The 56,579-nt window shown below is 67.9% G+C and carries 54 protein-coding genes, 4 tRNA genes and 3 pseudogenes (1 of these 61 running past the window's edge); 32 read left to right on the top strand and 29 right to left on the bottom strand.

Annotated features, from left to right (window positions below; all coding sequences use genetic code 11):
- The first annotated feature begins 27 nt into the window (after positions 1-27).
- The 4 genes from A5702_RS04200 to A5702_RS04215 all read left to right on the top strand — a co-directional run bounded on the left by A5702_RS04200 (position 28) and on the right by A5702_RS04215 (position 4,976).
- The gene (locus A5702_RS04200; protein WP_068218506.1) at positions 28-1,557 is read left to right on the top strand and encodes a multicopper oxidase family protein; all 1,530 of its coding nucleotides are present in this window, start codon (positions 28-30) and stop codon (positions 1,555-1,557) included.
- Positions 1,558-1,625: 68 nt separating this feature from the next.
- Positions 1,626-1,973, top strand: coding sequence for a VOC family protein (locus A5702_RS04205; RefSeq protein WP_055401811.1), 348 nt, complete (start codon positions 1,626-1,628; stop codon positions 1,971-1,973).
- Between the two features lie 50 nt (positions 1,974-2,023).
- Positions 2,024-4,321 (top strand): phosphoribosylformylglycinamidine synthase subunit PurL, encoded by a 2,298-nt coding sequence (gene purL / locus A5702_RS04210; RefSeq protein WP_068218509.1) that lies wholly within the window; start codon positions 2,024-2,026, stop codon positions 4,319-4,321.
- A gap of 19 nt (positions 4,322-4,340) precedes the next feature.
- Positions 4,341-4,976, top strand: coding sequence for a CPBP family intramembrane glutamic endopeptidase (locus tag A5702_RS04215; RefSeq protein WP_055401798.1), 636 nt, complete (start codon positions 4,341-4,343; stop codon positions 4,974-4,976).
- On the opposite strand, the gene A5702_RS04220 is transcribed toward A5702_RS04215, so the two are convergent.
- Complete coding sequence (locus tag A5702_RS04220; protein WP_068218512.1) at positions 4,958-6,172, bottom strand: MCE family protein; 1,215 nt, start codon at positions 6,170-6,172, stop codon at positions 4,958-4,960. The genes A5702_RS04215 and A5702_RS04220 overlap by 19 nt on opposite strands.
- Before the next feature lie 19 nt (positions 6,173-6,191).
- Here A5702_RS04220 and A5702_RS04225 point away from each other — a divergent pair, with 19 nt between their 5' ends.
- The 3 genes from A5702_RS04225 (at position 6,192) to purM (ending at position 9,421) form a co-directional block, all read left to right on the top strand.
- On the top strand, positions 6,192-6,587 hold the full coding sequence (locus A5702_RS04225) for a sterol carrier family protein (protein ID WP_067818777.1): 396 nt from the start codon (positions 6,192-6,194) through the stop codon (positions 6,585-6,587).
- Positions 6,588-6,719: 132 nt separating this feature from the next.
- Positions 6,720-8,255, top strand: coding sequence for an amidophosphoribosyltransferase (gene purF / locus A5702_RS04230; protein WP_068218515.1), 1,536 nt, complete (start codon positions 6,720-6,722; stop codon positions 8,253-8,255).
- A gap of 71 nt (positions 8,256-8,326) precedes the next feature.
- On the top strand, positions 8,327-9,421 hold the full coding sequence (purM, locus tag A5702_RS04235) for a phosphoribosylformylglycinamidine cyclo-ligase (protein ID WP_067818774.1): 1,095 nt from the start codon (positions 8,327-8,329) through the stop codon (positions 9,419-9,421).
- A 28-nt stretch (positions 9,422-9,449) separates the two neighbouring features.
- Here purM and A5702_RS04240 read toward each other — a convergent pair whose 3' ends face one another.
- Both A5702_RS04240 and A5702_RS04245 read right to left on the bottom strand, forming a co-directional pair.
- Positions 9,450-9,632: a DUF3073 domain-containing protein gene (locus A5702_RS04240; RefSeq protein ID WP_068218518.1), complete on the bottom strand. Its 183-nt coding sequence runs from the start codon at positions 9,630-9,632 to the stop codon at positions 9,450-9,452.
- Positions 9,633-9,776: 144 nt separating this feature from the next.
- Entirely contained in the window at positions 9,777-10,862 is a 1,086-nt protein-coding gene (locus tag A5702_RS04245; RefSeq protein WP_068218521.1) for a folate-binding protein YgfZ, read from the bottom strand.
- A 117-nt stretch (positions 10,863-10,979) separates the two neighbouring features.
- Here A5702_RS04245 and A5702_RS04250 point away from each other — a divergent pair, with 117 nt between their 5' ends.
- Entirely contained in the window at positions 10,980-11,843 is an 864-nt protein-coding gene (locus A5702_RS04250; RefSeq protein WP_156349569.1) for an aminodeoxychorismate lyase, read from the top strand.
- Positions 11,844-12,085: 242 nt separating this feature from the next.
- On the opposite strand, the gene A5702_RS04255 is transcribed toward A5702_RS04250, so the two are convergent.
- From A5702_RS04255 to lmeA, 8 genes are all read right to left on the bottom strand, one after another.
- A complete protein-coding gene (locus A5702_RS04255; protein WP_055403509.1) occupies positions 12,086-13,642 on the bottom strand; it encodes a sensor domain-containing protein in 1,557 nt (518 codons plus the stop codon).
- Between the two features lie 143 nt (positions 13,643-13,785).
- A complete protein-coding gene (locus A5702_RS04260; protein ID WP_068218523.1) occupies positions 13,786-16,161 on the bottom strand; it encodes a hypothetical protein in 2,376 nt (791 codons plus the stop codon).
- 123 nt (positions 16,162-16,284) lie between these two features.
- Positions 16,285-16,947 carry an FABP family protein gene (locus A5702_RS04265; protein WP_055403507.1) on the bottom strand — a complete coding sequence of 221 codons (663 nt, stop codon included), beginning with the start codon at positions 16,945-16,947 and terminating at the stop codon, positions 16,285-16,287.
- A 145-nt stretch (positions 16,948-17,092) separates the two neighbouring features.
- On the bottom strand, positions 17,093-17,395 hold the full coding sequence (locus A5702_RS04270; RefSeq protein ID WP_055403506.1) for a DUF1416 domain-containing protein: 303 nt from the start codon (positions 17,393-17,395) through the stop codon (positions 17,093-17,095).
- 1 nt (position 17,396) lies between these two features.
- A complete protein-coding gene (locus tag A5702_RS04275) occupies positions 17,397-18,230 on the bottom strand; it encodes a sulfurtransferase (protein ID WP_055403505.1) in 834 nt (277 codons plus the stop codon).
- A 36-nt stretch (positions 18,231-18,266) separates the two neighbouring features.
- Positions 18,267-18,734 (bottom strand): DUF4395 domain-containing protein, encoded by a 468-nt coding sequence (locus A5702_RS04280; RefSeq protein ID WP_055403504.1) that lies wholly within the window; start codon positions 18,732-18,734, stop codon positions 18,267-18,269.
- Between the two features lie 108 nt (positions 18,735-18,842).
- Entirely contained in the window at positions 18,843-18,932 is a 90-nt protein-coding gene (locus tag A5702_RS27225; RefSeq protein WP_369808509.1) for an Ms5788A family Cys-rich leader peptide, read from the bottom strand.
- A gap of 70 nt (positions 18,933-19,002) precedes the next feature.
- Positions 19,003-19,815: a mannan chain length control protein LmeA gene (gene lmeA, locus A5702_RS04285; protein ID WP_055403503.1), complete on the bottom strand. Its 813-nt coding sequence runs from the start codon at positions 19,813-19,815 to the stop codon at positions 19,003-19,005.
- A 177-nt stretch (positions 19,816-19,992) separates the two neighbouring features.
- Between lmeA and A5702_RS04290 the strand changes: the two genes are divergently transcribed.
- From A5702_RS04290 to pstB, 5 genes and pseudogenes are all read left to right on the top strand, one after another.
- On the top strand, positions 19,993-20,769 hold the full coding sequence (locus A5702_RS04290; protein WP_055403502.1) for a response regulator transcription factor: 777 nt from the start codon (positions 19,993-19,995) through the stop codon (positions 20,767-20,769).
- A complete protein-coding gene (gene mshD / locus A5702_RS04295) occupies positions 20,766-21,671 on the top strand; it encodes a mycothiol synthase (protein WP_055403501.1) in 906 nt (301 codons plus the stop codon). Before A5702_RS04290 ends, mshD begins: the two co-directional genes overlap by 4 nt.
- A 128-nt stretch (positions 21,672-21,799) precedes the next feature.
- A complete protein-coding gene (gene pstS / locus A5702_RS04300) occupies positions 21,800-22,927 on the top strand; it encodes a phosphate ABC transporter substrate-binding protein PstS (RefSeq protein ID WP_055403500.1) in 1,128 nt (375 codons plus the stop codon).
- Positions 22,928-22,955: 28 nt separating this feature from the next.
- Positions 22,956-23,073: pseudogene (locus A5702_RS26860) on the top strand (phosphate ABC transporter, permease protein PstA); the annotation flags it as partial.
- A 67-nt stretch (positions 23,074-23,140) separates the two neighbouring features.
- The gene (pstB, locus tag A5702_RS04305) at positions 23,141-23,917 is read left to right on the top strand and encodes a phosphate ABC transporter ATP-binding protein PstB (protein WP_055403499.1); all 777 of its coding nucleotides are present in this window, start codon (positions 23,141-23,143) and stop codon (positions 23,915-23,917) included.
- Between the two features lie 17 nt (positions 23,918-23,934).
- Here the strand turns inward: pstB and phoU are convergent, their stop codons facing one another.
- The 5 genes from phoU to A5702_RS04330 form a co-directional block, all read right to left on the bottom strand.
- Complete coding sequence (gene phoU / locus A5702_RS04310; RefSeq protein WP_055403498.1) at positions 23,935-24,603, bottom strand: phosphate signaling complex protein PhoU; 669 nt, start codon at positions 24,601-24,603, stop codon at positions 23,935-23,937.
- Positions 24,604-24,661: 58 nt separating this feature from the next.
- Entirely contained in the window at positions 24,662-26,683 is a 2,022-nt protein-coding gene (locus tag A5702_RS04315; RefSeq protein ID WP_068218525.1) for an LCP family protein, read from the bottom strand.
- Between the two features lie 216 nt (positions 26,684-26,899).
- The gene (gene dusB / locus A5702_RS04320; RefSeq protein WP_068218529.1) at positions 26,900-28,033 is read right to left on the bottom strand and encodes a tRNA dihydrouridine synthase DusB; all 1,134 of its coding nucleotides are present in this window, start codon (positions 28,031-28,033) and stop codon (positions 26,900-26,902) included.
- Between the two features lie 7 nt (positions 28,034-28,040).
- Complete coding sequence (locus A5702_RS04325) at positions 28,041-29,063, bottom strand: acyl-ACP desaturase (protein WP_055403495.1); 1,023 nt, start codon at positions 29,061-29,063, stop codon at positions 28,041-28,043.
- Between the two features lie 180 nt (positions 29,064-29,243).
- A complete protein-coding gene (locus A5702_RS04330; RefSeq protein WP_068218531.1) occupies positions 29,244-29,849 on the bottom strand; it encodes a TetR/AcrR family transcriptional regulator in 606 nt (201 codons plus the stop codon).
- Positions 29,850-29,915: 66 nt separating this feature from the next.
- Between A5702_RS04330 and A5702_RS04335 the strand changes: the two genes are divergently transcribed.
- A complete protein-coding gene (locus A5702_RS04335) occupies positions 29,916-30,944 on the top strand; it encodes an oxygenase MpaB family protein (RefSeq protein WP_068218533.1) in 1,029 nt (342 codons plus the stop codon).
- Between the two features lie 15 nt (positions 30,945-30,959).
- Here A5702_RS04335 and A5702_RS25445 read toward each other — a convergent pair whose 3' ends face one another.
- From A5702_RS25445 to A5702_RS04345, 3 genes are read right to left on the bottom strand one after another with little or no spacing between them, the layout of a single operon-like run.
- The gene (locus A5702_RS25445; protein WP_082459866.1) at positions 30,960-31,163 is read right to left on the bottom strand and encodes a zinc transporter Slc39a7; all 204 of its coding nucleotides are present in this window, start codon (positions 31,161-31,163) and stop codon (positions 30,960-30,962) included.
- 43 nt (positions 31,164-31,206) lie between these two features.
- Complete coding sequence (locus A5702_RS04340; RefSeq protein WP_068218536.1) at positions 31,207-31,614, bottom strand: metalloregulator ArsR/SmtB family transcription factor; 408 nt, start codon at positions 31,612-31,614, stop codon at positions 31,207-31,209.
- A 48-nt stretch (positions 31,615-31,662) separates the two neighbouring features.
- Complete coding sequence (locus A5702_RS04345; protein ID WP_068218540.1) at positions 31,663-32,160, bottom strand: nucleoside deaminase; 498 nt, start codon at positions 32,158-32,160, stop codon at positions 31,663-31,665.
- An 89-nt stretch (positions 32,161-32,249) separates the two neighbouring features.
- Between A5702_RS04345 and A5702_RS04350 the strand changes: the two genes are divergently transcribed.
- Complete coding sequence (locus A5702_RS04350; RefSeq protein ID WP_068218543.1) at positions 32,250-33,149, top strand: class I SAM-dependent methyltransferase; 900 nt, start codon at positions 32,250-32,252, stop codon at positions 33,147-33,149.
- A 27-nt stretch (positions 33,150-33,176) separates the two neighbouring features.
- Here the strand turns inward: A5702_RS04350 and A5702_RS04355 are convergent.
- Positions 33,177-33,252, bottom strand: a tRNA-Lys gene (locus A5702_RS04355).
- 124 nt (positions 33,253-33,376) lie between these two features.
- Between A5702_RS04355 and A5702_RS04360 the strand changes: the two genes are divergently transcribed.
- The 8 genes and pseudogenes from A5702_RS04360 to A5702_RS04395 all read left to right on the top strand — a co-directional run bounded on the left by A5702_RS04360 (position 33,377) and on the right by A5702_RS04395 (position 40,863).
- Positions 33,377-33,449: transfer RNA gene (locus A5702_RS04360), tRNA-Glu, on the top strand.
- A 29-nt stretch (positions 33,450-33,478) separates the two neighbouring features.
- Positions 33,479-33,555 (top strand) — tRNA-Asp (locus A5702_RS04365).
- A gap of 26 nt (positions 33,556-33,581) precedes the next feature.
- A tRNA-Phe gene (locus A5702_RS04370) sits at positions 33,582-33,658 on the top strand.
- A 661-nt stretch (positions 33,659-34,319) separates the two neighbouring features.
- Positions 34,320-35,468 carry a zinc-dependent alcohol dehydrogenase gene (locus A5702_RS04375; RefSeq protein ID WP_068218546.1) on the top strand — a complete coding sequence of 383 codons (1,149 nt, stop codon included), beginning with the start codon at positions 34,320-34,322 and terminating at the stop codon, positions 35,466-35,468.
- 18 nt (positions 35,469-35,486) lie between these two features.
- Complete coding sequence (locus A5702_RS04380) at positions 35,487-36,101, top strand: hypothetical protein (RefSeq protein WP_068218550.1); 615 nt, start codon at positions 35,487-35,489, stop codon at positions 36,099-36,101.
- A gap of 160 nt (positions 36,102-36,261) precedes the next feature.
- A complete protein-coding gene (locus tag A5702_RS04385; protein WP_068218611.1) occupies positions 36,262-37,419 on the top strand; it encodes a low temperature requirement protein A in 1,158 nt (385 codons plus the stop codon).
- A 92-nt stretch (positions 37,420-37,511) separates the two neighbouring features.
- Positions 37,512-38,060, top strand: a pseudogene (locus A5702_RS04390) (type 1 glutamine amidotransferase domain-containing protein); the annotation flags it as partial.
- Positions 38,061-38,316: 256 nt separating this feature from the next.
- Entirely contained in the window at positions 38,317-40,863 is a 2,547-nt protein-coding gene (locus A5702_RS04395) for an excinuclease ABC subunit UvrA (RefSeq protein ID WP_068218556.1), read from the top strand.
- Between the two features lie 25 nt (positions 40,864-40,888).
- Here A5702_RS04395 and A5702_RS04400 read toward each other — a convergent pair whose 3' ends face one another.
- A complete protein-coding gene (locus tag A5702_RS04400) occupies positions 40,889-41,500 on the bottom strand; it encodes a TetR family transcriptional regulator (RefSeq protein WP_082955941.1) in 612 nt (203 codons plus the stop codon).
- Between the two features lie 78 nt (positions 41,501-41,578).
- On the opposite strand from A5702_RS04400, the gene A5702_RS04405 reads away from it, so the two are divergent.
- From A5702_RS04405 to A5702_RS04420, 4 genes are read left to right on the top strand one after another with little or no spacing between them, the layout of a single operon-like run.
- Positions 41,579-42,409 carry a mycofactocin-coupled SDR family oxidoreductase gene (locus A5702_RS04405; protein ID WP_055405044.1) on the top strand — a complete coding sequence of 277 codons (831 nt, stop codon included), beginning with the start codon at positions 41,579-41,581 and terminating at the stop codon, positions 42,407-42,409.
- 8 nt (positions 42,410-42,417) lie between these two features.
- On the top strand, positions 42,418-43,236 hold the full coding sequence (locus tag A5702_RS04410) for a mycofactocin-coupled SDR family oxidoreductase (protein ID WP_068218562.1): 819 nt from the start codon (positions 42,418-42,420) through the stop codon (positions 43,234-43,236).
- A complete protein-coding gene (locus A5702_RS04415; protein WP_156669483.1) occupies positions 43,233-44,051 on the top strand; it encodes a carboxymuconolactone decarboxylase family protein in 819 nt (272 codons plus the stop codon). Before A5702_RS04410 ends, A5702_RS04415 begins: the two co-directional genes overlap by 4 nt.
- An 8-nt stretch (positions 44,052-44,059) precedes the next feature.
- Entirely contained in the window at positions 44,060-45,508 is a 1,449-nt protein-coding gene (locus A5702_RS04420; RefSeq protein ID WP_068218612.1) for an aldehyde dehydrogenase, read from the top strand.
- Between the two features lie 4 nt (positions 45,509-45,512).
- On the opposite strand, the gene A5702_RS04425 is transcribed toward A5702_RS04420, so the two are convergent.
- On the bottom strand, positions 45,513-46,352 hold the full coding sequence (locus A5702_RS04425; protein ID WP_068218567.1) for a mycofactocin-coupled SDR family oxidoreductase: 840 nt from the start codon (positions 46,350-46,352) through the stop codon (positions 45,513-45,515).
- 163 nt (positions 46,353-46,515) lie between these two features.
- Complete coding sequence (locus A5702_RS04430; protein WP_231964992.1) at positions 46,516-47,070, bottom strand: TetR/AcrR family transcriptional regulator; 555 nt, start codon at positions 47,068-47,070, stop codon at positions 46,516-46,518.
- 167 nt (positions 47,071-47,237) lie between these two features.
- Here A5702_RS04430 and A5702_RS04435 point away from each other — a divergent pair, with 167 nt between their 5' ends.
- Entirely contained in the window at positions 47,238-48,518 is a 1,281-nt protein-coding gene (locus tag A5702_RS04435) for a cytochrome P450 (protein ID WP_068218573.1), read from the top strand.
- 6 nt (positions 48,519-48,524) lie between these two features.
- Here the strand turns inward: A5702_RS04435 and A5702_RS04440 are convergent, their stop codons facing one another.
- The 6 genes and pseudogenes from A5702_RS04440 to A5702_RS04460 form a co-directional block, all read right to left on the bottom strand.
- Positions 48,525-48,956 (bottom strand): tautomerase family protein, encoded by a 432-nt coding sequence (locus A5702_RS04440; protein WP_068218576.1) that lies wholly within the window; start codon positions 48,954-48,956, stop codon positions 48,525-48,527.
- Positions 48,957-48,969: 13 nt separating this feature from the next.
- Positions 48,970-50,112: an LLM class flavin-dependent oxidoreductase gene (locus A5702_RS04445; RefSeq protein ID WP_068218579.1), complete on the bottom strand. Its 1,143-nt coding sequence runs from the start codon at positions 50,110-50,112 to the stop codon at positions 48,970-48,972.
- Positions 50,113-50,189: 77 nt separating this feature from the next.
- Positions 50,190-50,403, bottom strand: a pseudogene (locus A5702_RS26155) (peptidase S15); the annotation flags it as partial.
- Positions 50,404-50,436: 33 nt separating this feature from the next.
- Positions 50,437-50,736: a hypothetical protein gene (locus A5702_RS04450; RefSeq protein ID WP_055405693.1), complete on the bottom strand. Its 300-nt coding sequence runs from the start codon at positions 50,734-50,736 to the stop codon at positions 50,437-50,439.
- Positions 50,733-51,125, bottom strand: a complete 393-nt coding sequence (locus tag A5702_RS04455) for a heme-binding protein (protein WP_067817099.1) — start codon at positions 51,123-51,125, stop codon at positions 50,733-50,735. Before A5702_RS04455 ends, A5702_RS04450 begins: the two co-directional genes overlap by 4 nt.
- Before the next feature lie 293 nt (positions 51,126-51,418).
- Complete coding sequence (locus A5702_RS04460) at positions 51,419-53,128, bottom strand: CocE/NonD family hydrolase (protein WP_068218582.1); 1,710 nt, start codon at positions 53,126-53,128, stop codon at positions 51,419-51,421.
- 61 nt (positions 53,129-53,189) lie between these two features.
- On the opposite strand from A5702_RS04460, the gene A5702_RS04465 reads away from it, so the two are divergent.
- From A5702_RS04465 to A5702_RS04480, 4 genes are all read left to right on the top strand, one after another.
- A complete protein-coding gene (locus A5702_RS04465) occupies positions 53,190-53,789 on the top strand; it encodes a TetR family transcriptional regulator (protein ID WP_055405211.1) in 600 nt (199 codons plus the stop codon).
- Positions 53,790-53,831: 42 nt separating this feature from the next.
- Positions 53,832-54,524, top strand: coding sequence for a M15 family metallopeptidase (locus A5702_RS04470; protein WP_068218586.1), 693 nt, complete (start codon positions 53,832-53,834; stop codon positions 54,522-54,524).
- A 55-nt stretch (positions 54,525-54,579) separates the two neighbouring features.
- A complete protein-coding gene (locus A5702_RS04475) occupies positions 54,580-55,392 on the top strand; it encodes a class I SAM-dependent methyltransferase (protein WP_068218589.1) in 813 nt (270 codons plus the stop codon).
- A 74-nt stretch (positions 55,393-55,466) separates the two neighbouring features.
- Positions 55,467-56,579 carry the 5' portion of a methylmalonyl-CoA mutase family protein gene (locus tag A5702_RS04480; RefSeq protein ID WP_068218592.1) on the top strand. 465 nt of this gene lie beyond the right edge of the window, so the window shows 1,113 of its 1,578 coding nt (coding positions 1-1,113); it begins with the start codon at positions 55,467-55,469; its stop codon lies beyond the right edge, outside the window.

Raw genomic sequence — 56,579 nt, forward strand, 5'->3', positions numbered from 1 at the left:
CGCCGTCACCACGCCCGGATGTGATTCGTGAATCGGCGTAGCGCGTTGCGGCTGGGCGCCGCCGCGACGGGGATCGGATTCGTCGCGACCAGTTGGCCGTTGGCCGGCGCGCTGTTGGGCTCCGCGGAGCCGGGGCGGCTCCTGCGCAGTCAGACCAGAGTGCCCGACCGCTATCAAGTCCCTTTGCCGATCCCGGAGGAGTTGGCGCCGGCGAGCACCGATGCCCTCACCGACTACTACGAGATCACCCAGCAGGTCACGCAATTGCGCATCCTGCCCGGGTTGACCACTGCCGCATGGACTTACAACACGAGCTTTCCCGGCCCCACCATCACTTCACGATCCGGGAGGCGCACCGTCGTGCGGCACCGCAACGCCCTGCCGACACCGGTTGTGGTGCACCTGCACGGCGGGCACACCCCGGAAGACCACGACGGGTACCCGACCGACTTCATCCTTCCGCAGTCCGGTCAAACGGCCGCCGAGGACATGGCCCGCAATAGCGTCGTCGGACAGCGCGAATACGTCTATCCGATGAACCAGCGCGCCGCGACGTTGTGGTACCACGACCACCGCATGGGCTATACCGGTGCCGCTGTGTGGCGCGGCCTGGCCGGATTCCACCTGGTCCGTGACGACGAGGAAGACGCGTTGCCGTTGCCCCGCGGCGGGCGGGATATCCCGCTGATGATCACCGATCGTGCCTTCGCCGCCGACGGCTCCTTCCGATACCCGGCCGTCGGTGGCGGCGGGGTCACCGCCGACTACATGAACGGCGTCCTCGGCGACGTCATCCTGGTCAACGGTGCGCCGTGGCCGGTGCTGCAGACCGATCCCGCCCGTTACCGCCTGCGGCTACTGAACGCATCCAACGCCCGCCGCTACCGGCTGCAGCTGGACCCGCAGCCCCCCGGCGGTTCGGGGCTGGTGCAGATCGGCAGTGACGGTGGGCTGCTGGCGCGGCCCGTAGGCCACGACTACATCGACATCGCTCCGGCCGAACGCTTTGATGTTGTGGTTGATTTCAGCCGCTACCGGCGCGGAACCCGGGTGCGGCTGCTCAATCGGTTGGGTGCCGAAAGCACAAGTGAGGTCATGCGATTCGACGTCGTCGGCGCCGACCTTTCCGACGACGCCACCATCCCCGACCGGCTCAGCAGCGGGCTTCCGGGTCTCGACCGACACGGCGCCGTCGCCACCCGGACGTTCCTCTTCCGCCCGAACAGAGGCGGCGTGTGGACCATCAACGACCTGTCGTATCAGCCGGGCCGGCCCCTGGCTCGCCCCAAGCTCGGCACATGCGAAGTCTGGCGGTTCATCACCGAGTTCCACCACCCCGTCCACGTGCACCTGAACCCGTTCCGGGTAATCTCCCGCAACGACCGCGCGCCCGGTCGGTTCGACGCGGGCTGGAAGGACACCGTCGATGTCCGGCCGGCCGAAGCGGTCGAAGTCCTCACCCGGTTCACCGACTACACCGGCTCATACCTGCTGCACTGCCACAACCTCGAGCACGAGGACATGGCCATGATGGCCGACTTCCGCACCGTCGATTGACCCACCGGGTGCCGCTGGCCGGCACCGATCCCTTCAACTGCGCCGTCGCGAGGCCTAGGGTCGGCGGTATGGCGCTCAGCGTGGAGATGATCACCTTCGACTGCAGCAATCCCGCGCAACTGGCCGGCTGGTGGGCCGAGCAGTTCGGCGGGACGACGCAGGAACTGCTCGCCGACGAGTTCACCGTGGTGAGTCTGGCCGACGGTCCCCGGCTCGGATTCCAGAAGGTGCCCGACCCCACGCCGGGGAAGAACCGGCTGCACCTCGACTTCAGCGCCGCCGACGTCGACGGCGAGGCGTCGCGGCTGACGGCCGCCGGGGCCACCGAGGTAGGCCGGCACTCGTTCGGCGCCAATTTCCGCTGGGTGGTGCTGGCCGACCCCGAGGGCAACGTCTTCTGCGTGGTCGGTCAATAGCCGCCGCGGCGAGCCGACGGCGATAGCGGCGTCACCCTAGACTGTCTGGCGTGACTGTCTCCGGGACGAGCGCCCGCACCCAGGCGATCGACACCGTCGAGCATGCCGCTGCCAGCCCCGACCAGCCGCAGCCGTTCGCCGAGCTGGGGCTCAAAGACGACGAGTACCAGCGCATTCGCGAGATCCTGGGCCGCAGGCCCACCGACACCGAGTTGGCCATGTACTCGGTGATGTGGAGCGAGCACTGCTCGTACAAGTCCTCCAAGGTTCACTTGCGCTACTTCGGCGAGACCACAACCGACGAGATGCGCGCCGGCATGCTCGCCGGCATCGGCGAAAACGCCGGCGTGGTCGACATCGGCGACGGCTGGGCCGTCACCTTCAAAGTGGAATCCCACAACCACCCGTCCTACGTCGAGCCGTACCAGGGCGCGGCGACGGGCGTCGGCGGCATCGTCCGCGACATCATGGCCATGGGCGCCCGACCGGTCGCCGTGATGGACCAGCTTCGGTTCGGCGCCGCCGACGCGCCCGACACGCGCCGCGTGGTCGACGGGGTGGTCCGCGGCATCGGCGGCTACGGCAACTCGCTGGGGCTGCCCAACATCGGCGGCGAGACCGTCTTCGACGCGTGCTACGCCGGCAATCCGTTGGTCAACGCGATGTGCGTGGGCGTGCTGCGCCAGGAGGACCTGCACCTGGCCTTCGCGTCGGGCCGCGGAAACAAGATCATCCTGTTCGGCGCGCGCACCGGGCTCGACGGCATCGGCGGGGTGTCGGTGCTGGCGTCGGACACCTTCGATGCCGAGAACTCCCGCAAGAAGCTGCCCTCGGTGCAGGTCGGTGACCCCTTCATGGAGAAGGTTCTCATCGAGTGCTGCCTCGAGCTCTACGCGGGCGGCCTGGTGATCGGCATCCAGGACCTCGGGGGAGCTGGATTGTCTTGCGCCACATCCGAACTGGCGTCGGCCGGAGACGGCGGGATGGCGATCGAACTCGACACCGTCCCGTTGCGGGCCAAGGACATGACGCCCGCGGAGGTGCTCTGCAGCGAGTCGCAGGAGCGGATGTGCGCGGTGGTCGCGCCGGAGAACGTGGACGCCTTCCTGGCGGTGTGCCGCAAATGGGAGGTGCTGGCCACGGTGATCGGCGAGGTCACCGACGGGGACCGGTTGCGGATCACCTGGCGCGGCGAGACGGTCGTCGACGTGCCGCCGCGCACCGTCGCGCACGAGGGGCCGGTGTATCAGCGACCGGTCGCGCGGCCCGAGTCACAGGACGCCCTGAACGCCGACCGGTCCACCCGCCTGCCGCGGCCGACGGCGGGGGACGAGCTGCGCGCGACTTTGCTTGCGCTGCTGGGCAGCCCGCACCTGTGCAGCCGCGCCTTCATCACCGAACAGTACGACCGCTACGTGCGCGGCAACACCGTGCTGGCCGAGCACGCCGACGGCGGCGTGCTGCGCGTCGACGAAACCACGGGCCGCGGCATCGCGCTCTCTACCGACGCGTCGGGGCGTTACACGCTGCTCGACCCCTACGCGGGAGCGCAACTCGCGCTGGCCGAGGCCTACCGCAACGTCGCCGTCACCGGCGCGACACCGGTCGCGGTGACCAACTGCCTCAATTTCGGTTCTCCGGAAGACCCCGGGGTGATGTGGCAGTTCTCGCAGGCGGTCCGGGGGCTGGCCGACGGCTGTGCGGCCCTTGGCATCCCGGTGACCGGCGGCAACGTCAGCTTCTACAACCAAACCGGGTCGGCGGCGATCCTGCCCACGCCGGTCGTCGGTGTGCTCGGCGTCATCGACGACGTCGGCCGGCGCATCCCCACCGGCCTCGGTCGCGAACCGGGCGAGACCCTGATGCTGCTGGGCGACACGCGCGACGAATTCGACGGTTCCGTCTGGGCGCAGGTGACCGCCGACCATCTGGGTGGGTTGCCGCCCGCGGTCGACCTGGCGCGCGAGAAGCTGTTGGCAGAGGTGCTGACCGCGGCGTCCCGCGACGGGCTGGTGTCGGCGGCGCACGACCTGTCCGAAGGCGGCCTCGCGCAGGCCATCGTGGAGGCGGCGCTGGCGGGCGAAACCGGTTGCCGCATCGTGCTTCCCGAGGGCGCCGATCCGTTCGTGACGTTGTTCTCCGAGTCGGCGGGCCGGGTTTTGGTGGCGGTGCCGCGCACCGAGGAGAGCCGGTTCCGGGCGATGTGCGAGGCACGGGGGTTGCCCGCGGAGCGCATCGGCGTCGTCGACCAGGCCTCGGACGCGGTGGAGGTTCAGGGGCTGTTCACCGTGTCGCTGGCCGAGCTGCGCGAGACGTCGGAGTCGGTGCTGCCCCGCCTCTTCGGATGAGCCTTAGCGACGAATCCTGATGGGCGAGAGCCGTTTCCACCGGGCCCGCGCGTTCTCCCTGGCCGCCGCCCTGGTCGGCTGGAGCTTTGTCGGCCCGCGACTGCCCACCCGATGGCGGGTCACCCTGCAGGCCGGTGCGGCCGGCCTGCTGGTGCTGGCGACGCGCGCGCCGCTGGGCCTGGGACCGCCGCGGCTATGGGCCGGGCTGCGGCTGGGGTCGGCGGCCGGTGCGGCCGTGGCGAGCGCGGTCGCCGCGACGACGGCCGTGCCCTCGGTGCGGGCGTCCATGGCCGACCGGGATCCGGCCGGTTCGGTGCCCGGCTGGCTGCTGCTGCGGATTCCCGTCGGCACTGTTTGGGCCGAGGAGGCGGCGTTCCGTGCGGCGCTCACCGCCACGGCCTACGAGGCGTTCGGCCGGCCCCGCGGAAGGTTGTTGCAGGCGGCCAGCTTTGGGCTCTCGCACGTCGCGGACGCGCGCGCGGCGGGCGACCCGGTGGTGGGCACCGTGCTGGTGACGGGCATCGCGGGCTGGCTGTTCGGTTGGCTGGCAGACCGTTCCGGCAGCCTCGCCGCGCCGATGTTGGTGCACTTGGCCATCAATGAGGCCGGCGCGATCGCCGCGCTGAGCGTCGGGCGTCACGGGTTGATGGTGTAGTCGCCCAACTGGCGGCCCCACACGTGCTCGGTGAAAAGTGGTGAGCCCAGTTCGAAGTGGTTGTAGGGAGCCATGCTCGCGCCGGTGTCCATCACCAGGAAGGGCGCCGGCCACAACTGCCGGGAGATCGTCTGCCAACAGCCCGGTCGGCCGCCGGGGCCGCCCCTGGCATTGGTCCGCGGCAGATTCTCCGGCCAGATATACGGACTGGGCGCGCCGGTGATCGCGCCGGCCGCGTGGGCGCCCAGCGAATAACCGTTGTCGCCGAGGGCGTTGTGGATCTTGGGCGCGACGTCGTTGAAATTGCGGATGGTGCAGAAGATTTCGGGACTGTACTCGTCGAGCAGCTGGCTGGAGCCGACCAGATCCGCGGCCCCGCGCGTCAGGTACGGTCCGCCGCGTTCGAAGACGTCGGCGCCCGCACCGCCCAGCCCGGCCGCCGCCAGCAGCGCCGCGTCCAGGTCGGATTGCTGGCGGTTGAGCGTGCGCGCCGTGGTCGCCGCGTGTTCGAGCGCCGCCCACAGGTCCGGCGAGGCGTCGGCGTAGGTGTCGCCGAGGGCGGCCAGCCGCGCGAGGTCGGCGCGGATCTCGGGCATCCGGGGATTCACGTCGTCGAGGATCGTGTTGCCGTTGATCAGAGAGGCGCCGAACTTTTCGCCCAGTCCGGTCAGGGCTTGCGCGGCGCCGGCGAGCGTGAGATTCACCTTGACCGGATCCACCTTTTCCGCGATCGACACGAGCGTCTGGAACACGGTGTTGAATTCCGTGGTCACCGAGGTCGCCTCGATCACGGTCGACGGCGTGATCGACCGCGCCGCTGGATGGGGAGGCGAACTCAGCGCGACGTACTTGTTGCCGAACACCGTGGTCGCCTTGATGGTGGCCGCGACATTGGCCGGAATCATCTCGACGTACCGGGGGGTGATGTCCAGCGCCACCTTGGCGGCCGGCTTGCCGCCGCGGGTGATCTCGGAAATGCCGGCCACCCGGCCGATCTGGACCCCGTTGTAGGTGACCTTGGAGCCGGGATCCATCACCAGGCCCGCCCGGGCGGCCACCATCGTCAGCCTCGTGGTCCGCGTGAGGTCCCCCCGGAACTGCAGATACAGGAGCGACCCGACCACGCCCATGATGACGAGCGTCACGAGGCCGACGGACTTGTACGGTGGCCCGCGCCGCAAACGACGACGCTCCATGAGTTTGAGACCCTAGGGTATGGCCGCCCGTCAAAAGGCCGATCCGGCAAAGACCCGGCAGGCCGTGTTGGCCGTCGCGGACTGGCTGCGCGACGAATCCCGGCCCGCCCCCGACCGCGAGAGCCTCGCCGCCGCCGTCCGGCTCACCGCCCGCACCCTGGCCGCCGTGGCGCCCGGCGCCAGCGTCGAGGTGCGGATCCCGCCGTTCGCCGCGGTGCAGTGCATCGCCGGGCCCCGGCATACCCGCGGCACCCCGCCCAACGTGGTGGAGACCGATGCGCGCACCTGGCTGCTGCTGGTGGCCGGGATGCTGTCGTTCTCGGCGGCGAAGGCCGCCGGGGCGCTGAGCCTTTCCGGGTCTCGAGCGGGTGAGATCGAACACTGCCTGCCGCTGATCGATGTCGGCCGAAGATAACCCTGAACTGCAGCTTTAGGGTCGGGCGAGGGAATTTTCGGCGCTCAACACGCGCTGTAAATTCGCGGTCGCGGGTGTCCGACCCGTAGACTCCGTTACGTCACCAACCGTTCCCCGGGGAGCCGCCCAATCGTGACCGTCGCAGGAGCCGAAGCACCCGAGCAGGACCTGAACTCGCCCCGTGAAGAGTGTGGTGTATTCGGGGTCTGGGCCCCAGGCGAGGATGTCGCAAAGCTCACCTATTACGGCTTGTACGCGCTGCAGCATCGCGGGCAGGAAGCCGCGGGTATCGCTGTCGCCGACGGATCCCAGGTTCTCGTCTTCAAAGACTTGGGCTTGGTCAGCCAGGTGTTCGACGAGCAGACGCTCGCGGCCATGCAGGGACACGTTGCCATCGGGCATTGCCGCTACTCCACCACGGGCGACACCACGTGGGAGAACGCGCAGCCGGTGTTCCGCAACACCGCCGCCGGCACCGGCGTCGCGCTGGGCCACAACGGAAATCTGGTCAACACCGCCGAGCTCGCCGCCCGCGCACGCGACGCCGGCCTGATCGCCCGGCGCTGCCCCGCCCCCGCAACGACGGACTCCGACATCTTGGGCGCGCTGCTGGCCCACGGCGCCGCGGATTCCACCCTGGAGCAGGCGGCGCTGGACCTGCTGCCGACCGTGCGCGGCGCCTTTTGCTTGACGTTCATGGACGAGAACACGCTGTATGCGTGCCGCGATCCGCATGGGGTGCGGCCACTTTCGCTCGGACGCCTGGACCGCGGCTGGGTGGTGGCCTCCGAAACGGCCGCGCTCGACATCGTCGGCGCATCGTTCGTGCGCGATATCGAGCCAGGCGAGCTGCTGGCGATCGATGCGGACGGGGTGCGCTCCACGCGTTTCGCCAACCCCACGCCCAAGGGCTGCGTCTTCGAGTACGTCTACCTGGCCCGCCCGGACAGCATGATCGCCGGAAGGTCCGTGCACGCGACCCGGGTGGAGATCGGCCGCCGGCTGGCCCGTGAATGCCCCGTCGAAGCCGATTTGGTGATCGGGGTGCCCGAGTCGGGCACGCCCGCCGCGGTCGGGTACGCGCAGGAATCCGGCATCCCGTACGGGCAAGGCCTGATGAAGAACGCATACGTCGGGCGTACCTTCATCCAGCCGTCCCAGACCATCCGCCAGCTCGGTATCCGGCTGAAGCTCAACCCGCTTCGCGAGGTCATCCGCGGCAAGCGGCTGATCGTCGTCGACGACTCGATCGTGCGCGGCAATACCCAGCGCGCGTTGCTGCGCATGCTGCGGGAGGCCGGCGCCCTCGAAGTCCATGTGCGCATCGCGTCTCCGCCCGTGAAGTGGCCCTGCTTCTACGGCATCGACTTCCCGTCGCCGGCGGAGTTGATCGCCAATGCCGTGCAAGACAAAGAGGAAATGCTCGAAGCGGTACGGCACGCCATCGGGGCGGACACCCTCGGCTACATCTCGCTGCGCGGCCTGGTGGCGGCGTCCGAGCAACCGGCATCGCGGCTCTGTACCGCGTGCTTCGACGGCAAGTATCCGATCGAACTGCCCGAGGAGACGGCCTTGGGCAAGAACGTCATCGAGCACATGCTCGCCAACGCCGCGCGGGGAGCCGGGCTGGACGATCTGGCGCCCGACGAAGTGCCGATCGTCCACTGACGGACGCCGGATCCGCCCCTTCCAAGACGTTTGATAACGGCGGTGGGCGGCGCCCGGTAGCCTTTATCGCGATGACGGATCCCGGAAAAAGCCCCGGACGAAACCCGGGCAGCCACGGCATCACCTACGCGTCGGCCGGGGTGGACATTGAGGCCGGCGACCGCGCCGTTGAAATGTTCAAGCCGCTGGCGACGAAGGCCACCAGGCCCGAGGTGCGGGGCGGCCTCGGCGGGTTCGCAGGACTGTTCGCCTTGCGCAACGACTACCGTGAACCGCTGCTCGCGGCGTCCACCGACGGTGTGGGGACCAAACTTGCTGTCGCGCAGGCGATGGACAAGCACGACACCGTCGGCCTGGACCTGGTCGCGATGGTCGTCGACGACCTCGTGGTCTGCGGTGCGGAGCCGCTGTTCCTGCAGGATTACATCGCGGTGGGCCGGACGGTGCCCGAGCGCCTCAGCGCGATCGTCGCGGGCATCGCCGAGGGGTGCGTGCGGGCCGGCTGCGCGTTGCTCGGCGGCGAAACCGCCGAACACCCGGGGCTGATGGAACCGGACCACTACGACATCTCGGCCACCGGCGTCGGCGTCGTCGAGGCCGACGACGTGCTGGGCCCCGAACGCGTCAAGCCCGGCGACACCATCATCGCGATGGGCTCCTCGGGACTGCACTCCAACGGCTACTCGTTGGCCCGCACGGTGCTGCTCGAAATCGACCGGATGAACCTCGCCGGCTACGTCGAGGAGTTCGGCCGCACGCTCGGTGAGGAGCTGCTCGAACCCACCCGGATCTACGCCAAGGACTGCCTGGCGTTGACCGCCGAAACCCATGTCCGCACGTTCTGCCATGTCACCGGCGGCGGCTTGGCGGGCAACCTGCAACGGGTCATCCCGCACGGCCTGGTCGCCGAAATCGACCGCGGGACCTGGACGCCCGCCCCGGTGTTCCCGATGATCGCCCAGCGCGGCCGGGTGACGCGCGAGGAGATGGAGAAGACCTTCAACATGGGCGTGGGTATGGTCGCCATCGTCGCGCCCGAGGACACCGACCGTGCCCTGGCCATCCTGACGGCCCGGCATTTGGACTGCTGGGTGCTGGGGACCGTCGGCAAAGGCGGCAAAGCGGGCCCGCGGGCAAAGCTCGTGGGGCAGCACCCCAGATTTTAGAAACCTGGATCGAAGCTAGCGCCGGGGTTCAGCGACGCCAGTCGTCGCTGTCTCCCCAAGAGTCGCCGGCGCCGTCGTCCTCGAGTTCGGTGGAGTCGTCGCCCGTTCCTGACAACTCGCGCTGAAGCCGCGTGAAGTCGGTTTGCGGGGAACTGTATTTGAGTTCACGAGCAACCTTGGTCTGCTTTGCCTTAGCCCGGCCGCGGCCCATGGGGGAACCCCCTCGCGCAATAACGGAGCGGCCCGAATCAGGCGGCTCCGATCTCTTGGTGTCGTTATTGTCCTGTTGACAGTTTACCGTGCCTTGCGGTTGGGCGTCGGTGCCCCCCGCCGCTGTGGCGGACGTCATCGAGGATTATCTCGCACCGCCCCGCAACCGTTCAACGGCCAGTCTGCCCGCGCCGATCTGTTCCGCCGGCGGCAGCGAATCGGCGTCGATCACCGCAGCGACCGAGGCCTGCGGGCCGGTCGCCAGTTCGGTGTCGGCCGGCACCCCACGCTTGAGCAGCGCCAGGGCCACGGGCCCGAGGTCCACGTGATCCACCACCGTGCCGAGTCGCCCGACGGCGCGCCCACCGGCGAGGACGGGGTCGCCCGTCGCGGGCCGCTCCACCGAGCCGTCGAGGTGCAACAACACCAGCATCCGGGGCGGTCTGCCGAGGTTGTGCACTCGCGCCACGGTCTCCTGCCCGCGATAGCACCCCTTGTCCAGGTGGACGGCGGCACCGATCCAGCCAACCTCGTGCGGAATCGTGCGCTCGTCGGTGTCGACGCCCAGTCGCGGGCGCAGCGCCGCCACCCGGTGGGCCTCGTACGCCCAGACCCCGGCGTGCCGGAGCCCGCCCTGCACCAATCGGTCCTGCCAGGCGGCGGAGTCGGTGCGGGGGACCAGCAGATCCAGTTCAATCTCGTCGGCGGGGGCGCCGGGCATCCGCCGCACGAAGCCACCACCGGCGAGCGGGGCCGCGGTCAGCTCGGCGGGCAGGACGTCCAGCCCGAGAGCGTCGAGCACCGCTCCGTCGGCCAGCCGCGGCCCCAACAGCGAAAGCACCGCCAGGTCGGCGGCCGCCGGCGCGACATCGGACCAGAAGACCATCTTGCGCAGGTAGTCCAGCAGCGGTTCGCCGCGCCACGGCTCGGTGTCGAGGTAGGTCGTGCCGCCGAGTTCCGTTTGGATCCAATGGTCTTCGACGCGGCCCTGGCCGTCCAGGCTGAGGTTTTGCGTGCTGGCGCCGTCGAGGAGATCGCTGACGTGCTGGGTGGAGATGTTGTGCAACCACTTCTGCCGCTCACCGCCGGTCAGCGTGAGCACCGCGCGGTGTGATCGGTCGATCACCACCGCGTCGGTTTCGGCCGCGCGCTGCTCACCGAGGGGATCGCCGTAATGCCAGACGGCCCCCGCGTCGGGGCCGGCCTCGGGCGCGGGCACTGCAGAAGACACACGTCAACTCTACGGACTCGGCCGCCGAGCGTGCGGCCAGCCGCACAGCCGCCGCCGAGCGTGCGGCCAGCCGCACGCTCGCGGCTAGGCTTTACCCCCATGGCAGGCCACAGGGGTGTGATCGTCACGCTGGACGGCGAGATCCACCCGCCGGATGCCCCACTCCTGCACGCCGACGACCTGGCGGCGGTGCGCGGCGACGGCGTCTTCGAGACGCTGCTGGTCCGCGACGGCCGACCCTGCCTTGTCGAGTCCCACCTGCAGCGGCTGACCCACTCGGCACGGCTGACCGACTTGGCGGAGCCGGACCTGCCGGCCTGGCGCAGCGCGATCGAGGTGGCCACCCGGCAATGGGTGGCGGGCACCGACGACGAAGGCGCGATGCGCCTGATCTACAGCCGCGGCCGGGAGAGCGGATCGACGCCCACCGCCTATGTGATGGTCAACGCCGTGCCCGAGCGCGTGACGGCGGTTCGGCGCGAGGGGCTGGCCGCGGTGACGTTGGCGCGCGGGCTGCCCGCGGCGGGCACCGACGCGATGCCGTGGCTGCTGGCCGGCGCCAAGACGTTGTCCTACGCGGTCAACATGGCCGCCCTGCGGCACGCGGCCCGGCAAGGCGCCGGAGACGTGATCTTCGTCAGCTCGGACGGCTACATCCTGGAAGGCCCGCGCTCGACGGTGGTGATCGCGACCGACGGCTCCGACGGCAACCCGTGCCTGCTGACGCCGCCGCCGTGGTATCCGATTCTGCGTGGCACCACGCAGCAGGCGCTGTTCGAGGTGGCCAGGGCCAAGGGCTACGACTGCGACTATCGCGCGCTGCGGCCCGCCGATCTGGTTGCCGCGCAAGGGATCTGGCTGGTCTCGAGTATGACGCTGGCCGCCCGGGTGCACACGCTCGACGGCCGCCCGCTGCCCCGGTCGCCGTTGGCCGCCGAATTCGCCGCGCTGGTCGACTCGGCGATCGTCAGCGATCGCTGAGCGCTGAATTGTGTTGTCGGCTCGCGGAATCGCGGGTACGGTCGGCCGTACACAAGAAGGGAGGTGGTCCGGGAAATTGATAGCTTCATGGACATGTGAGGTGGCTGCGCGCTAGCAGCAGTGGCTCTCGAATAGCTGGCGATTTACGCGCGCTAGCGAATTCCACGCAGTCACCCGGCCCCCGAGCTTCCGGTCTGTCCAACCAGGAACCTTGCTCGGGGGCCGCGCCATGTCTACGGCCGTTACTGGTTCACCTTCGCCGCGATCTGCCCGGCGAGTTTGCCCGCCTGGCCCGTTTCGGCGTCGGGCCCGCACAGCAGCAGATCGACGACCACACTGGACGCCGCGTGCAGCGCGTGGTGGCAGATCCGGGTTCCGTCCGCTTGGGTCCGCTGCTGGAAAATCTTCGGCGGCGCCCCGGTGACCTCGCCGAACGTCCACCCGCTGCTCTTGCCGTTGAAGCTCACCGTGACCGATTGCCCGGCGCACGCCCTCCACTTGTCCGCCGACAGCTGCACGAACGCGGCGGCCTTCTCCGGGGACGCGAACTCCACGACCGCTTCGTAGAGCCGGTGCGGCGGATTTTCGCCGGCGGTGTGCACGGCCTGCCCGCTCACCGCGGTGTAACCGTCCGCGCCCTTGTAGGCCGCTTCCTCGATGGGTTCGAACGGGCCCTTGCAGTCGGCGTTGGACACCGTCGCCCTCAAGTTGCGCAGTTGCGCGGCTTTCTCGGAGACCACCAGGTTCGGGTCGCCCACCACGGCGCCGACATCGGCGGGGCCGAGCAGATACGAGTCGAGCTTGGAGCCATCCCCGGGATTCGGAACGTTCCCGACATTCGGGGCTGGGTTCGAGCCCGTCTGAACCTGATTCGGGCCGTTGCCCGCCCTGCTGGCGGGCTTGGTCTTGCCGCCCTGCATGGTGAGGACGACGACGATCGCGATTGCCGCGATCACCGCGACGGCGACTCCCCCAATGATGAGCAGCCGCTTGTTGGATCCGCCCGCCGCGGCACCACCGACCGCGGTGGGCGCGGCCTTGGCCGTCGGGCCGCTGGGCTCGGGGGTCGCGGCGGGCCGGGGTGCGACGGCGGTGGTTGCTTCCGCCTCCGCGTCAGCGGCCGGTTTGCTCGACGAACCGCCCTTGGCCTCGATCTCGGCCAGCACATTGTCGATTTCGGTCCGGGTGCGGTAGGTGACGTCGTGGCGCAGGCGCAGCATGCGCAGCAGCTGGGCGATGTCGCCGCGCGCGCTGGGGTCGTCGCCGTCCTCGTCGAATCCCTGGCGCAGTTCGATGAGGAGTTGGGTCTGCTGCTGCGGGCTGAGCTCCTTTTCGGCGAGGGTGTTGCCCAGCCGGGTGATGTAGCCAAACGGCACCGGCGGCTCTTCGGGCAGCGGGTCCGGCAACGGCACCGGCTTGCCCTGCAGGGCGTGCACGGCCGTCACCAGTTGGATGCCGGCGTCCACCGTCGGTTCGCGGTAATCGATGATCTGCAGCGTCGCAAGGGGATTCACGCGCATGCTGTCGATGTCGCCGATCCGAACGGGAAGGATCGGCCGGTTCAGCGCCCGCGCATAACGCAATTCGGCCTGACTCGGCTTGGACTGCAGCCAATTGTTGGACAGCGCGACGATGAACACGTCACACGAGCGGATCTGCTCGAGGATCTTGTTCCACCACGAATCGCCGCCGCCGAGCTCCTGGTCGAACCAAACCTGTTGCTGTGCGCGCCGAAGCGCGGAAGTCAGGGCGTCGACGGTCGCCCTGTCCTGGCTCGAGTAGCTGATGAACAGCGGCATCGCGGTCTCCTACGGGGAGGCGTAGCAAACGAACGGGCGGAATCGGCGCACCCGGCTATTGGGCATGCGCCGATACCGTATCAGTGTCGGGCCCCCTCGGACGGCGCAAATCTACTGCTATTCGGGGCGGCGACGGCTAAAAGTCATTCATGGCCGCCGTCTACCGCAGAAGCTTCCTCGGGCGGGTGGAATTCGGCGTAGCGACGCGCGAATTCGGCGCCGGGAACCGGCCACTGCTCGCCCGTGGTTCCGCGCACCACCCAGTCACCTTCCGCCGCGGTCGTGGGCCCCTCCAGGGTGTTCACGGTCTCGCCCGCATGGGCGGGGCGGGCTTGGACCCGTCCTTTCCGCTGCCAGCGCCCGTCGCCGGCGGGCTCGTAGGTGTCCCGGAAGATGTCGTCGCGAACCGACCACACCTTGCCGTCTTCCTGGATCGCCCAGTCGCCGGCGTCGGCGCTCATGGTGTGCCCCGAATCCGACGTCCACGTCCATGGGGCGCTGCGCTGTTCGGCGGTCACCGTTCCCACCCGGGTGAACGACTGCCAGAGCGGGCGCGACCGGAAGCCCAGCTGGCGCAGGCTCCACAGCGTGCCCGCCAGGCTGCGCACCGCGGCGTTGAGCAGGCCCGGGTCGCTCTCCACCACCGACCAGTCGGCCAGCTTGTCGTGGACCTTGCGCGAATCGTCGCGCGGTGACCCGTATTTCCACCCGTTGCGGCGGTAGTAGCGGCACCAGTCCTCGTGCTCCGCCCTGGCCATGCTCAACGCCGCGTCCTGGTCGAAGCCCATCAGCGCGAGCTGCTCCAACGGGGGCAGCCCCGCCATTTCGTTGCCGGACAGCTGCGCCGGCGGGCTGCCCCACGTGTTCCAGGTGTGCCCGGCGATCTGCTCCACCATCCACAGCGCGTTGCGAACTTGCCGCCGGTTGGACCCGCGGTAGAACTCGTTGAGTTCGGACCACGGCATCGCGGCCGGGGACCGCGGCGCGTCCGGGTCGATCGTCGAGACATACCGCTCGTGGATCAGCCTGGCCGCGCGCTCCCAGGCGTCCTGCACCTGGCCCTCTTGGGTGTCCAGCACCAGCGAGTACGACTGCAACCGCCCGACCACCTGGATCGAGTCGTCACTGATGCTGGTGTTGAGGTCGGAGGCGTAGATGGGCATGTCGGGGAAGCGGGCCGCCAGCCTCGCCGCGGTGGTCGCCGCATGGGAGTCCACGAAGATCACCGCGCTGGTCGCCGGGTCGCCGTCGCCGATCAGCTTCAGCATGGTCGGAACCGTCGGCGCCTCCGCCGTCGCATCGATCGCCGGCCCCTCCGAGGCGAATCCCGCCTGCCGCCGGTAGAACTCGTGATCGGCCAGGTATTCCGCGGCGTCCCTTTCGACCAGCGTGAGGGCGGGCAACGGGACCGCGCCGGACGGCGTGTAGAACTCGCGCTCCAGGGCGCGCTGCGTCAGATCGGCGCACAGGGCCAGGGTCAATTGTGAAGTGCCACAGACGAATACACGCTTGGTTCGGCCCGTCGCGATGATGCTGTCGAGCAGCCTGCCCGCGGTCACCTCGTACTTGCCGACCACGTCGGCCGCCCACCGGGTGTCCGATCCGCCGAACTGCTGCGCCCGCCAGGCCTGGGCCAGCCACGGGTCGTCCATCCGCACGATGAGTGGCAACCGCCGCTTGCGGCCGACCTCGTCGAGCCGGCGGCTGATCAGGTCCAGCCACAACAGGTTGATCGCCGGGTCGGGCGCCATCAGGTAAAGCCGGGACAGGTGGCGCCACAACCGCAGCGAGACCAGGGTGGACGGGTTGTTGAAGTCGACCAGGACCACCCGGGCGCCCTGCCTGCGAGCCCGCTGCACCCGGTCGTCGCTGGCGCCCGTGATGACGACCAGCGTGCTGCGCCGGTCCAGTGTCCGCGCGACGGCGCTGATCATCGATTGGCTGTCGGCGTCGACCCCGACGATGGCCGTGACGGAGTCGGCCAGGTTGGCCCGCAGCCGGTCCACCTGGGACCGGAAGACGCCGACCACGACGCCGCCCAAGCCGGTGAAGATCGCCGACAGGGCGGCGATGCGGGCCAGTTCCAGGCCGACCGGCGTGGGGTTCGGGCAGGTCCGCCCGCTCACCGAGAAGTCGCCGGTGCCGCCCTTGACCAGGCTGGCCGTGGCCATCAGCGGGGTGAACAGGGCCGGATGGTTTGCGTCGTGACACCCCCAGTACGAGGTGAGGCCCAGCAGCGCCGTCAGCGGGACGAGGGCGGCGATCAGGGTGAACGACACGCCCACCACCCGATGGCTGCCGCCCGAGCGGACGGTCAGCACCGACGCCCAGATCAGCACGGTCACGACGATCGCGAGGGTCGGCATCGACCCGGGCCGCCCGAACCACGAAAGGCCCGGCGGCAGCCTGTCGATCAGGGAGGGCTGCAGGTCCAGCACGGCCAAATAGCCGATGAGCAGCAGGCCGACCGCGGTGACACCCCAGCGCAATATGGGCGAGGGTGCCCTCCTGGGACGCATCCGCCGATCTCCCTTCGCGGGGCTGCCCGGACGTCGAACAGTACACGCAAAAGATCGACCGAAGGCAACGATTTCGGGCCGCTGCGCGGCGCCCGGTTGCCCCGGCGGGCAACGGCTCGTCGGCTATCCGGCGTACCGGGAGAGCCGCGCCGAAAGATGGGGTACCAGGCCGCCGTCGGCGTCCACCCGCTCCTCGACGTAGGCCAGGTCGCCGCCCTCGACGATGCCGTAGAGCCGCTTGGCGCCGCCGACCAGCACACCCGATCGGCTGCGGGCCAGCGCATCGGTCACCAGTTCCCACGACGACTGGGTGCGCGGCCGCCCGTAGAACAGCTCGACGTAGCCCGCCGAATGCGCCAACAGCAGCTCGATCGCCTGAGATTCGCTGGGGTCGTCGGGGTCGCTGACAAAGCGCCAGAAGCCCGTCTCGCGCAAGCCGTGTTCCTGGTAGTCGCCCGTCTCGCTGAGCCGCCAGGAGCGGGCTTCCCAGTTGAGGTAGTCGCCGCCGTCGTGCGAGACCACGATCTGCTGACCGAACCGGTAGTCCCCGTCGTGTCCGCGGCCCTCGCCCTCCCCGCGCCACACACCGACCAGCGGCAGCAGGGCCAGCAAGGCGTCGTTCAGATTGGCGCCTTCGCGCAAGTTGGCGGTGTCGGCGGGAACGGGCAGATCATCGAAGGCGGGGATGTTGCGGCCGGCGGTCAACTTGGCGCGCTCAGCGGCGGCGGCCACAGCACGATCGCCGGAGCCCGCGGAACTCAGTGGCTCGTCGCCGGGGGCGGTCACGATTCGTCGGTGATCAGCCGGTACAGCACGTACAGCGCGAACCATGAGATCACCACGACCGCCACGACCAGCATGATCTCGAAGAAAAGCACCACGGGGACAAGTCTATTCGCCCCGGGAGATCCCGGTCAGGGCAGCCGGGGTCTCAGGCGATCTTGACGTCGACCTCGTGGATGCCGGCACCCGACGGGCTGACCACGGCGTTGCCGTTGCCGGCCGCCGACAGCGCGCGCAGCGTCCAGGATCCCGGCGCGGCGAAGAACCGGAAGTCGCCCGTGGCGGACGCGACGACCTCGGCCGTGAACTCGTCCGACGAGTCGAGCAAGCGGACGAACGCGCCGCCCACCGCCTGGCCGTCACTATCCACGACGCGGCCGGTGATCACGGTTTCCTTCTCCAAGTCGACGCTGGCGGGCAGCGTCACTCCTTGTTTCGGGGCAGAGCACATATCAGCTTCCCAACTCGATCGGGGCACCCACCAGGGAGCCGTATTCCGTCCAACTTCCGTCGTAGTTCTTGACGTTTTTGTGGCCGAGTAATTCCCGGAGCACGAACCAGGTGTGCGACGACCGCTCGCCGATCCGGCAGTACGCGATCGTTTCCTTGGTGCCGTCCAGCCCGGCGGCGGCGTAGAGCTTGGCCAACTCCTCGTCGGACTTGAAGGTGCCGTCCTCGTTGGCGGCCTTGCTCCAAGGCACGTTGATCGCCGCGGGAATGTGGCCGGGCCGCTGGCTCTGCTCCTGCGGGAGGTGCGCCGGCGCCAGGATCTTGCCCGAGAACTCGTCCGGCGAACGCACGTCGACCAGGTTCTTTTCGTTGATCGCCGCGATCACCTCGTCGCGGAACGCCCGGATGCTGTTGTCCGGGGCCGCGGCGGTGTACGAGGTGGCCGGCCTGCTCACGGCGTCGCGGGATAGCGCGCGCCCGTCGAGCTCCCACTTCTTGCGTCCGCCGTCGAGCAGCTTGACGTCGACGTGGCCGTACAGCTTGAAATACCAGTAGGCGTAGGCGGCGAACCAGTTGTTGTTGCCGCCGTAGAGGATCACGGTGTCGTCGTTGGCGACGCCGCGTTCGCTGAGCAGCTTCGAGAATTGCTGCGCGTCGACGAAGTCACGCTTGACCGGGTCCTGCAGATCGGAGCGCCAGTCCAGCCTGATCGCGCCGGGGATGTGGCCGGTGTCGTATGCGCTGGTGTCCTCGTCGACCTCGACGAAGACGACACCGGCGGCGTCGAGATTGCTCTCGGCCCAGTCCGCGGAGACCAGGACGTCGGAGCGTGCCATGCGGGGGATCCTTTCGATCGCTTTGAAATGAACAGTTCAGGCGGTGCGCGCGGCGCCTCTCAAACGCGCGACCAAGGGGTAGAGCTGGCAGCCGAGGCAGATGCCGAAGGCGGCATTGAGGAATGCCGCGACGAGCGCGGCGGCGGTGGCGATCACGCCGACCAGGAAGGCGCCCGCGGCGAATGCGGCGACGCCCACGACGGCGAAGATCAGGCCGACAAGCTGCGCGAACTTCAGCGGGGCGACCGGTTCGCGCTCCCGGACGGGCCCGATGCGGGGCGCGACGAAGCGCGCGAAGACGCGCCCGTACGGGTGCTTGCGGGGGCCACCGACGGCCCCGACGGCGAAGATGACGGCCTGGATCCCCAGAACGACCGCCGCCGCCAGCGGGCTGGCGGCGGATACGGCGAGGGTGATCACCAAGACCACCGTGGTGACCCAGGCGGCGAACCTCGGTCCGCGCACGTCGACGACGTCTTGCTGGGTGGCGGTGTTGCTCGGCACGGTACTACTCCTGGATACGCCTGTTGCTTATGGGAACGAACGACGGGAGACGGGCCTCGGTGACGTTCCGGGGCTGCCCTGAGTGCTTACGCGAAAGCGCGCGGCGACTCAGCAGCTACAGCGACAGCAACAGCCCGCGGTGCGGCACAGATCGACTGCGCGGCGTTGGGTGAGCATGGGCTCAATGCGGGCTTGCACGTCGGCAAGCTTACCGAATGACCGACGGCGATCAAATCCGCGGCGGCGGCCGCTGACGCAGGTACACCGGTCACGACTGCTTGAAGCCGTCCAGATCGACGGTCACGCGATAGCTGATGCCCTCGATGATGACGTCGGAGCCGCGCGCCCCCTCGGTCTTCGGCGCCACCCCGAACGGAAGCCGCTGGTTGGGCACCCGGGTGCTGAAGGCCCGTAGCACCGCATCCCGCTTGTTGTCCGGAACGGCTTGGTCCGCGGTATCGGCCCCGGTCAGGACGCCGGTCGGCGTGATCACCAGCGTCGTCGGATCGTCGGGGGCGATGGAGAGGTCCACCGAGACGCTGACCCGGTGCTCGAAGTCGATCGAGTGCGGCGTGCCGCTGAACACCAGGCCGTGGCTGTCGGAGATGCCCGACGCGGTGACCCCGCCGGTTGCGGTGTTGGTTTCCTTTGGCGGCGCTTCGACCATCAGGTCGCTGATGCCCATGTAGCGGCCCAAATGCGTCGAGTCGATGATGATGCGGCTCTCGAGTTTGCCGACGGGCAGCTTCGCTTCGGGCCCGATCAGCCAGGAGGTGTGGGTCAGGTCGACCGAGTACATCGTCGCCTCGAGGGTGGCCTTGCCGACCGTGGCGTGGTCGACGGCGTTGGCCTTGATCTCCAGCTGGTTGTAGTGGTGGCGCATCGCCTGCGGGATGAAGGGGAACGCCACGATGGCCACGAACGGGTCGGACCTCAGGCTGGCCGCTTTGCGCACGCTGCACGACAGCCGGTATTCGGCGTAGATGCTGCTCCCGTAGTCGACGCCGAAGGCGCCGAGGACGACCACGACCACGGCGATCGCCACCGCCGCCAGCCCGATCAGGACCTTGCGCACCCGCATATTGTGGCGTAACCCTGTTCCCGGACGACGACGGGCCGCCCGGGTGGTGGGGCTCACACTGCGGTCGTCGCCACGCAGAAATGGCAGGTGGCAAGTTATCGTTAGGTGACCTGGCAACTAACGCGTCGTTGCGTTGCGAATTGTGAAGATGCCGTTCCCCCGAGTTGGAGGGGCTAGTTGGAGCTATTACTGCTTACCTCGGAGCTGCATCCCGACCCGGTCCTGCCGTCGTTGTCGCTGCTGCCCCACACCGTCCGTACGGCGCCGGCGGAACCGTCCTCGTTGCTCGAGGCGGGGACGGCGGACGCCGTGCTCGTGGACGCGCGCACCGATCTGTCGTCCGCGCGAGGGCTTTGCCGGCTGCTGAGCACGGCCGGCCGATCCGTGCCCGTCCTGGCGGTCGTCAGCGAGGGTGGCCTGGTCGCGGTCAGCGCGGACTGGGGCCTGGACGAGATCTTGCTGCCGAGCACGGGCCCCGCCGAGATCGACGCGCGGTTGCGGCTGGTGATCGGGCGCCGCGGCGGGCTGGCCGACCACGAGAGCGCCGGCAAGGTGAGCCTGGGTGAGCTGGTGATCGACGAGGGCACCTACACCGCGAGGCTGCGGGGGCGCCCGCTCGACCTGACCTACAAAGAGTTCGAGCTGCTCAAGTACCTGGCCCAGCACGCGGGGCGGGTGTTCACCCGCGCGCAGCTGCTGCACGAGGTGTGGGGATACGACTTCTTCGGCGGCACCCGCACCGTCGACGTGCACGTGCGCCGACTCCGCGCCAAACTCGGCCCCGAATACGAGGCGTTGATCGGCACCGTCCGCAACGTCGGATACAAGGCCGTCCGGCCCGCCCGCGGTCGCGCACCGATCGCGGGCCCCAATGAGGATGACGGCGTCGACGACGTCGAGTCCGAGCCCGAAGAACTGCCAGAGCCGCTGGGCGACCCGTTGCGCAGTCAGTGACCGCACCCGTCTGGCGCTCGACGCTGACCGCGGACGAGCAGCGGCAAGTGCGGGAACTCGTCACGGCCGCAACGGGATTCGATGGCGTGGCGCCGGTCGGCGAACAGGTGCTGCGCGAGCTTGCGCACGACCGCAGCGCGCATCTGCTCATCACCGAGGCCGACGAGATCGTCGGTTACCTCAATCTTTCGCCCGATGCCGCTATGGCCGAACTCGTGGTGCAACCGCGGCTGCGCCGGCGTGGCTTCGGGACGGCGCTGGCGCGGTCGGCGTTGGCCAAGACCGCCGAGCGCAACCGGTTCTGGGCGCACGGCACCCTCGAACCGGCGCGGGCCACCGCCTCCGCGCTCGGTCTGGTGCCGGTGCGCGAACTGCTGCAGATGCGGCGCACGCTGCGGGACACGCACGGCCTGATTCGCCCCGTGCCCGGCGTGCGCGTCCGCACGTACGCCGGCAGCGGCGATGACGCCGAGCTGTTGCGCGTCAACAACGCCGCCTTCGCCGACCACCCCGAGCAGGGCGGCTGGACCGAAGCCCAGCTGGCCGAGCGGCGCAACGACCCGTGGTTCGACCCGGCCGGTTTGTTCCTCGCGTTCGACGACTCCGGCGGCGACGAGGCGGGCCAATTGCTGGGCTTCCACTGGACCAAGGTGCACACCGATGAAGGCGGCCTGGGGGAGGTCTACGTCGTCGGCGTCGATCCCTCCGCACAGGGTCGGGGTTTGGGGCAGATGCTGACGGCCGTCGGCATCGCGTCGTTGGCGGACCGGCTGGCCGACGCCCCCGAGCCGACCGTCTTGCTGTACGTGGAGTCGGAGAACGTCGCCGCCGTGCGCACCTATCAGCGCCTGGGCTTCAGCACCTACAGCGTGGACACCGCCTACGCGGTCGCCGCCGACTGACCCGAGCGCGCCCCGCACCCCGTTGTTCACCTGCTTTTGGTAGTGAGACCCGCGGCGAAGCATATTTCGCCGCGACCTGGCAACCTGTTGGGGGGTTGGGTCGGCGAGTGCGTCAGGAAGCGGGTTCGGTGAGGCTCGACAGGGGAGGCAGAGCGCTGACCGCGCTCGCCGCGGTGGCGGCGATCGGTGGTGGCGCGATGACCGGCTGTGGGGGTGACCAGAACCGCCACGCCGCGTCGCCGGCGGCGGCCTCCGGGCCGACGGGCACGGCCGGCTGTAGCGGCAAGAACAACCTGACGGCGGAGGGCTCGACGGCACAGCAAAACGCGATGGCGCTGTTCAACCAGGTCTGGGGCCAGTACTGCCCGGGCAAGAGCGTGTCATACAACCCGACCGGTTCCGGGGCCGGGCGCGAGCAGTTCATCGCCGGCCATGTCGACTTCGCGGGCGCCGACTCCCCGCTGGCCGCCGGCCAGATCGGCCCGGCCGCCGCCCGCTGCGACGGGAACCCGGCGTGGGACCTGCCGCTGGTGTTCGGACCGATCGCGTTGGTCTACAACCTTGCCGGGATCCCGCCGCTGGTGGTCAGCAGTGACGCGCTGGCCAAGATCTTCAGTGGGCGGATCACCGCCTGGAACGACCCGATCCTGGTGGCTCTCAACCCCGGCGTCCCGCTGCCCAACACCAAGATCACCCCGATCTACCGGATGGATTCGTCGGGAACCACGGACAACCTGCAGAAATATCTGACGGCCGCCGCGCCGCAGAGTTGGACCAAGGGCGTCGGCAACGAGTTCCAGGGCGGGGTGGGCGAGGGGGCCACGAAGTCTGCCGGTGTCGTTCAGGCCGTGCGGGGCATGCCGGGCGCCATCGGGTACGTCGAGAAGGGCTTCGCCGACCAGGCCGGCATGCCCTACGCCCAGATCGGCACCAACAAGGGTGCCGTCATCCCGCTCACCACCGAGACGGCCGGTAATGCCGTCCGTGCGGCCAATTTCGTGGCCGACGGCAACGACCTGGTGCTCGATCTCAATCCGATGTACGCCTCTCAGGAGCCGGGCGTCTACCCGTTGCTCATGGCGACGTACGAGATTGTGTGCTCGAAGGGCTCCGACCCCGACACCACCGGGGCCATCAAGTCGTTCCTCACGGTGGCCGCCGGCAGCGGCCAGGCCGATCTGCCATCGGCCGGCTATGTGCCGCTGCCCGACAAGGTCAAAGAGCGACTGGTTGCCACGATCAACGCCCTGCAGTGACGGCTTGGACCAGGCATTGCGGCGCGAGGGGACGTTACCGGGCATGATGTACATCCGGGACCGGCGCCGACGCCGGTGTGAACCCGCTCCCCGCCGAGCGGTTGTGGGGGGCCGCCCCAACCCTCATCCTGGTGTTCGCCACCATCAAAACAGCGGGGCCCGGGTCGGAGCGGATTCGGTGGCACGAAGAAGGCATAGGCAGGAGCAGTAAGAGTGGCCAAACGGTTGGACCTCAAGGCCGTCAACATCTACTACGGTGCGTTCCACGCGGTCGCGGATGTGACGCTGTCCATCCTGCCGCGCAGCGTCACGGCGTTCATCGGCCCGTCGGGTTGCGGCAAGACGACGGTGCTGCGCACGCTCAACCGGATGCACGAGGTGGTCCCCGGCGGACGGGTGGACGGCAACGTGCTCCTGGACGACGAGGACATCTACGGCGCCGGCGTTGACCCCGTCGGTGTGCGCCGGGCAATCGGGATGGTGTTCCAGCGGCCGAATCCGTTCCCCGCCATGTCGATTCGTGACAACGTGGTGGCCGGCCTGAAGCTGCAGGGGGTGCGCAACCGCAAGGTGCTCGACGAGACCGCCGAATACTCGTTGCGCGGCGCGAACCTGTGGGATGAGGTCAAGGACCGGTTGGACCGGCCGGGCGGCGGATTGTCCGGAGGCCAGCAGCAGCGGTTGTGCATCGCGCGGGCGATCGCGGTGCAGCCCGACGTGCTGCTGATGGACGAGCCGTGCTCCGCGCTGGATCCGATCTCGACGATGGCCATCGAGGAATTGATCAGCGAGCTCAAGCAGGACTACACCATCGTCATCGTCACCCACAACATGCAGCAGGCAGCCCGAGTCAGCGACTACACCGCGTTCTTCAACCTGGAAGCCGTCGGGAAGCCGGGGCGGTTGATCGAGGTCGACGACACCGAGAAGATCTTCTCCAACCCCAGCCAGAAGGCCACCGAGGATTACATCTCCGGCCGCTTCGGCTGAGGCGGGCGCGTTTTCGCTTACTGCGAAGCGGGTTTCGCTTCTTCTTCGGGCAGCCTGCCGGTCGCCTGGAAGATGACCCGCCTCGCCACCTCGACGGCGTGGTCGGCGAAGCGCTCGTAGAACCGGCCCAGCAGGGTCACGTCGACGGCGGCCGCCACACCGTACTTCCACTCGCGGTCCATCAACACCGAGAACAGATGGCGGTGCAGATCGTCCATGGCGTCGTCCTCTTCGCGGATCCGGGCGGCCTTCTCCGGATCGCGGGACATCACCACCTCTTGCGCGCTGTTGCCCAATTCGACTGCCACCCTGCCCATTTCGGCGAAGTACCCGTTGACCTCTTCGGGCAGCGCGTGCTGCGGATGCCGGCGGCGAGCGATCTTCGCGACGTGCAGGGCCAGCGCACCCATCCGGTCGATGTCCGCCACCATCTGAATCGCGCTCACGATCGACCTCAGATCACCGGCGACCGGCGCCTGCAAGGCCAGCAGCACGAAGGCGCTTTCCTCGGCTTGTGCGCTCAGCGCCGCGATCTTTTCGTGGTCGCTGATGACCTGTTCGGCCAGCACCAGGTCGGCCTGCAACAGGGCTTGGGTGGCCCGCTCCATCGCGATGCCCGCCAGCCCGCACATCTCGCCCAGTCGCTCGGATAACTCCGCGAGCTGCTCGTGGTAGGCGGTCCGCATGTCGCCAAGCCTACGTTCTCGGCGCGGAAAAGGGGCGGTGGAGCGCCGCCAAATGCGCTTATTCGCAGGTGGTGTCGGCGGCGTTGGTGACGGTCAGGTCCTCGGGGAGCTTGGCCGGGGCGCTGCCGGAGCCGCGTTCGATCTGCAGGCTGATCGACGACCCGCTCGGTTGCGGAGTGGCGACCGACTTGAAGTCGGGTCCGAGCACCACCTGCACCACCTGGCCGTAGCCGGAGACGCGCTGCACCTTCGCGTTGGTGAAGGAGGACGCGACGGTCGCCGCGGCCTGCTCGTTGCCGGGCGAGAACAACACGGTCGTGGTGTTGACGGAGCTCGGGTAGTCGTCCGGCGTCATTACGTTGAAGCCGCTGCGCTTGAGCTGGCTGGTCGCGGTGGCCGCCAGCCCGCTTTGCGTCGTGGCGTTGGAGACCCGCACGGTGACGTCGCCCGGGGTGGTCGTGGTGACCTGTTCCTGTCGGGGCTCGGGCGGCGCGGTCGGTGCCGGCGCCTTCTTGGTGGCGGGCGCCTTCGTCTGCCCCGATTTCTCGTCGGAGGTTCCGAGATTCTTTGCGTTCTGGTCGTTTTCCTCGGGCAGCGGATCATCGTTGATGATGGCGTCGAACAGCGCGCGCATGTCCGCCATGCGCGGCGGCTCGTCGCCGTTCTGATCGGTGACGCCGGTCGGCACGGTGACGAACGTGACGTGCCCGGCCGCCATGCCCTGCAACGACTGGCCGAGCTGGATCAGGTCCTTCGACTGCACGTTGTCGACGATGGTGTCGCTGATGAACATGTTGACCACGCTGTTGAGCTTGTTGAGGTCCAGCAGCGTGTCCTCGGAGATCAGCGAACGCAGCAGCGACGACAGGAACAGCTGCTGGCGTTTGATGCGGCCGTAGTCCCCGTTGGTTTCGGTGGTGACCTGCCGGGCCCGCACGTAGTTGAGGGCGGTCGGGCCGTCCAGGACCTGGCGGCCGCCGTGTTCGAGCACGGTGCCCAACTCGTAGTCGTGCAGCGCGGTTTTCGAGCACACCTCGACGCCGCCCAGCGCGTCGACCATCTTGGCGAAGCCGGAGAAGTCGACGGCGATGAAGCGGTTGATGCTCAACCCGGACAGTTTCTGGATTTCCTTCACCAGGCATTTCGGCCCGCCGAAGGCGAATGCGGAGTTCAGCTTGGTCTCGGTGTAGACCATCTTCGGGCCCCAGGTCTTGGTCTTCGCGTCGTAGAGGGGCCCGTATTTGCCCGTGTCCGGGTTCCACGCCTCGCATTGCATCGGGGTGATCGCCAGGTCGCGCGGGAACGACACCGCAACCACGCGTTTGCGGTTGGCCGGGATGTTGACCAGCATCACCGTGTCCGATCGCGCGCCGCCGGCGTCCTCGGTGTCGCCGGCGCCCATGTTGGCGTTGTCGCCGGCGCGCGAATCCATGCCGACGATCAGGAAGTCTTCGTCGCCGTATTGCCCGTTGCGGTCGCGAATGTCATCCGAACCCTGGTCGAGGGCGCTGATGGTGTTGAGACGCGCGTTCTTCGACGTGCTCCACTGCCACGCCCCGCCGGTCATGGCCACGGCGAGCACGGCGAGCAGCGCGGCCACCGAACGCCCCGCCAGCAGTATCGGCCGGTGGCGGCGGCCCGCTTTCCCCTGGCCGGCGGCAGGCGCCCCATCCGAGGCGGGCTCGTCGTCGCTGCGGTGGTCGGACAGGTCGGGGAGTTCGGAGACCGCATCCAGCGAGTAGGCGAGGTCCTCGATCACCTGCGTCGGCTGCAGCTCTACCGGCACGCCCGGTTCGGGCTCGGCGGGCTCTTCCTCGGGCTCGGCGCGGCGGTGCGTGGACCGGCCGGTCTGCGGCGCACCGAGTTTGGCGATCAGATCGGCGACGCTGAGCCCGCCCCCGGTGTGGGACCCGGAATCGTCCTCATCGTCGGCCTGCGGCGGGAGGGCATCTACCGTGGTCTCGGCCTGCCAGAGATGGCGGCTGTCGTCGGACGGGGGCTCCGAGAACCGCTCCCACGGGGCGGCGCCCAGCGCTGCCCGCCGAGCGCCGCGAGTGGCGTCGTCCTCGGCGTCACTCATGTCCTACCGGCCTCCGAAGCTCCGATGCAGATGTCAGCGTGTCCGTGCAAATGCCGCCAGCGCTTGGAGTGTCAGCGCTGCGGCTCATGCCACCCGTGGGCCGCACTCCTTTGTCGCGGTCGGGTGGCGGCGCGTTACCGATCCGCAGGAACGCGCAATGCGGCAAGGTCCACATGGTACTGAGTAATCGGTCGAGACGCGATTTCGAGCGGTGGATCAGCCGCCGGAGTGCATCACGTCGGCACCGGCCGGGACGGTGCAATCGTCGGGGTCGGCCAGCCAGTCTTCGGGCAGCGCCACCCGGGCCGGTGAGCCCTGCCGGCCCCGCGGGCCGCTCGCCGCGTCCGGGAACGGCACGGTGGGGTCCAATTGGCTTAGCAGCGAGTCGAGTTCGTTGAGGGTCTTGACCATCGCCAGCGCCCGGCGCAGCTCCGAGCCGGCCGGAAAGCCGTGCAGGTACCAACCGATGTGCTTGCGGATGTCGCGCATGCCCTTGTCCTCGCCGAAGTGCGCGGCCAGCAGCCGCCCGTGCCGGCGGACGATGTCGGCGACCTCGCCCAACGTGGGCGGGGTGGGGGCCGGGCTATCGGTGAACGCGGCCGAGAGCTCGGCGAAGAGCCAGGGTCGGCCCAGGCAACCGCGGCCGATCACGACGCCGTCGCACCCGGTGGTGGCCATCATGGTCAGGGCGTCGCTGGCGTCGTAGATGTCGCCGTTGCCCAGCACCGGAATCGTCCGCACGTGCTGCTTGAGCAGGGCGATCTGCTCCCAGTCGGCGGTGCCGGAGTAGCGCTGCGCCGCGGTGCGGGCATGCAGCGCGACGGCAGCGGCGCCCTCGGCCTCGGCGATGCGGCCGGCGTCGAGGTGCGTGCGATGCTCGTCGTCGATGCCGACGCGGAACTTGACCGTCACCGGGATCCGGGTGCCTTCCGTGGCGCGCACCGCCGCCGCGACGATCTGCCCGAACAGCCGGCGCTTGTAGGGCAGCGCCGCGCCGCCGCCGCGCTTGGTGACCTTGGGCACCGGACAGCCGAAATTCATGTCGATGTGGTCGGCCAGGCCTTCGTCCGCGATCATCTTGGCGGCCGCGTACGTGGTCGCCGGGTCCACCGTGTAGAGCTGCAACGAGCGGGGCGACTCGTCGGGCGCGAAGGTCGTCATGTGCATGGTGGCCGGGTGCCGCTCGACGAGCGCGCGCGCCGTCACCATCTCGCAGACGTACAGCCCGCTGACGGTGCCGACCTTCGCCTGTTCCAGTTCCCGGCACAGCGTCCGGAACGCGACGTTGGTCACACCCGCCATCGGGGCCAGCACCACCGGGCTGGGGAGCGCGATGGGACCGATCCGCACCGCTTGATTACCGCCGGCTCATGGTCAGCGTGCCCGCGGTCCGGTGCAGCTCGAACGCGGTGGTCCTCTTGCCGGTGCGGGCTTCCCGCTCGAGCTGGCGCTGCTTGGAGATCTCGAACTTCTCGCAGGTTTGCTCGAGTTCTTTGATCAGCAGCGCAAGGTCGTCGCGCATGGCGGCCGCCTCACCGGTGAAGTCCTCGCGCTCGAAGATGCGCCATTTCTTCAGCACCGGCATGACCACGTCGTCGAGGTGAATGCGCGGGTCGTACACGCCACCCACGGCGATGGCGACGGCCTTCCGGCGGAACTCAGGTACCTGATAGCCCGGCATCTGGAAATTGCGCAGCACCTTGTGCAGCGACTTCATCGCCTGGTTGGGCGCCGCGCTGAACCCGGCGTCGCTGACGTCGCGGTAGAAGATCATGTGCAGGTTCTCGTCGGCCGAGATCTTCGCCAGCAACTGGTCGGCGATGGTCTCATTGCAGGCCTTGCCCGTGTTGCGGTGGGAAATCCGGGTCGCCAGCTCCTGGAACGTCACGTAGATGACCGAGTCGAAGAGGCTCTCGGCGAACAGGTCGGCGCGAATCTGCTGGTTCTGCCCCGGGCTGAAGCCGCGGTTCACCACCTCGATGCGGAGCTTCTCCAGCTCGACGGGGTCGACGGCGCGGGTCACCACCAGGTAGTCGCGCAGCGCGATCCCGTGCCGGTTCTCCTCGGCGGTCCAGCGATTGACCCACTGGCCCCACGGCCCGTCCAAGCCGAAGTTCATCGCGATCTCGCGGTGGTATGACGGCAGGTTGTCCTCGGTCATCAGGTTCTGCACCATCGCCACCTGGGCGAGGTCGGAGAGTTTGCTCTGCTCCGGATCCCAGTCCTGGCCGCCGAGCGCGTAGAAGTTCTTACCGTCCGACCACGGGATGTAGTCGTGCGGGTTCCAGTCCTTGTGCATGCTCTCGTGGCGGTTCAGGTATTGCTCGACGAACGGCTCGAGCTCGTGCAGCAGCTGTAGGTGTGTCAGCTCGGCTGACATGGGGCCTCCAGTTATCTGTGTCGGCGGGTAGCAGTCAATATATCTGTGTACTTCAGTAGCATCAAGCTGCCTGGCCGCGCGTCGCGTCACGGTTGAATTCCACTTTTCGAAACGCCCGATCGGCCCCGCAGGCCTTCAGGATTGCCGCCGGGCTGCGGCAGATAAACACCTGGTCGCGCGCTACCCGAGCTCGGGTGTCGGCACGTAGGGGGCCGCCGTGATGTACAGCATGTTGACGCAGTAGTCGATGAACTGTTGGCGCGTCGCGCCCAGCCGCCCGTTCAGGTACGCGGTGAACAGGCTCGACAGGCCGCCGATCAGGCTGGTGGCGATCATCTTCTCCAGCACGGGGTCGCCGATCCGGGACAGCTTGCGCTGCAGCAGTTCGATGAAATTGGGCATCCACTCCGCGCCCGAGCGGGTCAATATCGGCTCGGACGCCGGCGCCAGCAACAGCACCCGCCCGCGGACCGGGTCGTCGACCATCAGCTCGACGAACTTTTCGACGGCTTCGCGCGGGGTATTCGCCGACGTGAGCGCGCTCATCGCGCGCGTGCACACGTCGTCGTACACCGCGCGCACGAATTCGTCACGGTCCGAGAAGCTTTCGTAGAAATAGCGTTCGGTCAGCGCGGCCTTGCGGCACACCGCGCGCACGGTTAGCGCCTGCCGAGCGTCGCTGCCGAGCAACTGCACGCCGGCGTCGATGAGGTTGTCGCGACGAAGGGCGAGGCGATCCCCCAAGGGGACGCCGGTCCAGCGGCCCCGGCGTTGACCGGACTGCACATCGCTCCTAAGCTCGAAACTGACAACGCATGTAGTCAGTTTGCCGACACCTGTAGGAATTCACTAGTGACTCAACATACGTCCGCACCGGTGCCACCGACCAGCGGTCAAGACGCGCCCGAAGCGTCCGGTGCCGTAGCCGAAGGCTGCCCGGTGTCGGCGATGGGCTACGAGGCACCGCCGACGCCGCTGGGCCCCGACTCGCTGACCTGGAAATATTTCGGCGACTGGCGCGGGATGTTGCAAGGCCCGTTCGCGGGCTCCATGCAGAACATGCACCCGCAGTTGGGCGCCGCGGTGGAGCAACACTCGACGTTCTTCCGCGAACCGTTGCCGCGGGTGATGCGGTCGCTCTACCCGATCGGTGGCGTGGTCTTCGACGGCGACCGGGCTCCTATTACGGGGGCGGAGGTCCGCGACTACCACACCGACATCAAGGGCGTGGATGACCAGGGGCGCCGGTATCACGCACTGAATCCCGACGTCTTCTATTGGGCGCACTCGACGTTCTTCATGGGCACAATCCTGGTGGCCGAACGGTTCGGGGGAGGTCTGACCGAGGCCGACAAGCGCCAGCTCTTCGACGAACACGTTCAGTGGTACCGGATGTACGGCATGAGCATGCGGCCGGTGCCCCAGAGCTGGGAAGAGTTCCAGGCCTACTGGGATCACATGTGCCGCAACGTATTAGAGGACAATTATGCGACGCGGGCCGTGCTGGATCTGACCCTGTATGACAAGCTGCCGATCGCTCCCTGGCTCCCGGATTGGCTGTGGGGCGGCCTGACCAGGCTGTCGCGGCCGTTCTTCGTCTGGCTCACCGTCGGTCTTTATCACCCGGCCGTGCGCGAACGGTTGGGCTTCCAGTGGTCCGACCGCGACGAGTGGTTGCACCGCCGCTTCGGCAACCTGGTGCGGCTGATCTTCGCGTTTGTGCCGCCCAGGTACCGCAAGCACCCGAGGGCCCGCGCCGGCCTCGACCGCGCGGCCGGGCGCATCCCGGCCGACGCGCCCCTGCCCCAGACGCCGGCGCGCAACCTGCCGCCCGTGGAACAGCGTGGCGACCCGAAGCATTACTGCCCCGTGGTCTCCTGAGCCGCCCCGCCCACGCTATGGGTGGGAGTGACCGTGAACGTCTTCCAGGCCGGCCTGGTGCACGTGCTGATGAGTGTGCTCGGTCCCGTCGCCGTGGGTGTGTGAGTGCTCGTGCTGCACGTGTTCGTGCTCATGCGTGGTGTGCGCGTGCGCGTGCATGAAGTCGCCATGGTCGTGTTGGTGTTCGTGGGGCGTGTCATGGGTGTGTTGCTCGGTCACCGCTGAGTCTCCTCGGGTCAACTGTGCTGTGCTGCTTCGGTATTCACTTGGCGTCGCTGCGCCGCCGGTTGGCCGGGCGGGCCGATTCGCTGACGGCCTTGAGCCCGGTATCCCCGCGGTGATGGCCCGGCACGCCCGGTCCGGCGTGTTCGGCGTTGAAGACGGCGTCGATGACGAGCTGGCGGACGTGATCGTTCTCCAGGCTGTAGAAGATCGTGGTTCCCTCGCGGCGGGTGCTGACCAGGCGCGCCATTCGCAGCTTCGCCAGGTGCTGGGAGACCGACGGCGCGGGCTTGCCGACGTGCTCGGCCAGCTCGTTGACCGACATTTCCCGGTCGGTCAGCGACCACAGCACCTGCACGCGGGTGGCGTCGGCCAGCATCCGGAAGACCTCGACCACCAGGCTGGCCTGGTCGTCCGGCAACCGACCTGCGCTACTATCTGCATGCATACGCAAATAGTAGTCAAGATGGCCGATGCTCGCCAGCGGTGATCTTCGTCAGGTTGGGACGACCGTCGACCGGCGCTGACCGCCGTTGCGATCGTTCCAGAACCGGTACACCTCCACCGCGCCATCCTGCGGCCGGTAGCGCATCGGCAGCCGCCGCTGGTCCCAGCTCTTGGCGAATTCGTCGTAGAAGGTGGACACCTCGAAGTACTTGCGGTCGTCAAGGTAGTACTGCTCGTAGTCCTCGCGCGTGATCAGGAAGATGACTTCCTTGGGTGAGCAGTAGTACAGCGAGCCCAGGCACATCGGGCAGGGATGCGCCATCACGTAGATCGTGGCGTCGACGAGGTGCTCGGTGCCGAGCTTCGTGCACGCCTCGCGGATGGCCAGGATTTCCGCGTGCGCGGTCGGGTCGTTCGTCTGGGCCACCTTGTTGGCGCTCTCGGCCAGGACCTGGCCGTCCTTGACGATCACCGTCGCGAATGGGCGACCACCCTCGGCGACGTTTTGGCGAGCCAGGTCGATCGTCCGCTGCGCAAAGTCGGTCACACGTCGCAGGGTAGTCGCGCCGGGGCTGGGAATCGGGCCGGCGATACTGATAGATTGCCTATTTAATTTGGTCGGGATGAGGGAGCACCATGGCGCGCACCGATCGTGATCATTGGGATCTGGCGACGAGCGTGGGGGCGACGGCGACGATGGTCGCGGCGCAACGGGCCCTGTCCTCCGACGCCAAATTGATCGACGACCCGTACGCGGCGCCGCTGGTGCGCGCCGTCGGCATCGATGTCTATGTCCGGATGGTCAACGGCGAAATCCCGGTCGGCGGCGATGCCGAGTTCAATCCGCACCGGATGGCGCGCAGCATGGCTTGCCGCACAAGGTTTTACGACGACTTCTTCCTGGAGGCGACGCGGGGCGGCATCGGCCAGGCGGTGATCTTGGCGTCGGGCCTCGACGCGCGCGCCTACCGCCTGCCGTGGCCGGCCGGCACCGTGGTCTACGAGGTCGACATGCCGGAGGTGATCGAGTTCAAGACCTCGACCCTCGAGGAACTCGGCGCCGAACCCACGGCCGAGCGGCGCACCGTTGCCATCGACCTGCGCGACGACTGGGCCGCGGCGCTGCGCGGCGCGGGATTAGACGCGCAGGCCCCGTCGGCGTGGAGCGCCGAGGGCCTGTTGGTGTATCTGCCGGAGGAGGCCCAGGACGCGCTGTTCGACAACATCACCGCCCTGAGCGCCCCCGGCAGCCGCCTGGCCTTCGACTTCGTGCCCGACACCGCGATTTTCGCCGACCCGCGCTGGCGCACGCACTACGAACGGATGAGCGAACTCGGTTTCTCGGTCGATTTCAACGACCTCGTGTACCACGGCGAGCGCAGCCACATCGTCGACCACCTGAGCCAGCGCGGCTGGGAGACGTCGTCGCGGACCGTCGCGGAACTGCACGCGGCCAACGGCTTTGTCTACGCCGACGACGACGTCGCCCAGGCCTTCGCCGATGTGACCTACAGCAGCGCGGTGCTCGGGCGCTGAGCGCCGATCTGCCGAGCCTGACCACGTTGGTGCCCCCACCAGGGCTCGAACCTGGGACCTGCGGATTAAAAGTCCGTAGCTCTACCAACTGAGCTATAGGGGCCGCGGAGATTCAGGATACTTGGGCCCCAAACGCGGCTCGTTTGAGGATTGGGCCTGCGGTGACCTAAGCTGACGTGGCTCCTAACGAAACCTCGTTGTGAGTACCCCGGAGTGATTCGGTTCTGGCCCCCATCGTCTAGTGGCCTAGGACGCCGCCCTTTCACGGCGGTAGCACGGGTTCGAATCCCGTTGGGGGTACGCGACGCGGTGACGCGGAGCAGTAGCAAGGCCCTGTGGCGCAGTTGGTTAGCGCGCCGCCCTGTCACGGCGGAGGTCGCGGGTTCGAGTCCCGTCAGGGTCGCCAACTCGGCGAGGCACTTCATGCCTTCCGGCCAGGTAGCTCAGTCGGTACGAGCGTCCGCCTGAAAAGCGGAAGGTCGGCGGTTCGATCCCGCCCCTGGCCACCAGCACTAGCGCAGGCTGTTGGGCTTTCGCTTGAGACCAGGTGCCGGTGGGCTTGTAATTGTCTTCGATCGTCCAATTTGCGTTTATGACCGATGTGCGACGCCGTTGGCCCTCGGCCTCAGAGAGAAATCGCGCTCTATCAACATCGGGTGACGCTGAAAAAGGGCGACCCCTTCGCTCGTCGCACACCTCCCAGCCACCGGACGGCGCGGCCCCCGAACAACCCGAGGCCCAGTCCGGCGAGAGCGCGGGAGCGTAAGTCGCGTGGTTACCCGCGTCTCTGCTACTCAAACTCCCTATTCGGTGGCGCAACCGGCAGGTATATGGCGGGTGCTTACAAGTAGGCCGGCCCGCCAGCCGCCGTGCGTGACCCCGGCGCACGGCCAACCAGTTCGCGAAAAAAGTTGCCAATCCTAGGTTTACGCGTTAAACCGCCAAGCATGGGGTCCGTCGCCACCAGCGCGTGCACGGCCATCTTCTTCGGACGACGGTTGTGTGCCGAGTTCCCTGAGCGTGCGGGTTAAGTCCCGACCCCGGCGACCTGCCACGAAAAACGGCTGTCGAACCGGTCAGACTCGGTGCTCACCTTTTGCCTCCCGGGTCAGTTTTCTGCGGAGCGTCGCGGGTAACCAAGGCGCATCGCCCACTTTCAGGAGGAGTTCTATGCGCGCAATGACATACCGCGGTCCGTACAAGGTCCGCGTCGAGGAGAAGGACATCCCGGCGATCGAGCATCCCAATGACGCGATTGTCAGGGTGCAGTTGGCGGCGATCTGCGGATCCGACCTTCACCTCTATCACGGCTTGATGCCCGACACCCGGGTCGGCCACACGTTCGGACACGAGTTCATCGGCGTGGTCGAGGAAGTGGGCTCCTCCGTCGAGAACTTGAAGCGCGGTGACCGGGTGATGGTGCCGTTCAACATCTTTTGCGGGTCGTGCTACTTCTGTGCCCGGGGGCTGTATTCGAACTGCCACAACGTCAATCCGAACGCCACCGCGGTGGGCGGAATCTACGGTTACTCGCACACCTGCGGGGGATACGACGGCGGGCAGGCCGAGTACGTGCGGGTCCCCTTCGCCGACGTCGGCCCGTCCAAGATTCCCGACTGGATGGACGACACGGATGCGCTGCTGTGCACCGACGCGCTGGCCACCGGATACTTCGGGGCCCAACTCGGGGACATTGTCGAGGGTGACACGGTCGTCGTCTTCGGCGCCGGCCCGGTGGGCCTGTTCGCCGCGAAATCGTCATGGTTGATGGGGGCCGCCCGCGTGATCGTGATCGACCATCTCGAGTACCGGCTGGAAAAGGCCCGCAGCTTCGCCCACGCCGAGACGTACAACTTCACCGACTACGGCGACATCGTGGTCGAGATGAAGAAGGCCACCGACTTCCTCGGAGCGGATGTGGCCATCGACGCTGTCGGGGCGGAGGCGGACGGAAACCTGCTGCAACATGTCACGGCGGCGAAGTTGAAATTGCAGGGCGGCTCCCCGGTCGCGTTGAACTGGGCCATCGATTCGGTTCGCAAAGGCGGAACGATCTCCGTCATGGGCGCCTACGGGCCGATGTTCAGCGCCATCAAGTTCGGCGACGCCATGAACAAGGGCCTGACCATTCACACCAATCAATGCCCGGTCAAACGGCAGTGGCCCCGCCTGTTCTCTCACATCGAGAACGGCTATCTGAAGCCGAGTGAGATTGTGACACACCGGATCCCGCTGGAGCACATCGCAGAGGCCTATCACATCTTTTCATCCAAGCTGGACGACTGCATCAAGCCGGTCGTACTTCCGCAGGCAAGCTGAACAGACAGGAGCAGGCGCATGACACAGACAGAACGGCTTCCGGCCTACACCGAAGCGCATCCGCCGACGCCGAGCAGCGACGATTTGCGGGCACAGATTCCCGGGTGGGGTGCTGACCTCGACCCGAAGGATCGGCCGTCAAATCCAAAGCTGCGGCAAGATCTGCCCACCGAAACGCACTGGGACTTCCCGGAGCGGCAACCCGAAAAGTGGCCCCGGGAGCGGTCGGTCGAACACCGTTTCCTCACACCGGTGTTCGGCACGGCACAGCCGCCCAGCGGAATCTCCGGCATGCTGCGCAAATACGCCTACAAAAAATTCAGCGAAGGCCGCGCGGCGCACTGGCTGATTCTGCTCTATGCGGATCGCGTGGACGCGGTCGAGCACCACGTCCGGTCGTTTTTGACCACGCGTCCCGATAATCCGATTACCGAGACGGGAATCAAAAGCGAAGTGACACATCACGGTATCCAGTCGCGGTTGGGCCGGAAGCGGTCCGACCTGGCCCACATCTGGATGGATCCGTTCATCGTGGCGGGCCCGTGGATCTTGGGCGGCCAGGCGATCGCCTCCCTGGCCAGAAAAGCCGTGCAGGCCGCGGGTCGGAACGGGGAGCGCGGCGACCGGAATTAGCCAGGGTCGCGAATAACCGGTTTCGGGCAAGCGGCTCAACGGTTTTCGCCGGAGGCTTCTCGACGCGTTCGCCGGTGTGAGCCGCGCCGTCGATGCTCGCGTGCCCGGCGATCGATACGTGCTCGCGGCACATTTGATACGCGAAGGGAAGGTGATCGCCATGGGCGACGACGAAGGGGACTCGGATCAGTCCGCGGGCCCACGCTCCGAGGGCAACCTCGAGCTGTTCTTCGATCTGGTGTTCACCTTCGCCATGTCCCAGGTGACGCTGCTTGCGCTGCACGATCTCTCACCGACGGGTTTCGGCCGGGCCGCGCTGGCGCTGCTCGCCGTGTGGTGGGCCTGGGTGGGTTACACATGGCTCATCAACACGTTCGACACCGCGAACGTGTGGCACGAAGCGGTAATCATCGCTGCGATGGCCGCGATGCTCGTCGCCTCGGCAGCGCTTCCGGCAGCGTTCGGGGCGGGCGCACTGGTCTTCGCGATCGCCTTGCTGGTGGTTCGCTTCATCCACGTGGCGAAGTTCGTCTCCCTCTCTTCGCACGACGACGCCGCGCTGCGGCGGGGCACCCGCCGGATAGCGCCGGCATTCGTCGCCGCCCCCGCCTGCATCATGGCCGCCGCCTTCGTGGGCTCGCCGGGCCGCGAACTGCTTTGGGTGGCCGCGGCGCTGATCGACTACGGCGCACCGGCTGTGCTCGGCCTGGGTGGATTCCGCGTCTCGCCGTCCTACTTTGTCTCGCGTCACGGCTCGATCATCATTATCGCGCTCGGTGAGGTGGTTGTGGAATTAGGTGGAGCGGCAAGGGATCTCGACCGATGGGTGGTCGTCGTTGCTCTCGTGCTGGGCGTGGCCGTCATGGCTACCTTCTGGTGGACGTACTTCGGTCTGACCTCGGGAGCGCGGCAGCGGCTGGAGCAGGCCACCGGAGCGGAACGGGCCCGTCTCGCGCGCGACGCGTACAGCTACCTGCATCTACCGCTCGTCGCCGGCATCATGCTGTTCGCCGTGGGGGCGCATGCCACCATCGAGCACGCCACCGCCCCGCTGCCGCTATTGCCCGCGGTCGCCCTGGCCGGCGGCATGGCGTTGTTCTATCTGGCTGACGTCGCCTACCGATGGCGTGACCACCGGCAGGTACCGGTCGACCGCACCGTTACCGGAGTGGCCGCGGCGGCGACCTTGCCTGCGTTGCTGCAGATACCGGCCCTCGCAGCGCTTGGCCTGCTCGCCGGCATCGGCGGCTGCCGGTTGGTCTGGGAACTGTGGCGGCGCCCGAGGATCGGTCCGGCCATGGCAGGACAGGCGCGTTGAGTGATGCGCCGCTCGCGGTCGGTTGATCAGCCAGCCGATTCAAGCGAAAGGTAAACCGGCGCATCGAGCGCCATAACCGACAGGAGAGCAGGATGTCACAGGGACGACGCCTTTCAGGGCGGAAAATCGCGGCGCTGGCGGCCGACGGCTTCGAGAAGGTGGAACTGGTAGTTCCATTGCGGGCGTTGCAAATGGCCGGCGCCAAGGTGGATGTCGTGTCGCTGCGCCGCGGCCGCATCCGCGGGGTCAATCTGCACATGCCTGCGACCCGGGTAGGTGTGGACAAGGTCGTGACCGATGCCGACCCCGACGACTACGACGGTCTGCTACTCCCCGGGGGTTTCATCAATCCCGACCTGCTGCGGCAGTCGGCGGAGGCCCGGGATTTCGTCCGCGCGTTCGACCACGCTGACAAGCCAATCGCCACGTTGTGTCACGGGCCGTGGGTGCTCGCGTCGGCGGGGCTGCTCACTGGGCGCACCCTGACCTCGTGGCCGGGCATCCGCGACGACCTGGTGAACGCCGGCGCCACTTGGCTCGACAGGGAAGTCGTGCGTGACCGTAACCTCCTCACGAGTCGAGGGCCACAGGACATGAGGGCTTTCTTGCCGGCGACGCTCGACATCTTCGCCGGGTCGACGGATCAGCCGCAGACGGTCACGAATCGCAACGGCTCGGATCCGCAGCTCGACAAGCCGATCGGCTGGGCGGTGTCGGCCCTGCGCTGGTCACCGAAGCCCTCGCTGGCGGCACTGACCAGCGTGGCCGCCGCGGCACTGGCATCCCCTCTGCGTCGACGGGTTTCCATCAAGAACTAGGCGACCACGGCGGTGTTGCGAGGCCCGCCCACAAACATCATGCTTGCGCGGCCGCAGCAGGGGTATTCGTCTGAACACGATGCCAGCAACGTCTGACCGGCCCACGGACGAACTCGACTCTTGTGTGCGCGTTTACGGGACGCGGGTCCACAATCTGCGGGGGGTCGACGTCGCGGCGCCGCGTGATGCGCTGGTCGCGTTCACCGGAATCTCCGGATCCGGCAAATCGTCGCTGGCCTTTGGGACCATCTATGCCGAGGCCCAGCGCCGCTACTTCGAGTCGGTCGCCCCGTACGCCCGTCGCCTGTTGCTGCCGGCAGGCGCGCCGAAGGTGGATGACATCACCGGGCTACCGCCCGCCGTCGCTTTGCAGCAGCGCCGGGGTTCGGCGACGTCGCGGTCGACGGTCGGCACCGTCACCACCCTGTCGAACCTGCTGCGGATGCTGTTCTCCCGCGCCGGAACCTACCCGCGTGGGGCCACGGAACGACTGGACTCCGACGCGTTCTCCCCGAACACCGCGGTGGGGGCGTGCCCCGAATGCCACGGGTTGGGGCGAATCCATCGGGTGACCGAAGAGACACTGGTACCTGACCCGTCGCTGACCATCCGGGAAGGCGCCGTGGCCGCTTGGCCAGGTGCGTGGCAGGGCCAAAACCTACGCGACATCCTGGTCACGCTCGGGTACGACATCGACAAGCCATGGCGGAAACTCCCGAAGCGTCAACGCAATTGGATCCTGTTCACCGATGATCAGCCAACGGTCGAAATCGACCCGAGCCAGCACCCGGTGCAGGCCGATTATTACTACAACGGCACGTTCTCCAGCGCCGAACGCCACGTCCGCCACACGTTGGCCAACTCGCACAGCGCGATGATGCGTCGCCGCGTGCTGCAATTCGTCAACAGCGTCGAGTGCCCGGTATGCGAGGGTTCCGGGTTGCGACCGGAAGCGCTGAAGGTGACATTCGCCGGTCGCACCATCGCCGAATACGCGGGGATGCCGTTGGCCGACCTTGCGGACGCGTTGCGCCCCACGGCTTCTCGGACCGATGCCGCCGCCGCGTACGAGTCGACGGAATCCGGTGAGTTGACGGAGGTGGCGACAATGATCGCCGCGGACCTCGTCGCACGCCTGCAGGTACTCATCGACCTCGGCCTCGGTTATCTCACGCTTAGTCGCCGAACACCGACGGTGTCACCCGGCGAATTGCAGCGCCTGCGACTGGCCACCCAATTGCGCGCCGGCTTGTTCGGCGTGCTTTACGTGCTCGACGAGCCGTCGGCCGGACTGCACCCCGCGGACGCCGAACCGCTACTCGACGTGCTGGATCGCCTGCGGCGCGCGGGCAATTCGCTATTCGTGGTCGAGCACGACATGGACGTGGTACGCCGTGCCGATTGGATCGTCGACGTCGGACCCGGGGCGGGCGAACTTGGTGGGAACGTGCTCTACAGCGGCCCGGTGCCGGGCCTGGCAGACATCGAGGAATCGGTCACTCGCAGTTACCTTTTCGACGGGGCCGGTCCGACGCCTCGCCAACCGCGCACGCCGTCCGGGCAGTTGCGGATGCGCGGGATCTGCTTTCACAACCTGCGAGACCTCGACGTGGACCTGCCCCTTGGTGTGTACACCGCGGTCACCGGGGTGTCCGGTTCGGGCAAGTCGACACTCGTCGTGAAGGTCCTCGGCGATGTCGTGAACAGGCATCTGGGCACCGGGCGCGCCGCCGAGCCGGCCGCATCCGATGACGACGAGACGGACACCGAAGTCGTCGATCTGGATCACGACGCCAGCGCCGGCGTGACGGCGGAGGGTGTCGAGGAAATCAATCGGCTGGTGTCCGTCGACCAGCGCCCGATCGGACGCACTCCGCGCTCGACGCTGGCGACCTACACCGGTTTGTTCGACGCCGTGCGGCACGAATTCGCCGCGACCCCGAAGGCCCGTCGCCGCGGTTGGACGGCGGGCAGGTTTTCGTTCAACGTGCCCGAAGGTCGCTGTCCCACCTGTCAGGGCGAGGGGTTCGTCTCGGTCGAATTGTTGTTTCTGCCAGGCACATACGCCACCTGCCCGGCGTGCCAGGGAGCGCGCTACTCCGACGAAACACTCGAGGTGCGGTACCGTGATCGTACGATCGCCGACGTGCTCGCGATGACCGTCGATGAGGCCTCGGACTTTCTTGGCGACGTTGCGAAGGTGGCGCGGAGCCTGACCACGCTGCAAGAGGTCGGACTGGGCTATCTGCGCCTCGGACAGCCCGCGACCGAGCTGTCAGGCGGCGAGGCGCAGCGGATCAAGCTCGCCTCCGAGCTCCAGAGACCCCGCCGAGGGCATACCCTCTACGTCCTCGACGAGCCCACCACGGGGCTCCACCCCGCCGATGTGGATCTGCTCGACCGTCAGCTGCACCGCCTGGTCGACGCGGGCAACACCGTGGTGGTGGCCGAACACGACATGCGGATGGTCGCGGGCGCGGACTGGGTGATCGACCTCGGGCCGGGCGCCGGCAACGACGGTGGTCGGGTCGTCGCGGCGGGCGCGCCGAATGAGGTTGCGCGTGCGAAACACAGCCGCACGGCGCCGTACTTGGCGAAACGGTTGGCGTCGTCCGCTACTCGGTGAAAACCCTTGCGCGCCGCCAGGTCCCCTACGCGTGCCGGCACACGCCCTCGTGCGCCTTCGCCAGCCAGAACACCGCCCGCTCGATCGTCGGCACGATGTCGGTGATCTCGATGGAGCCCGCCGCGAACTGGCCCAGCGCCCCGTAGACGACGCCGGCCAGGATGACACCCAGGTCCTCGGCGAAGCGTTCATCGCACTCGCGCATCACCGACCGCGCCGCGGGTGCGACGACGTCGAAGCCGTGTTGGGTCAGTTCGTCGCCACCGGGCCCGTCCTTGGCCCGCACGTACGCCTGCAGCATGCGGGGGTGTTTCTCCCACGGTTCGAAGATCGCCCGAAAGATCCACATGAGCCCGTCGTAGAGCGATTCCTTGTCCCCGGAGTGCGAGGCGACGGCGGCGTAGCGGTGGGTGTCCATCCACCACCGCAGCGCCGCGACGATGAGGTCGTCGCGGGTGGGGTAGCGCTTGTAGATCGTGGTGAGCGACATGCGGGCCCGGCGCGCGACCTCCCGCAGCTGCACGGCGTCATAGCCCTCGGTGTCGATGAGGTCGACGACGATGTCGATCAACGGATCGACGGCCCGGGCTGCCGCCACTGATCCGTCGCGCCGTTGCGATGAGGCTTTACCGACCACGATAACGATGTTACTCTCCGAACCGGAGTAACGCGGTTACTTGAGAAAACCGCAGGCGACGACGCGAGCGAGGGCGTGATGGGTGGTCTAGACGGCAAGGTGGCGTTCATTACCGGGGCGGCACGTGGGCAGGGCCGCAGCCACGCGGTCCGGCTGGCGCGCGAGGGCGCCGACATCATCGGCATCGACATCTGTGCCGACATCCCCGCCAATGGCTACGCCATGGCGCGGCGCGACGAGCTCGACGAAACGGTCGGCCTGGTCGAGGCCGAGGGCGGCAAGATGCTCGCGACGGTGGCCGACGTCCGCGAGTTCGATCAGGTGAAGGCGGCGCTCGACGCTGGGGTGGCACACTTTGGCCGGCTCGACATCGTCTGCGCCAACGCGGGAATCGCGCCCGTGGCGTTCCGGCAGCTGAGCATCGAGGAGGAGCTGGCCCAATGGCGGGCCGCCATCGGGGTCAACCTCGACGGCGCCTATCACACCGCGTGGGCGGCCGTGCCGCACCTGCTGTCCGGGCAGCGCGGCGGTGTGATCGTGTTCACCAGCTCGACCGCCGGGCTGCGGGGCTTCGGCGGCCTGCAGGGCGGCGGCCTAGGGTACGCGGCCTCCAAGCACGGGGTGGTCGGGTTGATGCGGGTCCTGGCGAACTCGTTGGCCCCCTTCAACATTCGGGTCAACACGGTTCACCCCACGGCGGTCCGCACGATGATGGCCGTCAATCCGGCGATGACGGAGTTCCTGGAAAGCTTTCCCGAAGGCGGTGCGCACCTGCAGAATCCGATGCCGGTGGAGATGCTGGAGCCCGAAGACATCAGCGCGGCGATCGCTTATCTGGTCTCCGATGAGGCCAAGTATGTCACCGGGGTGACGTTCCCCGTGGACGCCGGCTTCTGCAACAAGCTGTGAGCCCCGCGATGCAACCTCGACCGCAGGGCCGCGTGGCCGGCAAACGGGTCCTGATCACCGGTGCCGCTCGCGGGATGGGACGCAGCCACGCGGTGCGGTTGGCCGAAGAGGGCGCGGACTGCCTGCTGGTCGACATCTGCGACACCCCCGACGGCATGGAGTATGCGCTGGCTACCGAGGACGATCTGCGCCAGACCGCCAAACTCGTTGGAGAGCTTGGGCGGTCAACCGTCTGCAAGGTCGTCGACGTGCGGGACGCGGCCGCCCTCAAGGCCGCCGTCGACGAGGGGGCCGACGAACTTGGCGGCCTGGACGCCGCGATCGCGAACGCGGGCGTGCTGACGGTCGGCACCTGGGACACCACCACCCCGGAGCAGTGGCGGCTCGTGGTGGACGTCAACCTCATCGGCGCCTGGAACACATGCGCCGCGGCGCTGCCGCATCTGCTGGCGGCCGGCGGCGGCAGCCTGGTCAACATCAGCTCGTCGGCCGGTATCAAGGGAACTCCACTGCATACGCCCTACACGGCCGCCAAGCACGGCATCGTCGGCATGAGTCTGGCGCTCGCCAATGAACTTGCCGCACAAAATGTCCGGGTGAACACCGTGCATCCCACGGGCGTGGCCACCGGCATGGCGCCGCCATCGATGCACCAGCTGATCATGGAGAAGCGACCCGACTTGGGGCCCATCTTCATGAACGCGCTGCCGGTTCTGATGACGGAGGCGATCGACGTGAGCAACGCGGTGCTGTTCCTGGTTTCCGACGAGGCCCGGCACGTGACGGGCTTGCAGTTCACCGTCGACGCGGGGGTGACCATCAGATGATGAGCAGCCACAATCAGAGACGCGAGCGCGGCCTGCGGACGTTCGCCGAGGTGATGACGGTCGAAGCGCCAACGGACGCCAGCCCCGCGATCGCCGACGGGCTCATCGACTTCGTGTTCGCCGAGGTGTGGACCCGGCCCGGCCTGAGCCGGCGCGACCGCCGGTTCGTCACGCTGGCGTGCGTCGCCGGCGCCGACGCCGCGCCCGCGCTCGAACAGCACGTCTACGCCGCGCTGAACAGCGGGGACGTCACAATCAGCGAAATGCGGGAAGCTGTCTTGCATTTCGCGGTCTACGCCGGCTGGCCGAAAGCCTCGCAGTTCAACATGGTCGTCGACGCGCAGTGGGAGCGCATTGCGCGCGAGCGCGGTGATGGTGGCGTGCCGCCGGCTTCGCCGTTGCTGCCCTTGCCCACCCCCAGCGATCCCGAAGCGCGCCTGGCCGGTGGCGAGGCGGCGTTCCGGGAAATCAACTGCCTGGCCTTCGCACCCACGCGAGACAACCCGTATTCGGGAGCGGGCATCCTCAACTTCGTCTTCGGCGAGATGTGGTTGCGGCCCGGGCTGGGCATGAAGGAGCGCCGCCTGATCACGTTGGCGTGCGTCGGATTCCAGGACGCCCAATACCCGATCATGTCCCACGTCTACGCCGCTCTGAAAAGCGGTGACGTCTCGTTTGACGAGATGGACGAGCTGGCCCTGCATTTCGCCGCGTACTACGGATGGCCGAAGGCGTCCTACCTCAATCAGGTCATCGCCGAGCAAAAGCAACGTGTTCTCGACGAGGCGGGCTCGGACGCATCGGTGCTGTGGTGACGACGGTCATGGATGCCGCCGCCTTGCCGTCGGGTGCGTTGCTCATCGGAGAGCAGCGGGTGACCGGTGCCTCCGGCGGCACGCACCAACACATCTACCCCGGAAACGGTCGACCGAACGCCACGGTCGAGCTGGCGGGTCGCGACGAGGTGGATCATGCGGTCGCCATCGCACGCGAGGCGCAGCGGCGCTGGCTGATCCTTCCCGTGGACCAGCGCCGCGACCTCTTGCTGCGGCTGGCCGACCTGGTCGCCGAACAGGCGCCGGAACTGGCTCGCCTCAACGCCTGTGACTACGGCGTGCCGATCGCGATGGCGGGCAATTCGGTGCTCACCGAGCGATTCTTGCGGTACTACGCCGGTTACGTCGACAAGCCACATGGCCTGAGCACTCCGGTCAGCGGGAGCTTCGACGTGAACATCGTCGAACGCGAGCCTTACGGCGTCGTCGCCGTGATCACGCCGTGGAACGGTCCGCTCGTGGTGATCGGTCTGGCCGTCGCCCCGGCACTGGCCGCCGGCAACGCCGTCATTCTCAAACCCTCCGAGCTGGCTCCCCTGGCACCCCTGCGTTTTGGTGAGCTGTGCCTGGAGGCCGGCCTGCCGCCGGGACTGGTAAACGTGTTGCCCGCCAGGGCAACTGGTGGCCAGGCGCTGGCCGCCCATCCCGGAATCGCCAAGATTCACTTCACCGGCGGCCAGGCCACGGCGCGTCAAGTGCTGCGCACCGCCGCCGAGAACCTGACGCCGGTGGTCACCGAACTCGGCGGAAAGTCGGCCAATCTCGTCTTCGCCGACGCCGATCTGGATACCGCCGCCACCCTGGCCGCGTTTCAGGGACCACTGACCCAGTCCGGTCAGAGCTGCGCCTGCGCCAGCCGAATCCTGGTCCAGGACAGCGCCTTCGACGCATTCCTCGAGAGATTCCTGCACGCCGTGCGCTCGGCCCCGGTCGGAGATCCGCTGCGGCCCGACGTGTTATTCGGGCCCGTCATCAATCAGGTTGCCGGCGAACGCATCCTGGCGATCATCGAGGACACGATCCGGTTGCGGCAGGGACGACTCATCGCGGGCGGGCACCGGATGACCGCCGACGCCGACGGCTTTTATATCGAGCCGACCGTTTTCACCGACGTCGACCCCACTGCCGCGCTGGCTCGACAGGAGACGTTCGGACCGGTCGTCTCGGTGGCGGCGTTCCGGGACGAAGACCACGCCGTCGAGCTGGCCAACGACACCGATTTCGGCCTCAACGCCTTTGTCCAGACGTCCGATCTGCGTCGCGCCCACCGCGTGGCACGAAGGCTCCGGGTGGGATCGGTGTGGATCAACTCCCACAGCGATATCGAGCCGCAGGGGCCCTACGGCGGGTACAAGAACAGCGGCTTCGGCCGCAGCGGCGGGCCGGACGGGCTCTACGAATTCCTGCAGGCCAAAAACATCCGCATCGGGATGTGACGGCCTACTTGAGCATGCTGCCAGCGTCGACGGTAACGGGAAGGCCGGTGATGTAACGGGATTCGTCGGACGCCAGGAACAGCACCGCGTTGCTGATGTCCACCGGCTCGACCCATCCGACCGGGAGTACGTGCATGAACTGCGCGGCGACCTTGAGGTCTTCCGGCCCGGGGTTCTTCAGGTCGGGTCGGAACAGCTTCATGGTCCCCTCGTTCATGAACATCGGCGTGTTCACGTTGGTGGGGTGAACCGAGTTGACGCGGATGAAGTGCTGGCCCAACTCGACGGCGAAGGTGCGCATCAGGCCGACGACGCCGTGCTTGGCGGCGATGTAGTGGCCGGTGTGCGGGTACGCTTTGAGTCCGCCGACCGAGCTGGTGAGGATGATGGAGCCGCCCTGGCCCTGCGAAATAAGATGGGCCACGCCGGCTTTGACGGTCCTCCAGACGCCGGAGAGGTTGACGTCGATCATGTCGCGCCAGTCGTCTTCGCTCGTCTTGTCCAGCGTCTGGCCGCCGTTGCCGATGCCGGCATTAGCGCAGATGATGTCCAGCCGGCCCAGCTGTTCGACGCCGCCGTCCAGCGCCGCCTTGAGGGCGTCGTAGTCCCGCACATCGACTTCGGCGGTCACCACGCGGCGGTCCAATCCCATGATCAAGTCGGCGGTCTGGGCCAGGTCGTCGGTTGTCGAGGGCGGGATCTCGCTGCTGCTGCTGATCGGCTTGCAGATGTCGACCGCGATGATGTCGGCGCCTTCCTGGGCGAGGCGCACCGCATGACTGCGGCCCTGCCCGCGGGCCGCGCCGGTAATGAATGCGACCTTGCCCTCGACTCGTCCGCCCACGACTGCACCTCACTGGTCCCGCCCGGGCGACAGCCACCCGCGCTCTTTCCGATGTTGGTCGATCGATCAGCAAGCCTGGCACCGTTTCGCGGCACTGTCAACATTCAGTCAGCCGGAAGGGCGCAGCGCGGTTGGGGCTGAGTCGGCCCGACCGCCGAGCTCGCTAGTCGGTTTTCGCCGGTGCGGCCGTGGGCGTCGTCAACATGCTCAACTGGCGTGCGACGAAGGCTCGCAACTCATCGTGTCCCTGGGTGACGCCCACCGCGCTTTCGTTGCACAGGCTGCGTGCCGTCTGCGCGATCAGCATCGAGATGGCCGCGGGCGGATACTTTCGCAGGTCGATACCGTTGGCGCGGAGCACCATCGTGACGGCGGCCGTCTCGATATCGCGCACGCGTTCGGCGTAGGCCTTGAGTTCGGCGCCAATTGCCTTGCGGTGGTTGGCCAGAGCCATGAATTCGGCGTTGAGTACGGTGAAGGCGGCGTCACTGTTGAGCTCCCACAGCGCCGCTATGGGATCGTCCTCGCTCAGCAGCGCGCGCATCCGCGTTAGGGCGGCTTCCGCCCCGGCGCGTAGGACCTCGACGAACAGGTCGTCCATCGTCGGGAAGTAGTAGTAGACCAGGGCCTGCCGGACGCCTGCCTCTGCGGCGACCCGCCGCGAGGTTGCCGCGGCGTAGCCCTCCTCGCGCATGATGCGAGCGGTCGCTTCGATCAGCTTGCCGCGCGCGCCGGCGTCGTCAGTGCGCTTGCTGCGGCGATTCGCGGTTGGGTTCGGCCCGCCCGGCGTGCTTGACCGGGCGGCGCGACGCGTGGTAGGCATTACCGCATCCTAACAATTTGGTCGATCGACCAGTTGAAGGCCGGCGGAGAGGATGTGGACCCATGACCGATCTCGCTGACGTCGACTACTTCACCGACGCCGATATCGCTCAGGATCCGTACCAGTACTGGGATTACCTGCGCGATCAAGGCCCAGTGGTCCGCGAGCCCCGCTACGGGGCGGTCGCCGTCACCGGATATCAAGAGGTGCAAGCCGCTTTCAAAGATGTCGATTCGTTCTCCGCGGTCAACGCGATCGGCGGTCCGTTTCCGCCGCTACCGTTCACCCCCGCCGGCGACGACATCAGTGAGCAGATCGAGGCGCACCGCCACGAGTTTCCGATCTTCGAGCACATGGTGGTGATGGACCCGCCCGAACACGACAAGGCGCGCTCCCTCTTGGGCCGGCTGCTGACGCCGCGTCGGCTGCAGGAGAACAAGGACTACATCTGGCAGTTGGCCGACCGGCAGTTCGACGAATTCATCGCCCACGGGCGCTGCGAGTTCCTCGGCGATTACGGCAAGCCGTTTGCTACCTTGGCCATCGCGGATCTGCTCGGGGTGCCCGACGAGGATCGTCCCGAGATCCGTCGCAATCTCGGGGCCGGCAACGCGCCGGGCGCTCGCGTGGGCGCCCTCGATCACGAACCCGTGGGCAGCAATCCGTTGCAGTATCTCGACGATCTCTTCAGCGGGTACATCGCCGACCGGCGGCAGGAACCCCGCGAGGATGTACTCACCGGGCTGGCCACCGCCACCTATCCCGACGGCTCGACCCCGCCGCTGCTGGAGGTGGTGCGCCCGGCGACTTTCCTGTTCGCGGCCGGGCAGGAGACCGTCACCAAGCTGCTGAGCTCGGCGGTCCAGGTCCTCGGTGACCAGCCGGAGCTGCAGGAGCGCCTGCGCGCGGACCGCGAACTGATCAGCCCGTTCATCGAGGAGGCCCTGCGCATGCAGAGCCCCACTAAGGTCGACTTCCGGCTGGCGCGCAAGACCACGACGCTGGGCGGGGTGCGCATCCAGGCCGGCACGGTGGTCATGCTGTGCCTGGGGGCGGCCAACCGCGATCCGCGAAAGTTCGAGAACCCGAATGAATTTCGCGTCGACCGCAAGAACGTGCGCGAGCACATCGCGTTCGGCCGGGGCATCCACACCTGCGCGGGCGCCCCGCTCGCGCGCGTGGAGGGACAGATCACCATCAATCGTCTCCTCGACCGGACGCGCGACCTGGTGATCAGCGAGGCCAAGCACGGCCCCCTCGGCCATCGCCAGTACCGCTACGAGTCGACATTCCTGCTGCGGGGCCTCACCGAGCTGCACATCGAATTCACCCCGGTGGCCTGAGGCGCATCACTCCTCCGGAACCAGCCCTTTCACTTGCTGGTAGTAGATGATCTGGCCGCCGCCGGCCCAATTTCCCTCTGGGATCTCGTGTATCAACGTCCACACGTGAAAAGCCCGCTCGCCCCGCGGATCTATTTCCGCCGCCGCGCACACCGCCGCGTGCACGTCCGCGGCGAGTCGTTCCTTGCGGTCCTTGTCGAGCGCTCCCGCGAAAACAGTTACGTCGACCCGAAAACGCGGCGCACCGGGACCGCGCCCGCCCACCGAGAGCTCCGCCGCGTCGATCGCATGCGTGTAAACCCAGGTGTTATCGCGTAGGAACGGGGTGTCCGGGGCGCGCTCGGCGCGCAGCAACGCGGCGACCAACTCCTCGGTCAAGTGGCTCACTACGCGATCGTCAACGGCGCCGCGCACGAACGTCAGGTCGATCATCGGCATGGCGGCTCCTCGCTCATAACTTCCGCAGGCCGCGCACGACCTTGATGTACGGCGCGGTCGCCGCCGCGCTCTTGCGCAAACTCGGTTGAATCGCACCGGCATTGCCCACCACCACATGGCGCAGTCCGTTCTCGCGGAACTCGGCAATCTGCTCGATGACCTCGTCCGGCATTCCGACCGCGAACAACTCGCGGACGAGCGATGCCGGCGCCTGGGCCGCGTACGACAGGGCCGTCCGCTCGTCGATTGTCTGCGGCATCAGGTCCTGCACCCCGGTGAAATCGGCGCCCATCGGGTGCTGGGCGCCGTGGCGCGCCCAGTCTTTGGCGGGCGAGTTGAGCGTGAACACCTTGGCGATGTCGGACTCCACGACCTGGTCGATCTCGTCGCGGGACCACCCGGTCACGATGAATCGGATCAGCGCGGGGGTGATGGACATCGGGTCGCGGCCGGCATCGGAAGCCGCGCTGCGCACGATGTCGAGTTGCTCGCCGTATTCGGTCGCCCGGGTCGTTCCCGGGAACCAGCCGTCGGCATAGCGCCCGGTGGCGCGCATCATCCGCGGACCGTGGGCAGCGATCCAGATGGGGGGCCACTTGCCCTTGTACGGGGGCAGGGCGAAAGTCGCTTTGTGCAACGGGAAGAACGGCGAGTCCCGGCTGACCAATTCGCCGCGTGAGCCCCACAGCGCACGGATGGTGGCGACCGCCTCCTCGAAGCGTGCCACCGGCTTCGACCAGTCGACGCCGTAGGGCGCGTTGCTCTCCCGCTCGCCGGTGCCGATGCCCAGCACCGCCTTGCCGCGGGTGAGCAGGTGCAGCGAGGCGACCGCCTGGGCGGTGACGGCGGGATTGCGCCGGCCGGTGTCGGTGACGGCCACGCCCAGGCGCATCCGGCCGAGCCGGTTGCGGCCCGCGAGGTATCCCAGCATGGTCCACGGCTCCAGGTGGGCGTCCATCTTGGGGATCAGCCGGGCCGCGCCCACGTGCTTGGGCGTCCACATCGATGGCGGCAGTACCGAATTGAGATGGTCGGCCACCCAGAAGGAGTCGGCGCCGCAGGCCACACCGGTCAGGTAGTCGGCGCGGATCAATGGCTTCGGGCCGAATCGCGAATTGATGGTGTTGTGCATGACACCCACGCCGAAGCCGGCCATTCTGCGCTCCTTCGAGCCGCCGGCCTAAGGCTAGCCGTTCGGCTACCCGGGACGATAGATGATCATTACCCCGTTCATCAATGGCCCCCGAGCACCGGAAGCAACAGCCGCGACGCGGAGCGCACCGTGTTCGGGCTGGAGGTGCCGACGCTGACTTGGCGGAAGTTCATGATCGCCGGCATCGAAGGGTCCTGGTCGTCGCTGGTGGGCGTCACACGGATGCGGTGACCCGCCTGGAAACCGGCGGGCGTTGGGAACCAACGGGATTCGGTACTCGACGTCCTCGCCCAGGCCGTCGTGGTTGGGTGGGCCGCCGTCCTGTTTCTACGTGCAGCCGCTGACGCTTATTCGCCGCCCGGCATTGACGCAGACGGTCGGCGCTGGCGGCGGCGGGGGCGGATAGTCCTCCGGCAGCGGCGCGTAGGCCGCGGGCGGCGGGGCGTAGGAGCCGACGGTGTCGGCCACGTTGGTGCAACCGCTCACCGAGATACGCCTGCCCACGCTTGCGCAGACGTCCGCGTGGGCCGCGGCGGACGGCTGCACGAGGCTCCATACCTCGGGAATCGCCGTGACAGCCAACACCGCGATAGCCCCGGCGGCACAAGACCGCATCCGCGGGGTCATTGCGGACCCGCGCCCTGATCGATCAGCGGGGTCCACTGGCACCGCTGCCTGACGTCGACCATGGGTTGCCGGATGCGCTCCAGGTCCGCCTGCTCTTGCGGGTTGGCGCTGAAGTAGTTCTCCACCTGAGGCCGGATCTGATCCTTCGGCTGATCTTGCAGGCCGGTGTAGAACCCGTTCAGGTCCGGGTGGCTGAACAGATAGGTCGAGAGCGCCGCCGCGACGCCCGCCGCCACGCCGGACACATCTGCGGCCGTGCAGTCGGGTGGCCGGGGCGGTGGGTCGGCCACGGCGGTGGCCGCCGTTGCGCCGAGCAGTGTCGCCGCAACACCACCGGCGCCGACCGCACAGGCAATGATTCGACAGCGGATTACCTTGGAAAGCTTCATGATTGGCCTCGTTATCCCTGTAGTCGATCCGAGCACCGTCGAACAGCCCCGGCTCGATTTCAACTCTGGACCGCGGACTAGCGCAGCGCGCGGGCCGAAGTCACTGCTTCAGATTAACAATCGTCATCGCATGACGGCGCGAAATCGGTTAGTCCACCGCAAGGGCGGCCAGGGCTTGGACACCGATGCGGGGATCGTGGGTAAACGTAGGGCTTCCCGTGTGAGCCTGGGGGCGGCGTTCGTCGGCGTGTCGCCGCCAACGATTCACACGCAACGCCCACGCGCAATGGCGGTTACGCGAGCACCGGAAGCAACAGCCGCGACGCGGAGCGCACCGTGTTCAGGCTGGAGGTGCCGACGCTGGCATGCCGGAAGTTCATGATCGCCGGCATCGAAGGGTCCTGGTCGTCGCTGGTGAGCGTCACGCGGATGCGGTGACCCGCCTTGAACCGGCGGGCGTTGGGAACCAACGGGATTCGGTACTCGACGTCCTCGCCCAGCGGCACCGCCTGCGGGTTGCGACAGGGCAGCGCGGGCGCGCCGGGACGACTGGCCGCTTCGTCGACCTCGCGCAGGCTGGCGCGCAGCCAGCCCGCGGTCACGTCGGTGGCCTCCCCGTCGGGGCCCACGTCCTGCAGCGTCGCGATCCATGCGGTGTCGAGAGCGGTTGCCGACGCAACCAGCCGCAGCTCGATATCGCCCACCACGTCCAGGTCCGATACCAGCGGGGCGCCGGTCCAGGCCAGCATCGGTGGCGGATCGATCTCGCTCGGCTTGACGCGGCCCAGACCCGAGCCGACAACCATGAATTCGCGTCCGCCCGGCTCGCCCTCGTCAGCATCGAGACCACCGTCGGCGCGCAGGGCCAGTTCGCGGTGGTCAGCTTGCGACGGCGGCCAGGAGTCCGCGGTTCGCCACTCGTCGGCGCCGGGCAGGAAGTATCGGATCGGCGGCCCGTCGGCGATTCCGGTGTCGCGGCCCTTCAGCCAATGGTCGTACCAGGCCAGCGCCTCGGTGTGCATGCTCTCCCACGGCCAGGTCAGGCCGAACTCGCCGAGCATGCCCATCCGCACGCATGCGTTGTCCGACAGCCCCTTCCAGGCGGCGAAGGTCGACGGCAGGTGTAACGGCACGTTCTGCCAGTCGCACCCCAGGTAGACGGGGATGTCGATCTCCTTGAGCAGTGGCAACAGGTTTCGCTCTTCCCACCATTCGTCACGCGTGGGGTGCTTGACCGCCGCCTCCTGCCACAGTTCGTCCCACGGGTGCGGGTTGTGGGGCAGCCGAAGCAGCTGACGCAGCATGGTGACCGCCGCTTCGCCGTTCTTGGTCTCGAATTTCTTGTGCACGCCCGGGCTGTTCAGGACGCGGCGCGCCAACCCGATTGGCTTGCTGCGCCACAGCTTGTCGCTGCGGTCGGAGGTCAGGCCCATCATGGCGAGGAACGGGGTGACGAACGACGAACTCAGCAGCCCGTGGTGGTTGGCGCCCTCGTACAGGTCGGCCGTCACGGCAAGGGGGAAGATCGCCTTGAGGTGCGGCGGCCGCTCGACGGCGGCCTCGAGTTGGGTCATGGCGAAGTAGCTGATGCCGATCATGCCGACGTTGCCGTCGCACCACGGCTGAGCCGCGACCCACTCCACCAGGTCGTGCACGTCGCGCCGCTCCTGGGCGTCGAAGAAGTTGAAGGTGCCCTCGGAGCCGCAGGTGCCGCGCAGGTTGGCGATGACGTGCACGTAGCCGCGGGGCACCCAGAAGTCTGTCCTGCCGGCCTCGATGAATCCCGCCGGGGCGCCGAGGTCTTGCATCTGCCGCGGGTAGGGCGAGGCGGCCAGCAGAGCCGGGAACCGGCCGTCGGCGTCCGGCCGGTGGACGTCGGCCAAAAGCGTTGTGCCATCCCGCATCGTGATCGCTTCGTTGATGTCGGTGCGCGTCGCGTACTGCGGCTCGCTGAGGTTGCGGTATTCCCGTCCGGTGGTCTGCGGGCCGTTGAGAGGAGCCATATTTTCACGCTACGTTGAAACTAGTCTCAACGCAAGATGAAATTTCGGCTATGGTGGGACGGTGGCGCGGCGATCGATCACCCCGGGTCCGCGTGACGAGCGCGGCGTCTTGGCGGCGCGCATCCTGGCCGCGGCTCGTGACGAATTCGCCGAACACGGCTGGGCCGGCACGGCCATTCGCGCGGTCGCCCGCACCGCGGACGTCGACCCGGCCCTGATCTACCACTACTTCGGCTCCAAGGAGGGGCTGCTCGACGCGGCCACCACGCCGCCGCAGAAGTGGCTCGACGCGGTGGCCGCGACGTGGGCGACGGCCAAAGCCGATCTCGGTCGGCAATTGATCCGCACCGTGCTGGACACCTGGACCGATGAGGAGGTGGGTCCGATCTTGCGCGCGGTGGTGCTGACCGCCGCGCACGAAGACAAGACGCGGGAGAAGCTGCGGCTGATCGTGGAGCGCGGTCTGATCGGCGGTTCCACCTTGGGTGCCGACGAGGACGAACGGCTGCGGCGCAGCGGCCTGATCGCCACCCAGCTGATCGGCTTCGCGTTGCTGCGCTACGTCTGGAAGATCGAGCCGATCGCATCGATGCCCGACGACCAAGTGGTCGCCGCCGTGGGGCCCAACCTGCAGCGCTACGTCGACGGCGACATTGGGTAGCGGCTAACGCAATTCGGGAGGGCCAACCGGGACAATGGCCGGATGCGTGTTTTGCGCGCGGTCCTTGCGCTTGCGGTCGCCACGGCCGCGATCCCCGGGGTCACGGCCCAGGCGGGTCCCGACGTTCCGCCCGTTGGCGATGCGGCGCGCGCGGCCGGATTCGTCGACGTCCGCAGCGTCGTTCCCGACGCCATCATCGACCTGCGCTACGCGACGACCAACAATTTCACCCACACGCAGCTGTACCCCTCCGACGCGCGATGCCTGGTGCATCAATCCTTGGCGCCGGGGCTGGCGGCGGCCGCGTCGGCGCTGCGCCCCCAGGGGCACGTCCTGGTGTTCTGGGACTGCTACCGGCCGCACGACGTGCAGGTCAAGATGTTCAACGCCGTTCCCAACCCGGCGTGGGTCGCGCGGCCCGGCCCGTACGCGCGCAGTCACGAGTCGGGGCGCTCGGTGGATGTCACGTTCACCACGACGCAGCAGCCCTGCGCGTCCGGGCAACACGCGGACGGACTATGCCTGGCCGACATGGGCACCGACTTCGACGACTTTTCCTCCCGCGCAAACGCTTTCGCCACCCAGGGGGTCAGCGCCGAAGCTCAGGCGAACCGGGCCGCGCTGCGGAACGCCATGAAATACGGCGGGTTGGCGCCGTACTCGGGGGAGTGGTGGCACTTCGACGGCCCGGGCGCCGGGGTCGACGTGCCGATCCTCGACGTGCCCGTGGACTGATCTCACATATCGAGACGACAGTTTCATATTATGGATTTGTCGGTACGCTTCAGGAATGACCGACGAGCGCGGAGCCACCTACACGCACGGCCACCACGAGTCGGTGCTCCGCAGCCACCAGCGGCGCACCGTGCAGGACTCGGCCGCCTACCTGCTGCCCAACCTGAAGCCCGGCTTGTCCGTGCTGGACATCGGGTGCGGGCCCGGGACGATCACCGCCGACCTCGCCGCCCTCGTCGCGCCCGGCCCCGTCACGGCCGTCGACCAGGTGGCCGATGTCCTGGGCGTGGCCCGCGGCGAGATCGAGCGACGAGGCCTGTCGAACGTGTCGTTCGCGACCGCCGATGTGCACCGGCTCGACTTTGCCGACGGCACGTTCGACGTCGTGCACGCGCATCAGGTGCTGCAACACGTTGCCGATCCGGTGATGGCCCTGCGTGAGATGAGACGGGTGTGCGCGCCCGGGGGCGTGGTGGCCGCGCGGGACGCCGACTACGCGGGATTCATCTGGTTTCCGCAACTGCCGGCGCTCGATCTGTGGCGCGATCTCTACGAACGGGCCGCCCGTGCGAACGGCGGCGAGCCCGATGCGGGCCGGCGGCTGCTGTCCTGGGCCCAGCGGGCGGGCTTCGACGACGTGACGCCGTCGGGCAGTGTGTGGTGCTACGCGACCCCCAGCACGCGTGAGTGGTGGGGCGAGATGTGGGCGGACCGGATACTGCACTCGCGGATCTCGAGCGACCTGCTGAGCCTGGGTCTGGCCACGCCGGCGCAGCTCGACGAGATCTCCGCGGCGTGGCGCGCCTGGGCCGCCGCCGCCGACGGCTGGATCGCCCTTCCGCACGGAGAAATCATCTGCCGCGTGTAGCCGCCCGGACGTGTTTGGCCAGTTCAGGTATGCGGTATTGGCATTCTCTTTTTTTGCAAGTACGTTATTCATCGATGGATAACGCTGCCCAGACACCATCCGGCATTCCGCTTGCGCCGGTGTACGGCCCGGGGGACATCACGGCGCCTCCTCCGGCGCCGGGGGAATTCCCGTTCACCCGGGGTAACTTCGCGTCCGGCTACCGCGGCAAGCTCTGGACGCTGCGCCAGTATTCGGGCTTCGGCACCGCCGAGGAATCCAATCGCCGCTACCGCTACCTGCTCGAGCAAGGCGGGACGGGGCTGTCGGTGGCGCTGGACCTGCCGACCCAGTGCGGCTACGACTCCGACGATCCCGAGTTCGGCGAGGAGGTCGGCCGGGTCGGCGTCGCGGTGGACACCCTGGCCGACTTCGAGATCCTGTTCGACGGCATCCCGCTGGACAAGCTCAGCACGAGCATGACGATAAACGGGACGGCGGCCATCCTGCTGGCGTTCTACGTCGCCGCCGCGGAGAAGAAGGGGGTGCCGCGGGCGAAGCTGACGGGCACCATCCAGAACGACATCCTCAAGGAGTACGCCTCCCGGGGAACCTGGATCTGGCCACCGGAGCCGTCGCTGCGGCTGATCGCCGACACGATCGAGTTCTGCGCGGCCGAGGTGCCACGCTTCAACGCGATTTCGGTGGCGGGCGCGCATTTTCGCGACGCGGGCGCCAACGCGGTGCAGGAGATGGCGTTCACCCTCGCCGACGGGGTGACGTATTGCGACACCGTGGTGGAGCGGGGTCGGATGACGATCGACCAGTTCGCCCCACAGATCTCCTTCTTCTTCTACACCCACGGCGACTTCTTCGAAGAGATCGCCAAATACCGTGCGGGGCGGCGTCGTTGGGCAACGATCGTGCGGGAGCGGTACGGGGCGACCACGGACAAGGCATCGATGTTCCGCTTCGGTTGCGTGTGCGGCGGCGCGTCGCTGTACGCGCCGCAGGCGCACAACAACGTCGTCCGGGTCGCGTACGAGGCGATGGCCGCGGTCTTGGGCGGTGTGCAGTCGATGTTCACCGCCGCGTGGGACGAACCGTTCGCCCTGCCCACCGAAGAAACCACAACACTGGCGCTGCGCACTCAGCAGATCCTCGCCTATGAGACGGGCGTCGCCAGCGTCGCCGACCCCCTGGGGGGC

The sequence above is a fragment of the Mycobacterium sp. E3339 genome (genome assembly GCF_001666915.1).
In the GTDB taxonomy this organism is placed as follows: Bacteria; Actinomycetota; Actinomycetes; order Mycobacteriales; family Mycobacteriaceae; genus Mycobacterium.

Excerpts from the sequence above, each read along its gene's own strand:
- A5702_RS04260 (WP_068218523.1), bottom strand. The coding sequence starts at position 16,161 with ATGCGTCCCAGGAGGGCACCCTCGCCCATATTGCGCTGGGGTGTCACC.
- A5702_RS04275 (WP_055403505.1), bottom strand. The coding sequence starts at position 18,230 with ATGGCACGCTCCGACGTCCTGGTCTCCGCGGACTGGGCCGAGAGCAAT.
- A5702_RS04470 (WP_068218586.1), top strand. The coding sequence starts at position 53,832 with ATGCGTGTTTTGCGCGCGGTCCTTGCGCTTGCGGTCGCCACGGCCGCG.
- A5702_RS04225 (WP_067818777.1), top strand. The coding sequence starts at position 6,192 with ATGGCCGCCCGTCAAAAGGCCGATCCGGCAAAGACCCGGCAGGCCGTG.
- A5702_RS04435 (WP_068218573.1), top strand. The coding sequence starts at position 47,238 with ATGACCGATCTCGCTGACGTCGACTACTTCACCGACGCCGATATCGCT.
- A5702_RS04325 (WP_055403495.1), bottom strand. The coding sequence starts at position 29,063 with ATGTCAGCCGAGCTGACACACCTACAGCTGCTGCACGAGCTCGAGCCG.
- A5702_RS04215 (WP_055401798.1), top strand. The coding sequence starts at position 4,341 with ATGGGCGAGAGCCGTTTCCACCGGGCCCGCGCGTTCTCCCTGGCCGCC.
- A5702_RS04410 (WP_068218562.1), top strand. The coding sequence starts at position 42,418 with ATGCAACCTCGACCGCAGGGCCGCGTGGCCGGCAAACGGGTCCTGATC.
- A5702_RS04375 (WP_068218546.1), top strand. The coding sequence starts at position 34,320 with ATGCGCGCAATGACATACCGCGGTCCGTACAAGGTCCGCGTCGAGGAG.
- phoU (WP_055403498.1), bottom strand. The coding sequence starts at position 24,603 with ATGCGGACCGCCTACCACGAGCAGCTCGCGGAGTTATCCGAGCGACTG.
- A5702_RS04220 (WP_068218512.1), bottom strand. The coding sequence starts at position 6,172 with ATGGAGCGTCGTCGTTTGCGGCGCGGGCCACCGTACAAGTCCGTCGGC.
- A5702_RS04270 (WP_055403506.1), bottom strand. The coding sequence starts at position 17,395 with ATGTGCTCTGCCCCGAAACAAGGAGTGACGCTGCCCGCCAGCGTCGAC.
- A5702_RS04405 (WP_055405044.1), top strand. The coding sequence starts at position 41,579 with ATGGGTGGTCTAGACGGCAAGGTGGCGTTCATTACCGGGGCGGCACGT.
- A5702_RS04380 (WP_068218550.1), top strand. The coding sequence starts at position 35,487 with ATGACACAGACAGAACGGCTTCCGGCCTACACCGAAGCGCATCCGCCG.
- A5702_RS04475 (WP_068218589.1), top strand. The coding sequence starts at position 54,580 with ATGACCGACGAGCGCGGAGCCACCTACACGCACGGCCACCACGAGTCG.
- A5702_RS04350 (WP_068218543.1), top strand. The coding sequence starts at position 32,250 with ATGGCGCGCACCGATCGTGATCATTGGGATCTGGCGACGAGCGTGGGG.
- A5702_RS04445 (WP_068218579.1), bottom strand. The coding sequence starts at position 50,112 with ATGGCCGGCTTCGGCGTGGGTGTCATGCACAACACCATCAATTCGCGA.
- A5702_RS04255 (WP_055403509.1), bottom strand. The coding sequence starts at position 13,642 with ATGCCGCTGTTCATCAGCTACTCGAGCCAGGACAGGGCGACCGTCGAC.
- A5702_RS04240 (WP_068218518.1), bottom strand. The coding sequence starts at position 9,632 with ATGGGCCGCGGCCGGGCTAAGGCAAAGCAGACCAAGGTTGCTCGTGAA.
- A5702_RS04340 (WP_068218536.1), bottom strand. The coding sequence starts at position 31,614 with ATGCATGCAGATAGTAGCGCAGGTCGGTTGCCGGACGACCAGGCCAGC.
- A5702_RS04455 (WP_067817099.1), bottom strand. The coding sequence starts at position 51,125 with ATGAAGCTTTCCAAGGTAATCCGCTGTCGAATCATTGCCTGTGCGGTC.
- A5702_RS04385 (WP_068218611.1), top strand. The coding sequence starts at position 36,262 with ATGGGCGACGACGAAGGGGACTCGGATCAGTCCGCGGGCCCACGCTCC.
- A5702_RS04420 (WP_068218612.1), top strand. The coding sequence starts at position 44,060 with ATGGATGCCGCCGCCTTGCCGTCGGGTGCGTTGCTCATCGGAGAGCAG.
- purM (WP_067818774.1), top strand. The coding sequence starts at position 8,327 with ATGACGGATCCCGGAAAAAGCCCCGGACGAAACCCGGGCAGCCACGGC.
- A5702_RS04415 (WP_156669483.1), top strand. The coding sequence starts at position 43,233 with ATGATGAGCAGCCACAATCAGAGACGCGAGCGCGGCCTGCGGACGTTC.
- lmeA (WP_055403503.1), bottom strand. The coding sequence starts at position 19,815 with ATGCGGGTGCGCAAGGTCCTGATCGGGCTGGCGGCGGTGGCGATCGCC.
- A5702_RS04315 (WP_068218525.1), bottom strand. The coding sequence starts at position 26,683 with ATGAGTGACGCCGAGGACGACGCCACTCGCGGCGCTCGGCGGGCAGCG.
- A5702_RS04460 (WP_068218582.1), bottom strand. The coding sequence starts at position 53,128 with ATGGCTCCTCTCAACGGCCCGCAGACCACCGGACGGGAATACCGCAAC.
- A5702_RS04205 (WP_055401811.1), top strand. The coding sequence starts at position 1,626 with ATGGCGCTCAGCGTGGAGATGATCACCTTCGACTGCAGCAATCCCGCG.
- A5702_RS04440 (WP_068218576.1), bottom strand. The coding sequence starts at position 48,956 with ATGCCGATGATCGACCTGACGTTCGTGCGCGGCGCCGTTGACGATCGC.
- A5702_RS04450 (WP_055405693.1), bottom strand. The coding sequence starts at position 50,736 with ATGACCCCGCGGATGCGGTCTTGTGCCGCCGGGGCTATCGCGGTGTTG.
- A5702_RS04395 (WP_068218556.1), top strand. The coding sequence starts at position 38,317 with ATGCCAGCAACGTCTGACCGGCCCACGGACGAACTCGACTCTTGTGTG.